Origin of the sequence: Lysobacter sp. CCNWLW3 (genome assembly GCF_036697405.1) — a bacterium.
Classification (GTDB): Bacteria; Pseudomonadota; Gammaproteobacteria; order Xanthomonadales; family Xanthomonadaceae; genus Lysobacter.
The window spans coordinates 1-54,265 of the sequence record NZ_JBAHWA010000001.1; the positions used below are offsets into that span (position 1 = coordinate 1).

The 54,265-nt window shown below is 70.5% G+C and carries 57 protein-coding genes (1 of these 57 cut by a window edge); 35 read left to right on the forward strand and 22 right to left on the reverse strand.

The features are described from left to right. Positions 1-250 precede the first annotated feature (250 nt). The 3 genes from V1318_RS00005 (at position 251) to V1318_RS00015 (ending at position 2,665) form a co-directional block, all read left to right on the forward strand. Entirely contained in the window at positions 251-991 is a 741-nt protein-coding gene (locus V1318_RS00005) for a sulfurtransferase (RefSeq protein WP_332936645.1), read from the forward strand. A gap of 187 nt (positions 992-1,178) precedes the next feature. Next, entirely contained in the window at positions 1,179-1,808 is a 630-nt protein-coding gene (locus tag V1318_RS00010) for a hypothetical protein (protein ID WP_332936647.1), read from the forward strand. Beyond that, positions 1,805-2,665: a GDSL-type esterase/lipase family protein gene (locus tag V1318_RS00015; protein WP_332936648.1), complete on the forward strand. Its 861-nt coding sequence runs from the start codon at positions 1,805-1,807 to the stop codon at positions 2,663-2,665. Before V1318_RS00010 ends, V1318_RS00015 begins: the two co-directional genes overlap by 4 nt. A gap of 157 nt (positions 2,666-2,822) precedes the next feature. On the opposite strand, the gene V1318_RS00020 is transcribed toward V1318_RS00015, so the two are convergent. Then, a complete protein-coding gene (locus tag V1318_RS00020) occupies positions 2,823-4,064 on the reverse strand; it encodes a TIGR03862 family flavoprotein (protein ID WP_332936650.1) in 1,242 nt (413 codons plus the stop codon). A 149-nt stretch (positions 4,065-4,213) separates the two neighbouring features. Here V1318_RS00020 and V1318_RS00025 point away from each other — a divergent pair, with 149 nt between their 5' ends. After that, on the forward strand, positions 4,214-5,836 hold the full coding sequence (locus V1318_RS00025; RefSeq protein ID WP_332936652.1) for a serine hydrolase: 1,623 nt from the start codon (positions 4,214-4,216) through the stop codon (positions 5,834-5,836). Between the two features lie 2 nt (positions 5,837-5,838). Here V1318_RS00025 and chrA read toward each other — a convergent pair whose 3' ends face one another. Continuing rightward, positions 5,839-7,053 carry a chromate efflux transporter gene (gene chrA / locus V1318_RS00030; RefSeq protein ID WP_332936654.1) on the reverse strand — a complete coding sequence of 405 codons (1,215 nt, stop codon included), beginning with the start codon at positions 7,051-7,053 and terminating at the stop codon, positions 5,839-5,841. Between the two features lie 137 nt (positions 7,054-7,190). Here chrA and V1318_RS00035 point away from each other — a divergent pair, with 137 nt between their 5' ends. The 5 genes from V1318_RS00035 (at position 7,191) to V1318_RS00055 (ending at position 10,884) form a co-directional block, all read left to right on the forward strand. Then, positions 7,191-7,343 carry a hypothetical protein gene (locus V1318_RS00035; RefSeq protein ID WP_332936655.1) on the forward strand — a complete coding sequence of 51 codons (153 nt, stop codon included), beginning with the start codon at positions 7,191-7,193 and terminating at the stop codon, positions 7,341-7,343. A 16-nt stretch (positions 7,344-7,359) separates the two neighbouring features. Beyond that, positions 7,360-8,625, forward strand: a complete 1,266-nt coding sequence (locus V1318_RS00040; protein WP_332936657.1) for a threonine synthase — start codon at positions 7,360-7,362, stop codon at positions 8,623-8,625. Between the two features lie 22 nt (positions 8,626-8,647). Further along, a complete protein-coding gene (locus tag V1318_RS00045) occupies positions 8,648-9,106 on the forward strand; it encodes a hypothetical protein (RefSeq protein ID WP_332936659.1) in 459 nt (152 codons plus the stop codon). 443 nt (positions 9,107-9,549) lie between these two features. After that, a complete protein-coding gene (locus V1318_RS00050; RefSeq protein WP_332936660.1) occupies positions 9,550-9,759 on the forward strand; it encodes a hypothetical protein in 210 nt (69 codons plus the stop codon). A 126-nt stretch (positions 9,760-9,885) separates the two neighbouring features. Then, positions 9,886-10,884: an LLM class flavin-dependent oxidoreductase gene (locus V1318_RS00055; protein WP_332936662.1), complete on the forward strand. Its 999-nt coding sequence runs from the start codon at positions 9,886-9,888 to the stop codon at positions 10,882-10,884. 15 nt (positions 10,885-10,899) lie between these two features. On the opposite strand, the gene V1318_RS00060 is transcribed toward V1318_RS00055, so the two are convergent. The 6 genes from V1318_RS00060 to V1318_RS00085 are packed head-to-tail and all read right to left on the reverse strand — an operon-like array spanning position 10,900 to position 14,090. After that, the gene (locus V1318_RS00060) at positions 10,900-11,376 is read right to left on the reverse strand and encodes an FKBP-type peptidyl-prolyl cis-trans isomerase (protein WP_332936663.1); all 477 of its coding nucleotides are present in this window, start codon (positions 11,374-11,376) and stop codon (positions 10,900-10,902) included. Positions 11,377-11,433: 57 nt separating this feature from the next. Further along, positions 11,434-12,225 carry an SDR family oxidoreductase gene (locus V1318_RS00065; protein ID WP_332936665.1) on the reverse strand — a complete coding sequence of 264 codons (792 nt, stop codon included), beginning with the start codon at positions 12,223-12,225 and terminating at the stop codon, positions 11,434-11,436. 58 nt (positions 12,226-12,283) lie between these two features. Then, the gene (locus V1318_RS00070) at positions 12,284-12,712 is read right to left on the reverse strand and encodes an SRPBCC domain-containing protein (RefSeq protein ID WP_332936667.1); all 429 of its coding nucleotides are present in this window, start codon (positions 12,710-12,712) and stop codon (positions 12,284-12,286) included. Positions 12,713-12,738: 26 nt separating this feature from the next. Continuing rightward, a complete protein-coding gene (locus tag V1318_RS00075; protein WP_332936669.1) occupies positions 12,739-13,257 on the reverse strand; it encodes an SRPBCC family protein in 519 nt (172 codons plus the stop codon). Between the two features lie 24 nt (positions 13,258-13,281). Further along, complete coding sequence (locus V1318_RS00080) at positions 13,282-13,728, reverse strand: SRPBCC domain-containing protein (protein WP_332936670.1); 447 nt, start codon at positions 13,726-13,728, stop codon at positions 13,282-13,284. Continuing rightward, positions 13,725-14,090 (reverse strand): metalloregulator ArsR/SmtB family transcription factor, encoded by a 366-nt coding sequence (locus tag V1318_RS00085; RefSeq protein WP_332936671.1) that lies wholly within the window; start codon positions 14,088-14,090, stop codon positions 13,725-13,727. The genes V1318_RS00080 and V1318_RS00085 overlap by 4 nt, the downstream gene beginning before the upstream one ends. A 154-nt stretch (positions 14,091-14,244) precedes the next feature. Between V1318_RS00085 and V1318_RS00090 the strand changes: the two genes are divergently transcribed. Continuing rightward, complete coding sequence (locus V1318_RS00090) at positions 14,245-14,799, forward strand: phage baseplate assembly protein V (RefSeq protein WP_332936672.1); 555 nt, start codon at positions 14,245-14,247, stop codon at positions 14,797-14,799. A 41-nt stretch (positions 14,800-14,840) separates the two neighbouring features. Next, the gene (locus V1318_RS00095; protein ID WP_332936674.1) at positions 14,841-15,161 is read left to right on the forward strand and encodes a hypothetical protein; all 321 of its coding nucleotides are present in this window, start codon (positions 14,841-14,843) and stop codon (positions 15,159-15,161) included. 11 nt (positions 15,162-15,172) lie between these two features. On the opposite strand, the gene V1318_RS00100 is transcribed toward V1318_RS00095, so the two are convergent. Then, positions 15,173-15,979 (reverse strand): helix-turn-helix transcriptional regulator, encoded by an 807-nt coding sequence (locus tag V1318_RS00100; RefSeq protein WP_332936676.1) that lies wholly within the window; start codon positions 15,977-15,979, stop codon positions 15,173-15,175. A 138-nt stretch (positions 15,980-16,117) separates the two neighbouring features. Between V1318_RS00100 and V1318_RS00105 the strand changes: the two genes are divergently transcribed. Further along, positions 16,118-16,522 (forward strand): hypothetical protein, encoded by a 405-nt coding sequence (locus V1318_RS00105; protein WP_332936677.1) that lies wholly within the window; start codon positions 16,118-16,120, stop codon positions 16,520-16,522. A 128-nt stretch (positions 16,523-16,650) separates the two neighbouring features. Here V1318_RS00105 and V1318_RS00110 read toward each other — a convergent pair whose 3' ends face one another. Both V1318_RS00110 and V1318_RS00115 read right to left on the reverse strand, forming a co-directional pair. Beyond that, on the reverse strand, positions 16,651-17,838 hold the full coding sequence (locus tag V1318_RS00110; protein WP_332936678.1) for an NAD(P)/FAD-dependent oxidoreductase: 1,188 nt from the start codon (positions 17,836-17,838) through the stop codon (positions 16,651-16,653). A gap of 4 nt (positions 17,839-17,842) precedes the next feature. Further along, positions 17,843-18,400, reverse strand: a complete 558-nt coding sequence (locus V1318_RS00115; protein ID WP_332936680.1) for a YaeQ family protein — start codon at positions 18,398-18,400, stop codon at positions 17,843-17,845. A gap of 90 nt (positions 18,401-18,490) precedes the next feature. Between V1318_RS00115 and V1318_RS00120 the strand changes: the two genes are divergently transcribed. Then, a complete protein-coding gene (locus tag V1318_RS00120) occupies positions 18,491-19,387 on the forward strand; it encodes a pseudouridine synthase (RefSeq protein ID WP_332936682.1) in 897 nt (298 codons plus the stop codon). Between the two features lie 187 nt (positions 19,388-19,574). Here the strand turns inward: V1318_RS00120 and V1318_RS00125 are convergent, their stop codons facing one another. The 6 genes from V1318_RS00125 to V1318_RS00150 all read right to left on the reverse strand — a co-directional run bounded on the left by V1318_RS00125 (position 19,575) and on the right by V1318_RS00150 (position 25,445). After that, positions 19,575-20,330 (reverse strand): gamma-glutamyl-gamma-aminobutyrate hydrolase family protein, encoded by a 756-nt coding sequence (locus V1318_RS00125; protein ID WP_332936684.1) that lies wholly within the window; start codon positions 20,328-20,330, stop codon positions 19,575-19,577. 108 nt (positions 20,331-20,438) lie between these two features. Continuing rightward, positions 20,439-20,816 (reverse strand): hypothetical protein, encoded by a 378-nt coding sequence (locus V1318_RS00130; RefSeq protein ID WP_332936686.1) that lies wholly within the window; start codon positions 20,814-20,816, stop codon positions 20,439-20,441. A gap of 102 nt (positions 20,817-20,918) precedes the next feature. Further along, positions 20,919-23,003: a DEAD/DEAH box helicase gene (locus V1318_RS00135; RefSeq protein WP_332936688.1), complete on the reverse strand. Its 2,085-nt coding sequence runs from the start codon at positions 23,001-23,003 to the stop codon at positions 20,919-20,921. Between the two features lie 281 nt (positions 23,004-23,284). Next, positions 23,285-24,643 (reverse strand): amidohydrolase family protein, encoded by a 1,359-nt coding sequence (locus V1318_RS00140; RefSeq protein ID WP_332936689.1) that lies wholly within the window; start codon positions 24,641-24,643, stop codon positions 23,285-23,287. A gap of 53 nt (positions 24,644-24,696) precedes the next feature. Next, the gene (locus V1318_RS00145; protein ID WP_332936690.1) at positions 24,697-25,164 is read right to left on the reverse strand and encodes a YaiI/YqxD family protein; all 468 of its coding nucleotides are present in this window, start codon (positions 25,162-25,164) and stop codon (positions 24,697-24,699) included. 119 nt (positions 25,165-25,283) lie between these two features. Continuing rightward, positions 25,284-25,445 (reverse strand): hypothetical protein, encoded by a 162-nt coding sequence (locus tag V1318_RS00150; RefSeq protein ID WP_332936692.1) that lies wholly within the window; start codon positions 25,443-25,445, stop codon positions 25,284-25,286. 116 nt (positions 25,446-25,561) lie between these two features. Between V1318_RS00150 and V1318_RS00155 the strand changes: the two genes are divergently transcribed. The 10 genes from V1318_RS00155 (at position 25,562) to V1318_RS00200 (ending at position 35,278) form a co-directional block, all read left to right on the forward strand. Then, positions 25,562-26,239, forward strand: coding sequence for a glutathione S-transferase (locus V1318_RS00155; RefSeq protein ID WP_332938271.1), 678 nt, complete (start codon positions 25,562-25,564; stop codon positions 26,237-26,239). Between the two features lies 1 nt (position 26,240). Next, positions 26,241-27,803 (forward strand): YdiU family protein, encoded by a 1,563-nt coding sequence (locus tag V1318_RS00160; RefSeq protein WP_332936693.1) that lies wholly within the window; start codon positions 26,241-26,243, stop codon positions 27,801-27,803. Positions 27,804-27,938: 135 nt separating this feature from the next. Further along, a complete protein-coding gene (locus V1318_RS00165) occupies positions 27,939-28,439 on the forward strand; it encodes a pyridoxamine 5'-phosphate oxidase family protein (RefSeq protein WP_332936694.1) in 501 nt (166 codons plus the stop codon). Between the two features lie 9 nt (positions 28,440-28,448). Next, positions 28,449-29,045: a glutathione S-transferase family protein gene (locus tag V1318_RS00170; RefSeq protein ID WP_332936696.1), complete on the forward strand. Its 597-nt coding sequence runs from the start codon at positions 28,449-28,451 to the stop codon at positions 29,043-29,045. Positions 29,046-29,360: 315 nt separating this feature from the next. Next, positions 29,361-31,259 (forward strand): ATP-binding cassette domain-containing protein, encoded by a 1,899-nt coding sequence (locus tag V1318_RS00175; protein WP_332936697.1) that lies wholly within the window; start codon positions 29,361-29,363, stop codon positions 31,257-31,259. Between the two features lie 298 nt (positions 31,260-31,557). Next, positions 31,558-32,148: an SRPBCC domain-containing protein gene (locus tag V1318_RS00180; protein ID WP_332936698.1), complete on the forward strand. Its 591-nt coding sequence runs from the start codon at positions 31,558-31,560 to the stop codon at positions 32,146-32,148. After that, positions 32,145-32,849, forward strand: a complete 705-nt coding sequence (locus V1318_RS00185) for a helix-turn-helix domain-containing protein (RefSeq protein WP_332936699.1) — start codon at positions 32,145-32,147, stop codon at positions 32,847-32,849. The genes V1318_RS00180 and V1318_RS00185 overlap by 4 nt, the downstream gene beginning before the upstream one ends. Positions 32,850-32,888: 39 nt before the next feature. Further along, complete coding sequence (locus tag V1318_RS00190) at positions 32,889-34,004, forward strand: hypothetical protein (RefSeq protein ID WP_332936700.1); 1,116 nt, start codon at positions 32,889-32,891, stop codon at positions 34,002-34,004. Between the two features lie 36 nt (positions 34,005-34,040). Further along, positions 34,041-34,628, forward strand: coding sequence for an RNA 2',3'-cyclic phosphodiesterase (thpR, locus tag V1318_RS00195; protein WP_332936701.1), 588 nt, complete (start codon positions 34,041-34,043; stop codon positions 34,626-34,628). Positions 34,629-34,666: 38 nt separating this feature from the next. Continuing rightward, the gene (locus V1318_RS00200; protein WP_332936702.1) at positions 34,667-35,278 is read left to right on the forward strand and encodes a YdeI/OmpD-associated family protein; all 612 of its coding nucleotides are present in this window, start codon (positions 34,667-34,669) and stop codon (positions 35,276-35,278) included. Between the two features lie 289 nt (positions 35,279-35,567). On the opposite strand, the gene V1318_RS00205 is transcribed toward V1318_RS00200, so the two are convergent. Both V1318_RS00205 and V1318_RS00210 read right to left on the reverse strand, forming a co-directional pair. Beyond that, complete coding sequence (locus V1318_RS00205; protein WP_332936703.1) at positions 35,568-38,606, reverse strand: glycoside hydrolase family 3 C-terminal domain-containing protein; 3,039 nt, start codon at positions 38,604-38,606, stop codon at positions 35,568-35,570. 5 nt (positions 38,607-38,611) lie between these two features. Further along, positions 38,612-40,408, reverse strand: a complete 1,797-nt coding sequence (locus V1318_RS00210; protein WP_332936705.1) for a M14 family metallopeptidase — start codon at positions 40,406-40,408, stop codon at positions 38,612-38,614. A gap of 152 nt (positions 40,409-40,560) precedes the next feature. On the opposite strand from V1318_RS00210, the gene V1318_RS00215 reads away from it, so the two are divergent. The 3 genes from V1318_RS00215 to V1318_RS00225 all read left to right on the forward strand — a co-directional run bounded on the left by V1318_RS00215 (position 40,561) and on the right by V1318_RS00225 (position 43,593). Continuing rightward, on the forward strand, positions 40,561-41,190 hold the full coding sequence (locus V1318_RS00215) for a glutathione S-transferase family protein (RefSeq protein ID WP_332936706.1): 630 nt from the start codon (positions 40,561-40,563) through the stop codon (positions 41,188-41,190). Positions 41,191-41,337: 147 nt separating this feature from the next. After that, entirely contained in the window at positions 41,338-42,966 is a 1,629-nt protein-coding gene (locus tag V1318_RS00220; RefSeq protein WP_332936707.1) for an oligopeptide:H+ symporter, read from the forward strand. A 24-nt stretch (positions 42,967-42,990) separates the two neighbouring features. Continuing rightward, a complete protein-coding gene (locus V1318_RS00225; RefSeq protein ID WP_332938273.1) occupies positions 42,991-43,593 on the forward strand; it encodes a rhomboid family intramembrane serine protease in 603 nt (200 codons plus the stop codon). A 22-nt stretch (positions 43,594-43,615) separates the two neighbouring features. Here V1318_RS00225 and V1318_RS00230 read toward each other — a convergent pair whose 3' ends face one another. Beyond that, positions 43,616-43,900: a hypothetical protein gene (locus V1318_RS00230; RefSeq protein ID WP_332936709.1), complete on the reverse strand. Its 285-nt coding sequence runs from the start codon at positions 43,898-43,900 to the stop codon at positions 43,616-43,618. Between the two features lie 150 nt (positions 43,901-44,050). On the opposite strand from V1318_RS00230, the gene V1318_RS00235 reads away from it, so the two are divergent. Further along, a complete protein-coding gene (locus V1318_RS00235) occupies positions 44,051-44,533 on the forward strand; it encodes a hypothetical protein (RefSeq protein ID WP_332936710.1) in 483 nt (160 codons plus the stop codon). Between the two features lie 329 nt (positions 44,534-44,862). Here V1318_RS00235 and V1318_RS00240 read toward each other — a convergent pair whose 3' ends face one another. After that, the gene (locus tag V1318_RS00240) at positions 44,863-45,066 is read right to left on the reverse strand and encodes a hypothetical protein (RefSeq protein ID WP_332936711.1); all 204 of its coding nucleotides are present in this window, start codon (positions 45,064-45,066) and stop codon (positions 44,863-44,865) included. 251 nt (positions 45,067-45,317) lie between these two features. Here V1318_RS00240 and V1318_RS00245 point away from each other — a divergent pair, with 251 nt between their 5' ends. The 5 genes from V1318_RS00245 to cfa all read left to right on the forward strand — a co-directional run bounded on the left by V1318_RS00245 (position 45,318) and on the right by cfa (position 49,660). Next, positions 45,318-46,340, forward strand: a complete 1,023-nt coding sequence (locus tag V1318_RS00245; protein WP_332936713.1) for a hypothetical protein — start codon at positions 45,318-45,320, stop codon at positions 46,338-46,340. Between the two features lie 58 nt (positions 46,341-46,398). Then, entirely contained in the window at positions 46,399-46,671 is a 273-nt protein-coding gene (locus V1318_RS00250; protein WP_332936714.1) for a GNAT family N-acetyltransferase, read from the forward strand. Positions 46,672-46,750: 79 nt separating this feature from the next. After that, positions 46,751-47,464, forward strand: coding sequence for a pseudouridine synthase (locus tag V1318_RS00255; protein ID WP_056174219.1), 714 nt, complete (start codon positions 46,751-46,753; stop codon positions 47,462-47,464). Positions 47,465-47,561: 97 nt separating this feature from the next. After that, complete coding sequence (locus V1318_RS00260) at positions 47,562-48,395, forward strand: DUF3298 domain-containing protein (RefSeq protein ID WP_332936717.1); 834 nt, start codon at positions 47,562-47,564, stop codon at positions 48,393-48,395. 104 nt (positions 48,396-48,499) lie between these two features. Beyond that, positions 48,500-49,660, forward strand: a complete 1,161-nt coding sequence (cfa, locus tag V1318_RS00265; protein ID WP_332936719.1) for a cyclopropane fatty acyl phospholipid synthase — start codon at positions 48,500-48,502, stop codon at positions 49,658-49,660. 69 nt (positions 49,661-49,729) lie between these two features. On the opposite strand, the gene V1318_RS00270 is transcribed toward cfa, so the two are convergent. Beyond that, positions 49,730-51,169 (reverse strand): amino acid permease, encoded by a 1,440-nt coding sequence (locus V1318_RS00270; protein WP_332936721.1) that lies wholly within the window; start codon positions 51,167-51,169, stop codon positions 49,730-49,732. A 156-nt stretch (positions 51,170-51,325) separates the two neighbouring features. Between V1318_RS00270 and V1318_RS00275 the strand changes: the two genes are divergently transcribed. The 3 genes from V1318_RS00275 to V1318_RS00285 form a co-directional block, all read left to right on the forward strand. Next, complete coding sequence (locus V1318_RS00275; protein ID WP_332936723.1) at positions 51,326-52,387, forward strand: hypothetical protein; 1,062 nt, start codon at positions 51,326-51,328, stop codon at positions 52,385-52,387. 80 nt (positions 52,388-52,467) lie between these two features. Next, positions 52,468-52,773 carry a hypothetical protein gene (locus V1318_RS00280; RefSeq protein WP_332936725.1) on the forward strand — a complete coding sequence of 102 codons (306 nt, stop codon included), beginning with the start codon at positions 52,468-52,470 and terminating at the stop codon, positions 52,771-52,773. Positions 52,774-52,994: 221 nt separating this feature from the next. Next, positions 52,995-54,265, forward strand: partial view of a glycerophosphodiester phosphodiesterase family protein gene (locus V1318_RS00285; protein ID WP_332936726.1) — the 5' portion only. It continues 31 nt past the right edge of the window; the window shows 1,271 of its 1,302 coding nt (coding positions 1-1,271); the start codon lies at positions 52,995-52,997; its stop codon lies beyond the right edge, outside the window.

Genomic DNA, 54,265 nt, shown 5'->3' on the forward strand with positions numbered 1-54,265 from the left:
CCGGGATTTTTCGAATGGACATCCTTGTCCATTCGAAAAACGGCGCGCGTCCTGCGCGCCGCCCTTCGGGTCTACGATTGATCGGTGAGTGCGGGGCTATGGATTCCAATGCCGGGGCAACAGCAACAGCAACAGCAACAGCACGGCAACGACGATCGCAGCCGCAACCGCAACCGCGGTGGAACGCGGGGATGGCGCCGGGGCGGGCGTCCGGCCGGCGCCCGATCGCCGGGACGGGTAAAATGGCCGGATGCTGCTCAATATCGCCGCCTATCACTTCGTCCGCATCGACGACCCCGATGCCCTGGCCGCGCGCTTGCGCGCGAGCGCCGAGGCGGCGGCGCTGCGGGGGACGGTGCTGGTGGCGGAGGAGGGGCTGAACCTGTTCCTGGCCGGCAGCCGGGATGCGATCGGCGCCTTCCTGGCCGAGCTGTGCGCCGATCCGCGCTTCGCCGATCTGGCGGTCAAGACCAGCCACAGCCGCGCCCAGCCGTTCGCGCGCCTCAAGGTCAAGCGCAAGCGCGAGATCGTCACCTTCCGCCGCGAGGACAGCGCGCCGCTGCAGCGCCGGGCACCGGCGGTCGCGCCGGAGCGGCTGGCGCAGTGGCTGGACCAGGGTCACGACGACGCCGGCCGGCCGGTGGTGCTGCTGGACACCCGCAACCGCGAGGAGGTCGGCTACGGCAGCTTCGTCGGCGCCCTGACCCTGCCGATCGACAACTTCGTCGACCTGCCCGAGGTCCTGGCGCCGCACCGGCAGGCCCTGGCCGGGGCCACCGTGGTCAGCTTCTGCACCGGCGGCATCCGCTGCGAGAAGGCCGCGCTGTGGCTGCGCGACGACGGCATGGACAACCTGCTCCAGCTCGAGGGCGGGATCCTGGGCTATTTCGAACGGGTCGGCGGCGCCCACTACCAGGGCCGCTGTTTCGTGTTCGACGAGCGCGTCGCCCTGGACCCGCAACTGCAGCCCTTGGTCGACGCCGCGGCCTGAAAAGTCGGGCCCGGCTGCGCCAATGGCGCGCCGAAACCGGTATTGTTTCGGGCAAGGACAGGGGATCGTTAGCCAAACCGTAAACCGGGCGAGCGATCCCATTCAGACAAATCAAGGGGTTACCTTGGGCGACGCGGCCGCTATGATCGACGGTCGTCTCTTCCAGCCCCCGTACGAAGGACCCCTGATGCGTCGAATCCTCCCGCTACGCGCCCCCCGTTTTGCCTGGCCCCTGGGCCTGGCGCTGAGCGCCCTGGTCCTGAGCGCCTGCCAACCGCAGGCTCCGGCCAGCGCCGCCGCCCCCGAAGCCACCACCGCCGCGCCGCCGCCGGCGATGCCCTCGCCGGACCCGAACGCGGCCCCGGTCGAGCGCGCCGCGCCGCCGCTGATCAAGCCCGTCGCCCTGGGCGAGTTCGAACCCGGCAACCCCGTCGCCAACGCCGCCACCGGCAAGCTCAAGATCGAAGACGCCACCCTGAAGGGGGCCAACGGCGCCAGTTTCGGCACCGAGCGCGTCGCCCTGGTGACCGGCGGCGACGAGTACAGCGCCGGCGCGACCTATGCCGCCTCGATGCAGATCGACCCCAGCCAGACGGTCGAGCTGCGCCACGTGGTCGAACAGACCCCGCCCACCGATCACCCCGCCAACGCCTTCTGCGGCGGCGCACCCACCGCTTACATCGCCCTGGCCAAGGTCGGCGAAGGCGAGCGCGAAGTGGTCAAGGTGCTCGCCCTGCAGGGTCAGGACCTGCCCGCGCCCGGTGCCAAGGGCGTGAGCGTTTGCGCCACCACCAGCTACCTGGTCGCCAGCCGATGACATCCACGCCGCGTACGATTCCGCAACGCCTGCAGGGCCTGGCCTGGTCCGGCCCGATCGCCCTGGTCCTGTGTTGCGCGAACGCCTACGCGGCGCCGCTGCTGCGCCAACCGCCGACATTGCGCGTGGCCGGCGACAGCGCGATGGCCACCCGCAGCCCCGAACAGCGCCCCGCCACCGGTTGGGGCGAGTCGCTGCCGATGCTGCTGCGCGGCGACGCGGTGCAGTACGAGAACCGCGCCGCCGACGGCCGCAGCAGCCGCCAGTATCTGCAGGAAGGCCTGTGGGCGCGGTTGATGACCGCGACCCGGTCCGGCGACGTGGTGTTCATCGCCTTCGGCCAGGACGATGCCTCCAAGCGGCCCGAACGCTACACCGCGCCGGAAGCGTTCCGCGCCAACCTCGAGCGTTTCGTCGACGAAGCGCGCATGCGCGGCGCCACGCCGGTGCTGCTGACCCAGGTCGCGCAGCCGGATTTCCGTTCCGGCGGCCTGCGCACCGACAACTCGCCCTATGCCGACGTGGTGCGCGCGATCGCCGTGCAGCGCCAGGTCCCGCTGATGGACATGCAGCGCGCCAGCGAAGGCTTGCTGCGCGAGGCCGGCTCCGAGGGCGCCAAGACCCTGTTCGTGTACGACAGCGAATACGAGCTGAGGTACCTCAACCACAACACCCGCTACCTGCTGCCGATCGACGACGAAGCCTCGCCCACGCCCTGTGGCGCGGCGAAGATCGCCCAGCGCGCGAGCGTGCTGATGCGCGCGGGCGGGCTGGAGGCCTGGCTGGAGGACGCGGCGGTCATCGATCAGCGCGTGACCCAGGTCTGCAACGCGCAGCGCGACGCCTTGAAGCGCTGAGGCGCGATCATCGGACGTCCAACCTACGGCCGCCTGCGCGGCCGTTTCGTTTTTCGGCTTACTCGGCCTCGGGGTAGGAGCGGCGTAAGCCGCGACCACGCAACTCCGATGGCGATGCGGTCGCGGCTTACGCCGCTCCTACTCCACAGCAGGGCGGCTAGGACCGCAAATACGCCACCGCGGCGCGGCCGGCGATCAGGCCGCTGGCGTAGCACGCGGTCAGCAGGTAGCCGCCGGTCGGGGCTTCCCAGTCCAGCATCTCGCCCGCGCAGTAGGTGCCGGGCAGGGCGCGCAGTTGCAGCCGCTCGTCCATCGCCTCCAGGCGCACGCCGCCGGCGCTGCTGATGGCTTCAGCGATCGGACGCGCGCTCAGCAGACGCAGGGGCAGGCGCTTGATGGCGGCCGCGACCCGGGCCGGGTCCTGCTTGGCTTGCGCGTCCAGCACCTCGTGCAGCAAAGAGGCCTTGACCCCCTCGAGTCCGGTCTGCCGGCGCAGGTGTTCGCTGAAACTGCGGCCCGCGCGCGGGCGCGCGAGTTCGGCCTGCAGGCGTTCGCGTTCGCGGCCGGGCGCCAGGTCCAGCGCCAACACGGCCGCGCCGTCGCGCGCGATCGTCTCGCGCAGTTCGGCCGAGAGCGCATAGATCAGGCTGCCCTCGATGCCATGCGCGGTCGCCACGCACTCGCCCTGCAGCGCGCGCTCGCGGCCGTCGCCGTCGCGCCAATGCGCGATCACCGGTTTCAGGGGCGCGCCGGCATGGCGTTGCGCGAAGTGTTCGCTCCAGGCGATGTCGAAGCCGCAGTTCGACGGCTGCAGCGGCGCCACGTCGACGCCGCGCTGCGCCAGCCACGGCGCCCAGGCGCCGTCCGAACCCAGCTCCGGCCAGCTGCCGCCGCCCAGGGCGAGCACGCAGGCGCGCGCGCGCAGGCGGCGTTCGCCCTCGGGCGTGGCGAAGCGCAGCGCGCCGTCTTCGCTCCAACCCAGCCAACGGTGGTGGACGTGGAAGCGCACGCCGTCCTCGCGCAGGCGCCGCACCCAGCCGCGCAGCAGCGGCGCGGCCTTGCGATCGACCGGAAACACCCGATCGGAGCTGCCGACATAGGTCTCGACGCCGTGCGCGCGCGCCCAGGCGCGCAGGTCCTGCGCGTCGAACGCGTCCAGCCAGCGCGCGATCTGCGGCGCGCGCTCGCGGTAGCGCGCGTCGAAGGCCGGCCGCGGCTCGGCATGGGTGAGGTTGAGCCCGCCCTTGCCGGCGATCAGGAACTTGCGCCCGACCGAGCCCTTGCCTTCGTAGAGATCGACCTCGATCCCGGCCGCGCGCGCGACCTCGGCCGCCATCAGGCCGGCGGGGCCGCCGCCGACGATGGCCAGGCCGGGCAGCAGGGTGGGGGCATCGCTCATCGGTTCGCGGACGGCGCCGTCGTGCACGGCGCGCCATTATGCGGCCGCATCCGCATTCCGGCGCCGGCACCCATGACTACCGTGCCGGGTAGCGCGCGCGGGCTTCGGGTATCGTCGGGCGTCACCCCTGATCGTCGGAGTTGCCAACGATGCGATCCCTGTCCCTGGCCACGCGCGGCGCCGGTCTGCTGCTGGGCGCGCTGCTCACTTGCCAGGCCCTGGCCGCGCCGCCGCAGCCCGCGCCCGAACTGCCGGCGCAATTGCAGGACTTCGATGCCTACGTCGAAGGCGTGCGCCAGCGCTTCGACGTGCCGGGCATCGCGGTGGCGATCGTCAAGGACGGCCGCATCGTGCTCGAACGCGGTTACGGCCTGCGCCGGCTCGACCGCCCGGAGAAGGTCGACGCGCGCACGCTGTTCGCGATCGCCTCCAACACCAAGGCCTTCACTTCGGCCTCGCTGTCGATCCTGGCCGACGAGGGCAAGCTCAGCCTCGACGACCGGGTGATCGACCATCTGCCGTGGTTCCGTATGGCCGATCCCTACGTGACCCGCGAGATGCGCGTGCGCGACCTGCTGGTCCACCGCAGCGGCCTGGGCCTGGGCGCGGGCGATCTGCTGTACTGGCCCGGCAGCGACTACAGCACCCTGGAGGTGGCCCAGCGCCTGCGCGAGGTCCCGCTCAGCGGCAGCTTCCGCGGCCAGTACGCCTACGACAACATCCTCTACGGCGTCGCCCAACTGGTGATCGAGCAGGCCAGCGGGCAGAGCTACGAACGCTTCCTGCGCACGCGCATCCTCGATCCGCTGGGCATGCGCGACACCCGCTACAACAGCGATGCGCTCAAGCCCGGCGACAACGTCGCCACCGGCTACGCCAAGGCCGATTTCAAGGACCTGCAGCCGGCTCCGCGCATGGCCTGGGCCAACGTCTCCGGCGCCGGCGGCATTTATTCCAGCGTGCACGACATGAGCCAGTGGCTGCGCACGCAATTGGCCGGCGGCGTCTACACCGATACCGCGGGCCAGGAGCAGCGCTTGTTCAGCGCCGCGCGCCAGAAGGCGATGTGGTCGATCGTCACGCCGATGCCGATCGGCGAGCCCTCGGTGCCCGAGCTGGCGCCGGTGCGTCCCAACTTCCTCGGCTACGGCGAAGGCTGGCAGCTGTCGGACTACCGCGGCCGCAAGCTCGTCTGGCACACCGGCGGCTGGCCGGGCATGGTCTCGCGCGTGACCCTGGTGCCCGAACACAAGCTGGGCATCGTGGTGCTGACCAGCGCCGAGCTGCCGGGCGCGTTCCAGGCCGTGACCATGCGCGCGCTGGACGCCTATCTGGACGCGCCGCGCACCGATTGGACCGCGGCCTACGGCGCGGCGCTGGACAAGTCGCTGGCCAAGTCCGACGACGAGTGGAAGCGGCACCAGGCCGCGCGCGCCGTCGGCACCCGGCCTTCGCTGGCGTTGGCCAAGTACGCCGCGACTTACCGCGACCCCTGGTACGGCGAGGTGATCGTCGAACAGCTGGACGGCAAACTGCGCATGCGTTTCGCGCGCAGCCCGGACCTGGTCGGCGAACTGCAGCACTGGCAGCACGACAGCTTCATCGTGCGCTGGGACCAGCGCTGGCTCAACGCCGACGCCTTCGTCGATTTCGCGCTGAGCGCCGACGGCGCGGTGCGCGAAGTGCGGATGGAAGCGATATCGCCCAACACCGATTTCAGCTTCGATTTCCACGACCTGCGCCTGACGCCGGTGCCGGCGAAGGGCGGCTGAGTTCAGCCGCCCAGCCAGGCGCTGGCGGCCGCGGCCAGCACGCACCAGGACACCGCCCACAGCGGCGGCCGGCGCAGCCAGGCGAGCAGGGCAAAGGCGACCGCGGCGATCGCGACGTCGCGCCACGAACCGATGCCCGAGGTCCAGACCGGGTCATACAGCGCCGCCGCCAACAGCCCGACCACGGCCGCGTTCACGCCGGCCAGCGCGCGCGCCGCGCGGGCCGAACCGGCGACGCGGCTCCATACCGGCAGGGTGGCGCTCAGCAGCAGGAAGCCCGGCAGGAAGATCGCCAACAACGCCACCGTGGCCGCGAGCGCGGCCGGCGCCCCGGTGGGCACCTGCGCGCCCAGCAAGGCCGCCAGCGAGAACATCGGCCCCGGCACCGCTTGCGCGGCGCCATAGCCGGCCAGGAAGGCCTCGGAGCCGATCCAGCCGGTGTCGACGGTGACGCGCTCCAGCAACGGCAACACCACGTGGCCGCCGCCGAACACCAGCGCGCCGGTGCGGTAGAAGCCCGCCGCCAAGGCCGACAGGGTGGGCGCGCCCGACGGCGCCAGCCAGGTGGCGGCCAGGCCCAGCGCGAAGACGGCGAAGGCCAGCGCGCCGCCGCGTGCGCCGTAGCGCAGCGGAAACGCGGGGGCCGGCGTGGGTATCAGGCGCCGGCACAACCAGGGGCCCAGCAGCGCTCCCAGCGCGATCGCGCCCAACTGCATCGACGTCGACCCCGACCACAGCACCAGCGCCGCCGTCAGCCCGGCCAGCAGCAGGCGCGGCAGATCCGGCGCCAATTGGCGCGCCATCGCCAACACGCCTTGCGCCACCACCGCGACCGCGACCAGTTTCAATCCGTGCACCAGCGTCGTCGCGACCAAGGGCTCCAGGTGCGGCGACAGCGCCGCGAACGCGAACAGCAGCAGCGCCGAGGGCAGGGTGAAGCCGACGAAGGCGGCCAGGGCGCCGCGCCAGCCGGCGCGCATCAGGCCGATCGCATAGCCCATCTGGCTGCTCGCGGGGCCCGGCAGGAACTGGCAGACCGCGAGCAGTTGCGCATAGCTGCGATCGTCCAGCCAGCGCCGGCGCTCGACGAACTCGCGGCGGAAGTAACCCAGGTGCGCGATCGGCCCGCCGAACGAGCTCAGGCCCAGGCGCAGGAACGCCGCGAACACTTCGCGTGCGGAGCCCGTGGCGGCGTTGGGCGAGGATGGCGGACTCATCGCGGAGGCGTCATGGCGGAAGATCGTGGGCCATTGTGCGGCATGGCCGATGGCACTGGGCCGTATGCCCGCGGCTGCTAAGCTCGACGGGCAAGGCGCGGCGCCGGTCGCCGCCGCCGGATCGGACGGAGAAACGCATGAGTTGGATGGCCGTAATCGTGGTGATCGTCGCGGGCTATCTCGCGTTCAAGGCGGTCAAGTTCGTGTTCAAGCTGTTGTTGTGGATCGTGGTGCTGGGCGGCCTGTACTGGCTGGCGGCGCCGGCGTTGGGCTGGCCCTTGCCGTTCTGAGCGGGAGCCGCGCGCCATGTCCTATGTCAGGTGCCTGCGCGGTCTGGCTTCGGGCGTCGAGTATTCCGCCGACGCGGCGATGAATCTCGATCCGGTCGACGGCCGTCCGGTGGAAATGCTGCTCGACCTGGAGCGCCTGGCCGCGCAGCGACCGCATGCGGCCTGGTACGACCCGCGCCGCCGCGACCTGTGGCGCTTCGGCGGACTGATGGCGCTGGACGCCTCAGATCCCGAGGACGCGCGCCACATCGTCGCGCTGGGCGAGGGCCATACGCCCTTGCTCGATTATGCGGCGCACCCGGTCGCGCGCGCGGCCGGGATCGCCCTGTGCTTGAAGGACGAGGGCCGCGCTCACGCCGGCTACGGCGCCAATCCCAGCCAGAGCTTCAAGGACCGCGGCATGGCCATGGTGGTCGCGCAGGCGCGCCGCCTGGGACTGGGCAAGCTGGCGGTGCCGACCCAGGGCAACGCCGGCGATTCCTTGCTGCGTTATGCGCTGGCCGGCGGTCTGAGCCTGGTCGTCGCGATGCCCGAGGACACGCCGATGCCGATCCTGGGCAACGTCGCCGCGGCCGCGCAACGCCATCGCGAGCGCGTGACCCTGGAACTGGCCGGCCCGACCATTCGCGAGGCCGGCGCGCTGCTCAAGGAGCGCTATCTGCCGCAAGGTTATTTCTCGGTCGCCACGTTCCAGGAGCCGGGCTGGCGCATCGAAGGCAAGAAATCCCTGGGCCTGGAACTGGCCGAGCCCGCGCCCGGATCGACGCGCTGGTCGCTGCCCGATGCGGTGATCTACCCAACCGGCGGCGGCACCGGCGTGCTGGGCATGTGGAAGGCCTGGGACGAGTTGCAGGCGCTGGGCCTGATCGATGCGCGTCGGCCGCGCATGTTGTGCGTGCAAAGCGCGGCCACTCAGCCGCTGGTGCGCGCCTTCGACGCCGGCGCCGCCGATACCCAGGCGGTTGAGGCCGGGCAGACCTTGGCCTTCGGACTCAACGTGCCCGGCGGCGTCGGCCATTTCCGCGTGCTGGAGATCCTGCGCGCCAGCGGCGGCGCCGCGGTCGCGGTGGAAGAGGGCGACATCGCCGCCGAGTTCGCGCGCTTGTGGCGCGAGCCGGTGGGCGGCGGCGCACCGGCCTGGATCGGCCCGGAAGGCGCGGCCTGCCTGGCGGCGTTGCCGCAGCTGATCGAACGCGGCCTGATCGCGCGCGGCGAGCGCGTGGTCGCGGTCAATACCGGCTCGGCGGAGAAGTACTTGCCGGACCTGCGTCATCTGATCTGAACCGATACCCCCAGGAGCGGACATGGATACCGACAACAGCCCATGGTGGCAGGACACCCAGGACATCGAGCGTTGCGTGCGCGCGGTCTACGCCAGCATCTCCGGCCCGGCCGGCGCGCCGCGCGACTGGGCGCGTTTCCGTTATCTGCAGCACCCCAGCGCGCGCAGCCTGCGCACCGTGGTCGAGGCCGACGGCAGCACCCGCGCGGTGGTGTTCGACGTCGACAGCTACATCGCCGACGTCGAGCCATTCTTCGCCGCCAACGATTTCCACGAAGTCGAGATCGACCGTCGCGTGCAGCGTTTCGGCCAGGTCGCGCACGTGTGGAGCCTGTACGAGGCGCGTCCGGCGGCGGACTCGCCGGTGTTGCTCAAGCGAGGCGCCAACAGCATCCAGCTCTGCCACGAGCATGGGCGGTGGTGGGTGTTCAGCACGGTCTGGGACAACGAGCGCGAGGGCTTGGTGTTCGATCTTTGGTAGGCGCAGGTGGGGTCGCCCCGCGCTTTTCTCCCTGTGCGCATGCGGGTCGCTTTCTCTAGCCCGGTCTCCCTGTAGGAGCGGCGCAAGCCGCGACCGCGAATTCCAGCCAGGTCGCCGGTTCCGAACGGGCTGGCTTTCTGTGGGGGCGGCGTGAGCCGCGATCGCGAACTCCGGCTGCTGCGCTAGCTAGGCGGTTGGGATGGATTTGCCGTTGCTCTTGCTCTGCATGGTTGGCACGAAGGTCAACGGCTTCCGCCCGCTGCGCGTGCGGGTTACTTTCTCTTGCTGGCCCAAGAGAAAGTAACCAAAGAGAAGGGCCTGTGGCCAAACCTCCCTTGCGGGTTCGGAGCGGGCGCCGGGATTTTTCGAATGGACATCCCTGTCCATTCGAAAAACGGCGCGCGTCCTGCGCGCCGCCCTTCGGGTCTACGATTCGTTGGCGAGTGCGGGGCTATGGATTCCAATGCCGCGGCAACGGCAACGGCAACGGCAACCGCAACCGCAACTGCAACTGCAACTGCAACTGCAACTGCAACTGCAACCGCAACCGCAACCGCAACCGCAACCGCAACCGCAACCGCAACCGCAACCGCAGCCGCAGCCGCAGCCGCAGCCGCAGCCGCAGCCGCAGCCGCAGCGAGGCGAGGCGGTAACAGCCACTGCCGTGTCGGCAGCCTCACTTTCGCAACACTGCGTGCGCTTCATGGGCTCGCAAAGCGGTGTCGTCGCCCCCAGGCTGGAGGGATGCCGCTGAGGGCATGCCATCGTCGCGAGCGTCCATGATTCCGTTTTCCGTCCTCGACCTGGCGCCGGTCACCGAAGGCAGCGATGCCGCTCAGGCGTTCGCGCACAGTCTGGAGCTGGCCCGGCATGCCGAGCGTCTGGGCTATCGGCGCTACTGGCTGGCCGAGCACCACAACATGCCCGGTATCGCCAGCGCGGCGACCGCGGTGTTGATCGGGCATATCGCCGGCGGTACCTCGAGCATCCGGGTCGGCGCCGGCGGCATCATGCTGCCCAACCACTCGCCGCTGCAGGTGGCCGAGCAGTTCGGCACCTTGGCGTCCCTGTATCCCGATCGCATCGACCTGGGCCTGGGGCGCGCGCCCGGTACCGACCAGGCGACCGCGCGCGCCTTGCGGCGCTACTTCGACGGCGCCGACAGCTTCCCGCAGGACGTGGCCGAACTGCTGCACTACTTCGAGCCGGCGCGGCCCGGGCAGGCGGTGCGTGCGGTGCCCGGCGCGGGCTTGCGCGTGCCGGTGTGGCTGCTGGGCTCCAGCCTGTTCGGTGCGCGCTTGGCCGCGCAGTTGGGCCTGCCGTACGCCTTCGCCTCGCACTTCGCGCCCGATGCCATGGACGAGGCGCTGGCGGTCTACCGGCGCGAATTCCGGCCCTCGGCGGCCTGGCCGGCGCCGCATGCGCTGCTGGCCTTGAACGTGGTCGCGGCGGCCAGCGACGCCGAGGCGCGGCGCCTGTTCACCACCCAGCAGCAGAGCTTCGTCAATCTGCGTCGCGGCCAGCCCGGCCTGATTCCGCCGCCGATCGACGACATCGATGCCTACTGGACGCCGGCCGAACGCTCCGGCGTGGAGCGCGCGCTGGCCTGCGCGGTGGTCGGCGATCCCGACACGGTGCGCGAGGGCATCGCCGCCTTCATCGAGCGCCATCGCCCCGACGAGCTGATGCTGACCGCCAACGTGTACGAGCACGCGGCGCGGTTGCGCTCGTTCGAGCTGGCCGCGCAGGCGCGGGCGCAACTGGCGGCCCGCGTCTAGCGCGGGAGCGGGGTCTCAGCGCGATCCGGGCACGTGCTCGCGCACGCCCAGCAGCTCGACTTCGAACACCATCGAGGCGTCCGGCGGGATCACGCCGCCGCCCGCGCCGTCGGCGCCGTAGCCGTATTCCGGCGGCAGCATCAGCACGCGCTTGCCGCCGACCTGCATGCCGGCGATGCCTTCGTCCCAGCCGCGCACGACGCGGCCGGCGCCGAGCAGGAACGAGAACGGACGGCCGCGGTCGACCGAACTGTCGAACTTGCGGCCGCGCTTGTCGGCGGCTTTTTCGTCGTAGAGCCAGCCGGTGTAGTGCACGCTCACGTCCTGGCCGCTGCGCGCGGCCGGGCCGGTGCCCGGGCGTTCGTCGATCCATTCGAAACGCTGCGCGCGCCCGCCGCTGGCGGGTTCGGCTTGGTGGCGGGCGCAGCCGGCGAGCAGCAAGGTGCCGGCCAGCAGGGCGCCGGAAACTAGGGTGGCGAGGCTTGGGCGCATCGGGTTCGTCCCTGAGAGCGTGATAGCGGCGCCCAGGATAACGGAGCCGGCGCGCGCTCAGTCGACCAGGGAGCCGCAGCTGAGGTTGGCGATCGCCCCGGTCATTGCGCCGGCGCGGTCGGAGGCGACGAAGGCGGCGTAGTCGGCGACCTGGGCCAGGCTGGGGAAGCGGCCGAGCAGGGTGCCGCCGCGCTCGCGCTCGGCGACCAGGGCTTCGACCGTGGTGCCGGCGCGGCTTGCATAGCCTTCGAACACCTCGCGCGCATACGAGACCGGCAGCGCTTCCGGAATCGCGTCCGGGCGCAGGCAGACCACGCGGATGCCGGCACCGCCGAGTTCGCCGGCCAGGATCCGCGAGAACGCCTCGATCGCCGCGCAGGTCACGCCGTAGCCGAGGAAGCCCACTCCGCTCATGCGCGAGCCCGGCGTGGACAGGGTCAGGATCGCGCCGCCGCGCCGCATATGGCGCGCCGCGGCCTGGGCGGTGATGAAGTTGCTGCGCGTATAGGCCGCGATCGGCTGCAGATAGTCCTGCAGCGAAAGCTCGGCGAAGGGCGTGCCCTGCACGTGCGGCACGCCGATCGCGTTGAGGGCGATGTCGATGCCGCCGGCCGAGTCGGCGACCGCGGCGGCGTGCGCCCGCACCGCGGCTTCGTCCAGCGCGTCCAGGGTCGCGATCTCGGCCCGGCCGCCGCCGGCGGCGATCTCGGCGGCGACGCGTTCGAGCTTGGCGCGGCTGCGCCCGCACAGATGCACCTGCGCGCCCTCGCGGGCGAAGGCGCGCGCGACCGCGCCGCCGATGGCCCCGCCTCCGCCGTGGATCAGCGCGACTTTGCGTTCGAGCAACATGCTGGGACTCCGTGGTTGGGATGGGGCGGCGAGAATCGGGACCTTCCGAGCTGCTCGATCAGAACCCGCGTCGCTGAAAGGGCAGGCCTACGCCGTCCTCGCAGTAGGACTTGAGGCTGTACAGGAACATCGCCCAGTTGTAGTTGCACCAGCGGTAGAACTCGGTGACTTCGCGCCAGCCCTCGTGGCGCAGCACCACCGCGGTCTGCCGCTCGCGCGCTTCCAGATCGAAGCTGATCCGGGTGCCGATCCATTGCGGGTCCGAATCCAGGCAGCGCCAGGCCAGGCGGCGGCGCGGCAGCCATTCGGTGATCTTGACCCGGACCGTATCGGCGTCGCCGAAATGGAACTCGTTGACCGCACCCAGCACCGTCCGCACGGTCAGGGTATCGGTCCAGACTTCGGCCAGGCCGCGTTCGCTGGTGAGCGCCTCGTAGACCTGGGCCGGCGAGGCGTTCACGTACTGGATGTGTTCGATGGCGGCCATGGCCGGCTCCGGTGGCGCGCGCGCTGTCACTGCGGAATCCGGCGCTCGTACTCGTCCTCGATGCGCATGTGCTTGGACCAGAAATGGCTGGGCTTGCGGCCTTCGAGCAGGTCCTGCAGCAGATCGAGATGGCTGTGCCAGCCGCCGGCGACGCTGACCATTTCGCCGCGGTTGGGCAGGCGGCGGTGGGTGACCACCAGCAGTACGCGGTCGTTTTGCGGCGTGAGTTCGAACACCACTTCCGAGTCGCCGTCCCAGGTGTAGCTGAGCCGGTGCGGCGGGTCGCAGTCGATCACCCGGCCTTCGCTGCGGTATTCCTCGAAGGCCGCGTACTTGGCCGGGGTCGGGTCGTCGTTGGTCAGTTCGGCATTGCGGAACACGTGTTCGACGCGGCCGCCGGGCCGCAGTTCGATGTCGCCGGCGGCCATCCACGCGCGCCGCTTTTCGGATTCGGTGAGATAGCTCCACAGCCGTTCGATCGGGCCGGGCATCAGGCGCTCGATGCGCAGGGTGTCGGGTGCGGTGACTACGCCGTAATCGCTCATGGTCGGGTCCTCTGGGTGGGGCGGTCAGTTCAGGGCGTGCGCGAGCTGGTCGGCGAGCGAGGCCAGGATGTGTCGCCATCCGGCTTCGGTGGCTTGCGCGTAGGGCGCGTGCTCGGCCGCCATTTCGTGGGTGAGGCTGAGCTCGCAGCCGCCGCCGACGGGCGCGATCTCCAGAGTGATGCGGTCGCCGGGCTGGGCCGGATCCAGCGACAGGGTGAACACCAACCGGTGCGGGCGCTGGATTTCCAGGTAGCGGCCGTAGTGCGCGGCGTCGCCGTCGGGGCGGGTTTCGACCACGAGGTAGCCGCCGCCGACGCGCGCGTCGATCTCGACGCGTTGCATGCGCCCTTGCTCGGTGGCGTAGAGGAAACGCGCGGCCATGCGTGGGTCCAGCCAGGCGTCGAACACGCGTTCGGGCGTGGCCTGGAAACGGCGCACCACGCGGACGACGGTGGGGGCGTCGACGTTCATCGCTTGCTCCTGGGCTTGCGCGCCGCGGCGGCGCGGTCCTCGGCCTGCAGCAGGGCGTCGAGGGTGTCGAGGCGTTCGTTCCAGAACCGCTCGTAGTGACGCATCCATTCCATGCCGCCGTGCATCGGCCGCGCGTCGAGGCGGCACAGATGGGTGCGGCCCTGGACTTCGCGCTGCACCAGGCCGGCGCGCTCGAGCACCTTGATGTGCTTGGAGGCCGCGGCCAGCGACATCCGGAACGGCGCGGCGAGGTCGCCGACGCTGCTGGGCTGGCGCGACAGGCTGCGCAGCATCGCGCGCCGGGTCGGATCGGCGAGGGCGTGGAAGACGGCGTCCAGGCGTTCGGGCTTATTTTCAACCATAAGGTTGAATATCCTCCGCTCGGCGGCGATTGTCAACCGTTCGGTAAAATAACTTTCGGGGTCGCCAGACAGGCTGCGCGAGCCGCCGTGGCCCCTAAACGCACGCGTCCACGTTGCTAGGCATGGGACGGGGGGAAAAGCTTCGGGAGTCCGCATGCCGCCCCAGACACGGCCGGAGAAATCCCATCCCGGCAATGCCGCGCATCCACGCCACTACGGCAAATACCGCGCCGTCGTGCTCGACAACGTCGACCCGCTGCGCCTGGGCCGGGTCCAGGTGCAGGTGCCCGACGTCCACGACGCCGGCGCCAACCGCTGGGCCATGCCCTGCGCGCCCTTGGCCGGGCATCAGTGCGGCGTGTTCCTGCTGCCGCAGGTCGGCGCCCCGGTGTGGGTGGAGTTCGAACAGGGCGACGCCGAGCTGCCGATCTGGGTCGGCGGTTACTGGGTCGACGCCGCCGAGCTGCCGCCGCTCGCGCACGCGGGCCTGGCGATCGCGCCCAGCCTGGTGTTGCAGACCCCCAGCCAGAACGCGATCGCGATCTCCGACCTGCCCGGGCCCGACGGCGGCATCCTGCTCAAGACCCGGTGCGGGGCGATGATCGCGATCAACGAGGCCGGCATCACCATCAGCAACGGCCGCGGCGCCAGCATCGTGCTGGCCGGGCCGATGGTGACGGTCAACGAAGGCGCGCTGACGGTGGTGTGAGCGATGCGCGCCGTGCCCGTCGTCGACAAGGGGAGCCGCGCATGCCCGGCGCGCTGATGCATCTGGGCGCGGCGGTGACCTGCGCGCACGGCGGGCCGGCCACGCCGACCGCGCCCTACACCCGCGTGACCTTGAACGGGCGCGCGGTGATCACGATCGCGGGGCCCTACAGCGTCGCCTACTGCAACCTGCCCAGCGCGGCGGCCGCGCTGCGCTGCGTGGCCGGGCAATGGCTGGCGGGCACCACCCGGGTGTTCGCCGGCGGGCGCGCGCTCGCCTTGGACAGCAGCCCCTCGCTGTGCGTGCCCAACGGCGCACCGCTGGTGGTGCTGGATTGCCAGACCCGGGTCAGCGCGATCTAGCGCGAGCGCCGCTAGCCGGCCTGGCTCTCCGCGGCCTGCAGCGCGCGCAGCGCGTTGGCGGTGGCGGCATCGGCGGGGAAGAAGGATTCGATCGCCAGTTCCGCCAGGGTCACGTCCATCGGCGTGCCGAACACGGTGGTGGTGCTGATGTAGGCGTGTTCGCCGCCGTCGCGGCTGCGCAAGCGCAGCGGCACCGCCACGCTGAGCTGGGACGGCAGGTCGACCTCGTCGGCGTCCTCGCAGGGGTAGGCGGCGAGTTCGTCGTGCAGCTCGTGCAGGACCGGGTCGCCGGTGGCGTCGGCCTGGTGGCGCAGGCGGTGCAGCAGGTGCGCGCGCCATTGCGCCAGGTTGACGATCAGCGGCGCCAGGCCGCGCGGGTGCAGGCTCAGGCGCAGCACGTTGATCGGCGGCTGCAGCAGATCGGCGGGGATGGCTTCGAGCATGCGCTCGACCGCGCGGTTGGCCGCGAGCAGCTGCCAGTGGCGGTCGATCGCCAGCGCCGGGTAGGGCTCGTGGCCGTGCAGCACCAGCTGGATCGCGGCCTGGGCCTCGTGCAGCGCGGGATCGTCCAGCGAACGCTGCGCGTACATCGGCGCCAGCCCGGCGGCGGTCATCAGCTGGTTGCGCTCGCGCAGCGGCACGTCGAGGCGGTCGGCCAGGCGCAGCAGCATCGCCCGGCTCGGCAGCGAGCGTCCGGTCTCGATGAAGCTGACGTGGCGGGTGGAAATGTCGGCCATGCCGGCCAGGTCGAGTTGGGTCAGGCGGCGGCGCTGGCGCCAGTCGCGCAGCAGTTCGCCTACGGGTCGGATGGTGTTCATGGACGAACCATAGCCCAGCGCGACTATCAGCGGGATTACCCCGCAGGTAATCGACCGGCGGCCGCGGCCGGGTTGAGATGGCGTCGAAACCAACGACCAGCCTCCGACCGACGCGCCGGAACCCACCAGGAGTACGCCATGAACGCCATCGCCCGACCCTCGACCTCCCAACTGCTGCGCCGCGCGATCCAGCTCGACGCGGTCGCCACCGCCGCCATGGCCGCGCTGCTGATCGCCGCCGCCGCGCCGCTGTCGCAATGGCTGCATCTGCCGCAGAACCTGCTGCTGGGCGCGGGCCTGGTGCTGGTGCCTTACGTGGCCTTCCTGGGCTGGCTGCTGAGCCGCGAACGCGTGTCCGCCGCGCAGGCCTGGGCGGTGATCGCGATCAACGCCTGCTGGACGATCGACAGCGCGATCCTGCTGGTCAGCGGCTGGGTATCGCCGAACGCGCTGGGCACGGCCTTCGTGATCGCGCAGGCGCTGGCGGTGGCGGCGTTCGCCGAGCTGCAGTATTTCGGCCTGCGCCGGCAGCAGCGGGCTTGAGCCCTGGCGCCGCATTAGGGTAGCAGCGGCGTGAGCCGCGACCGCGCCACCCGCTTGCGGCGATGGCGCGGTCATGGGGAGGGATGACGGTCGCGGCTTACGCCGCTCCTACCCCAAAGCCGCTACGCCTACACCGCCATGCCCGCGGCGTGGCCGGAGGCCCAGGCCCACTGGAAGTTGTAGCCGCCCAGCCAGCCGGTCACGTCGACCACTTCGCCGACGAAATGCAGTCCCGGCACGCGCCGCGATTCCATCGTGCTCGACGACAGTTCGTCGGTGTCGACGCCGCCCAGGGTGACTTCGGCGGTGCGATACCCCTCGGTGCCGCTGGCGACCAGGGCCCAGTCCTGCAGCGTCGCGGCGACCTGTTTCAACTCCGGCGGCGTGTATTGCTTCATGGGCTTGTTGCTCAGCCACAGTTCGCACAGGCGCTGGGCGAAGCGGCGCGGCATCGCGTCCGACAGCACGGTCTTGAGTTCGGCCGCGGGGCGTTCGAGCTGCTGCGCACGCAGCCAGTCGGCGGCGTCGCGGCCGGGCAGCAGGTCCAGGCGCAGATCGTCGCCGGGTTGCCAATAGGACGAGATCTGCAGGATCGCCGGGCCGCTGACGCCGCGGTGGGTGATCAGCATCTGGTTGCTGAAACTGCGGCCGTTGCAGCGCGCGGTAACCGGCAGGGCGACGCCGCTGAGGTCGGCCAGGCGTTCCTGGTGCTTGCCGCTGAGGGTCAGCGGCACCAAGCCGGCGCGCGTGGGCAATACCGTGTGGCCGAACTGGCGCGCGAGTTCGTAGCCCAAGCCGGTGGCGCCCATGCTCGGGATCGACAGCGCGCCGGTGGCGACCACCAATCGGGGCGCGGCGAATGCGCCGCGCGTGGTGTGCAGGCGGAACGGCGCCTCGCCGTCGCCGTGCAGCACGCGCTCGACGCTGCACGAGGTCTCGATGCGCACGCCCGCGTCCGCGCATTCGTCCAGCAGCATCTTCACGATCAGCTTGGACGAGACGTCGCAGAACAGCTGGCCGAGTTCCTTCTCGTGGTAGGCGATGCCGTGGCGTTCGACCCGCTCGACGAAGTCGGCCGGGGTGTAGCGCGCCAGCGCCGATTTGCAGTAGTGCGGATTGGCGGAAATGAAATTCGCTGGCGTGGTGCCGGTGTTGGTGAAATTGCAGCGGCCGCCGCCCGACATCAGGATCTTCTTGCCGACCCGGTTGGCGTGTTCGATCACCAGCACGCGCCTGCCGCGCTGGCCGGCGGTCAGGGCGCACATCAGGCCGGCCGCGCCGCCGCCGACGATCAGGACGTCGTAAAGCTCCGCCATGCCTTCAGGCGGCCTGCGCGCCCACGCCCAGGCGCACGGCCGGGATCAGGGCGAGCGCGGCGCGGTCGTTGCTGAGTGCGACTTCGCCGTCCTGGATCTGGCAGTCCAGGCGGAAGCTGCGTTCGACCATCGCCGCCATCGCCTCGACCGAGTCGGTATCGATGTCGAGCACGGTGAGGTTCTTCAGGCGCCGCAGGATCGCGACGTTCTTGTCCCACCAGATGTCGGCGGCGCGGCCGCCGTAGTTGACCACCACGACCTGGCGCGCGCGCCCGCAGGCCTTGCGCACGCGCGACTCGTCGGGCTGGCCGACGTCGATCCACAGTTCGATGTCGCCGGTGTAGTCGCGCAGCACCAGATCGGGCTCGTCCTCGCTGCTCAGGCCGGGGCCGAATTCCAGCCGCTCCTGCGCGTACAGGGCGAAGGCGAGCATGCGCACCATCAGCCGTTGCTGGGTTTCGGAGGGGTGCTGGGCCAGGGTCAGGGCGTGGGCGGCGTAGTAATGCCGGTCCATGTCGCTGATTTGCAGTTCGATCTTGACGATGGTGGCGTTGGGCGCCATGGACGGGCCTGCACGGTTAAAAACAGCGCGCATTCTAGGCCCTGCGGGCCGGCGGCGCCTGAGCGGGGCCGCTTGGGCGAGAATGCGCGCATGTCGCCATCCCCCTTCGAGCCCGCGGCCGGCGCCGACGGCGTCGCCGCCAGCCGCCTGCAGCTGCCGCCCGGGCCCTGGACGAACCTGCTGGACGGCCTGTGCGCGCGCTTCCCGGCCATCGGCCGCGCGCAGTGGCGCGAACGCTTCGCGCGCGGGCGCGTGCTCGATGCGCAGGGCCGGCCGCTGGGCGAGGACGCGCCGTATCGGGTCGGCGCCGAGATCCGCTATTTCCGCGAGGTCGCCGTCGAAGCGGAGATTCCGTTCCAGGAGCGCGTGCTGTACGCCGACGCGCGGCTGCTGGTGGTCGACAAGCCGCATTTCCTGCCGGTGGTGCCCTCCGGCGGCTATGTGAGCCAGACCCTGCTGGCGCGGCTGGTGCGGCGCTATGGCAACCCCGACCTGGTGCCCTTGCACCGGCTCGACCGCGCCACCGCGGGGCTGGTGCTGTTCTCGGCCGATCCGCGCACGCGCTCGGCCTATCAGGCCTTGTTCCGCGAACGCCGCATCGTCAAACGCTACGAAGCCCTGGCCGCGCCCTTGCCGCAGTGGACCTTCCCCTTGGAGCGGGCCAGCCGGCTGGAGCCGGGCGAGCCCTTTTTCCTGATGCGCGAGACCGAAGGCGCGCCGAACAGCCTGAGTCGGATCGAGGTCCTGGAGCGCGGCGATGCGTACTGGCGGTATGGCCTGGAGCCGGTGAGCGGACGCAAGCATCAGTTGCGCGTGCATATGGCCGCGCTGGGCGCGCCGATTCTCAACGACCCCTTCTATCCGCTGGCTGGCGAGCGCGTGGCCGACGACCACGCGCGCCCCTTGAAGCTGCTGGCGCGCTCGCTGGCTTTCGTCGATCCGCTGGACGGCCGCGAGCGCCGCTTCGAGAGCGGCTGGTCGTTGTAGGCGAGGTGGCATCCCGGCCTCTCGCGGCAGGAGCGGCGCCGCGGCCGCCATTCACCGTCTACTGGGCCAGCGTCGTCGTCGAAGCGGCGCGGTCGCGGCTTGCGCCGCTCCCACAGGAGGCGAGGCGGTGGCGCCCTAGCGAGTAGCGGTGCAGCTTCCGATCGCAGTGCTTGCGCGGGGAGGGGCGTCACACCCACTCGCGCGAGGGCAGGGTGTAGCGCCGCTGCGGCCGGCCGACCAGGTCCAGGAAGTTGTTGAACACCGCGCCCGCGCGCTGCTGCATGCCGGCGATGTGCTCGACGGTGTGGGCGCGGATCGCGGCTTCGCTGGTGTCGTGACCGAGTTCGGCCAGTTCCTGGCGGTAGACCGGATTGGCCAGCCAGCGCTCGATCAGCGGCACGTCCATTTCCAGATGGAACTGGAAGCCGTAGGCGTTATCGCCCCAGCGAAAGGCCTGCTGCTCGCAGCTGTCGGTGCGCGCCAGGTGGCTCGCGCCCTGCGGAACTTCGAAGCTGTAGCGATGCCACTGGAACACCGGTGCGCTTTCGGCCAGCGGCGCCAGCACCGGATCGTCGCGGCCGGAGTCGGTCGCGTGCAGCGGGTACCAACCGATTTCGGGCCGGTGGTGGCGCCGCACCGGCGCGCCCAGCACGTGGGCGAGCAACTGCGCGCCCAGGCAGATGCCCAGCACCGGCTTGCCCTGTTCCAGCATGCGTTCGATCGCCAGCAGCTCGGTGCGCAGGTGCGGGCGCCGGGCCTGGTCCTCGACGTTCATCGGCCCGCCCAGCACGACCAGGCCGCGATAGCGGTCGACGTTGGGCTGGGCCTCGGGATCGCGCTCGAAGTTGGCGAAACGGATGCGATGCCCGCGACGGCGGATCAACGGATCCAGCGTGCCCAGCGGCTCGGCGGCGACGTGTTGGAAGACCAGGATGCGGGGCATGGGGCGGCGAGGCGGCGGCTTACCTCGGGACTATGCCAAAGCCGGGCCGTGGCGTGGGGTAGCCGCTTATGACGTGTGGTTCTTAGACGCAACGGTGGCCACCCGCCGTCAGCGGCCAGCCAGCCATCGGCGTCTGGCGGCCCATTCCGCGCGGGTCTCGTGTTTGCGCTGCCGGGCCTTGGCCAAGGTCACCGATTCTGTACGCCACCACACGCCCGATTCTGTATGGCCGAACGCTTCCACCGGGTAAGGGCAACCGCAATCGTGCGACTGGATCGAGAAGCGCGTCGGCAACAGCCAATGCGGCTGCGGCCAGGGCAGGGGGCGCAGCTCCGGATCGACGCGTTGGTCGACGGGCGCGGCGGTGAATTGGCGCCAGACCAGCCGTGCGCACGGGCCTTCATGCCCCTGCCATTCCAGCAGGGGCTCTCCGCAAACCGGGCAATTCAGCCGGTCGGCAGGCGCATACCAATCGAACCAGCCCATGATGCCGGTGCAGCCCGAATCAGGCCCGTTCGCCCGCCCGGGCCGCTCGCAACGACGAGCGCCGCGGCGTCATGACGCTCATCCGTAGACCGGCGCCGCCGCTCAACGCGGATCGCGCGGCTTGAACGGCTTGCGCGGACCCGCACCGTGCGGTTTGCCGCCGGCCGGACGCGGACCGCCCGGGCCACGCGGAGCGCCGGGGCCGCCCGGGCCGCGATGCGCGCCGGGGCCGCCGGGACGCCGGCCGCGGCCGCCTTCGGTGTCGCCCGGCTCGGCGCGCTGGATGCGCAGCGGCTGGCCGGCCACGCGCACCTTCTTCAGGTGTTCCATCAGCTCGCGCGGCATGCCTTCGGGCAGGTCGACCAGGGTGTAGTCGTCGCGGATGTCGATGCGGCCGATGTAACGGCTTTCCAGGTCGGCCTCGTTGGCGATCGCGCCGACGATGTTGCCCGGCTGCACGCCGTGGCTGTGGCCGACCTCGATGCGGAAGGTTTCCATGCCGACTTCGGCGCCGGCCTGCGGCGGACGCGGGGCGCGGTCGCGCTCCATGCGCGGCGCCGGCGCCTCGTCGTCGAAGAAGGACTCGGCGGCGTTGACCGGGTGCGGCGGGGTGTACTGGCGCGCCTCGTGGCGCGGTGCCGGCGGCGCGTCCTCGCGCGGGGCGTAGCCGCTCTCTCGCGGCGGGCGCGGCGCGTCCGCGCGCGGATGCTCGCGGCGGTGGGCGCCGGCGTTGGAGGCGTTGTCGCGCTCGACGAACTTGCGCGTGGCCGCGCCGCGGTGCTCGCGCGGGCCGTCGCGCTCTTCGCGCTGGAAGCGCTGCGCGGCCGGCGGCGGGGTCAGCAGCAGCGGGTTGTCGCCCTGCACCAGCTTGGCCAGGGCCGCGGCGATCTCGACCGCGGGCACGTTCTTCTCGCGCTCGTAGCGTTCGACCATGTCGCGGAACAGGCTCAGGTCGCTGCTTTCCAGGGCGTCGCTGATGCGGCCGAGGAAGCGCGACACGCGCTGTTCGTTGACGGTCTCGACGCTGGGCAGCTCCATCGGCTCGATCGGCTGGCGGGTGGCGCGTTCGATCGCGCGCAGCATGCCGCGCTCGCGCGGGGTCACGAACAGGATCGCCTCGCCCTTGCGGCCGGCGCGGCCGGTGCGGCCGATGCGGTGGACGTAGCTTTCGGTGTCGTAGGGGATGTCGTAGTTCAGCACGTGGCTGATGCGCTCCACGTCCAGGCCGCGCGCGGCCACGTCGGTGGCGACCAGGACGTCGATCTTGCCGTCCTTGAGGTTCTGGATGGTCTTCTCGCGCTGCGCCTGCTGCACGTCGCCGTTGATCGCGGCGGCCGAAATGCCCCGGGCGGACAGCTTCTCGGCCAGTTCCTCGGTGCCCAGCTTGGTGCGCGAGAACACGATCATGGCGTCGAAGGTTTCGGCTTCGAGGATGCGGGTCAGGGCGTCGAGCTTGTGCACGCCGCTGACCGACCAGTAGCGCTGGCGGATGTTGGCCGCGGTGGTGGTCTTGGCCTTGATCGCGATCTCGACCGGCTGCTTGAGGTAGGTCTGGGCGATGCGCTTGATCGGCGCCGGCATGGTCGCCGAGAACAGCGCGACCTGGCGCGTTTCCGGGGTCTTCTTGAGGACGTTCTCGACGTCGTCGATGAAGCCCATGCGCAGCATTTCGTCGGCCTCGTCCAGCACCAGGCAACGCAGCTCGGACAGGTCCAGGGTGCCGCGCTCGAGGTGGTCGATGACCCGCCCCGGGGTGCCGACCACGACGTGCACGCCGCGCTTGAGCGCCTGCAGCTGCGGGTAGTAGCTCTGGCCGCCGTAGATCGGCAGGACGTGGAAGCCGGGCAGGTGCACGGCGTACTTCTGGAAGGCTTCGGCGACCTGGATCGCCAGCTCGCGGGTCGGCGCCAGCACCAGCGCTTGCGGCTTGAACTGCTTGGGATCGATCTGGGCCAGGATCGGCAGCGCGAACGCGGCGGTCTTGCCGGTGCCGGTCTGGGCCTGGCCGAGCACGTCGCGGCCTTCCAGCAGCGGCGGAATGGTGGCGGCCTGGATCGGCGAGGGCGATTCGTAGCCGACGTCGGCGAGCGCGCGCAGCAGCGGCTCGGACAGGGCCAGGTCGGTGAATTTCAGCGACGGGGCGTCGGGGGCGGAAGCGGGTTCGGAACTGGGCGTCTCGGCGCTCATGGGGCGGCTCGGCAGCGCCGGCGAAGGCCGGTCGGAAGACCGCCTAGTGTACCGGAGCGCGGTGGAGCACCGGCTCGGGCGCACAAAACCGCCGGGAAACCTGTGGTTTTCCCGCGCTGGCGGCGGTCTGCGCGCTGAATCTGCGTTCAGTTCTGCCCTTTGGTAAAGGCGGGCTTGGGGGGATTTGCGCGAATCTACGATCGGCGGCGTCGGCACGAAGGCAAAAGCGAATCTCCCCCGACCCCTCTTTTCCGAAGAGGGGAGCCCGCAGGCTGGGACACTCAGCGCGCCCGCGCGTCCTTCTCGATGCGTCCGTCCTTCATCACCAGTTCGACCCGCTTGAGCACGCTCACGTCCTGCAGCGGATCGCCGGCGACCGCGATCAGGTCGGCGCGCTTGCCCGGCTCCAGGCTGCCGACCTGGTCGCTCAGGCCGAGCAGGTCGGCGGCGTTGACGGTGGCGGCCTGGATCGCCTGCGGCGCGGTCATGCCGTGGGCGACCATCAGCTCGAACTCGTCGGCGTTGCGGCCGTGCAGGCTGACCCCGGCGTCGGTGCCGAAGGCGATCTTGACGCCGGCCGGCACGGCCGCCTCCAGCGCCTTGCCGGTGATGCCGATGCGCCATTCGATCTTGGCCCGGACCTCGCCGGTGTAGGCCTGCGGGTTCTTGGCCAGGCGCTCCTTGTAGCCGTTCACCGTCGACAGGGTCGGCACGTAGTAGGCGCCGGTCTTGCGGAACAGGGCGATGTCCTCGCGGTCCAGCAGGGTGCCGTGCTCGATCGAGTCGGCGCCGGCGCGCAGCGCCACCGCGATGCCGTCGGCGCCGTGCGCGTGCACCGCGACCTTCTTGCGGTACAGGTGCGCGGTCTCGACGATGGCGCGCGCCTCGTCGTCGAACATCTGCTGGCCCAGGCCGGCGCCGATGCGGCTGTTGACCCCGCCGGTGGTGGCGATCTTGATCACGTCGACGCCGCGCGCGACCTGACGCCGCACCGCGCGCCGGCAGTCGTCGGCGCCGTCGCAGGTGTTGCCGTGCACGTCCAGCGCGGCGTGCAGGTCCTCGCGGAAGCCCAGGGTCGGGTCCATGTGGCCGGCGGTGGTGGAGATCGCCGAGCCGGCGTCGAGGATGCGCGGGCCCGGCAGCTTGCCCGCCGCGACCGCGTCGCGCAGGGCCAGGGTCACGCCGTCGCTGTCGCCGAGGTTGCGCACCGTGGTGAAGCCGGCGTGCAGGGTCTTGCGCGCGTTCACCGCGGCTTCGTAAGCGTGGTCGGCGACGCTGCCGGCGACGCTGTCGAGCTGGCCTTCGACGCCGGCCTTGTCCGAGACCAGGTGCACGTGGCAGTCGATCAGGCCCGGCAGCACGTAGCGGTCGCGCAGGTCGAGCACGGTGGCGTCGGCGGGCACGCCGGCGAACGCGGCCGCGTCCTGGTAGCCGTCGCGCACGGCTTCGACGCGACCGGCGCGCAGCAGCAGGGTGCTGGCGCCGCGCGGCGCCTGGCCGGGTCGGTCGAGCAGGTGGCCGGCGTGGACCAGGGTCCAGCCGGCGTCCTGCGCGGACGCCGCTAAGGGCAGGCAGGCCAGCAGCGCGGGCAGGCACCAGGCGGGCAGGGCGGACAGGGGGCGGCGCGGCTTCGGAGTCATCGGCGGGTTTCGTCTGCTGGCGTAGGCCCGAGCATAACCGCGCGCGGCGCGCCTCAACTGCGACTTTGGGCGAGCCAGCGGTCGAGCTGGTTGGCGAAGGCCTGGCGGTCGCGCGCGTGGAACACCGGCGGGCCGCCGGTCTGGACGCCGGCGCCGCGCAGTTCGTCCATGAAGTTGCGCATCGACAGGCGCTGGGCGATGTTGTCGGCGGTGTAGAGATCGCCGCGCGGATTGAGCGCGACCGCGCGCTTTTCCAGCACCAGCGCGGCCAAGGGGATGTCCTGGGTGACCACCAGGTCGCCGGCGGCCACGCGTTGCACGATCTCGTTGTCGGCCACGTCCAGGCCGGACGGGACTTGGATCGCGCGCACGTAGCGCGAGCCGGGCGTGCGCAGCCATTGGTTGGCGACCAGGGTGACCTGGATGCGCGCGCGTTCGGCGGCGCGGAACAGGATCTCGCGGATAACGCCGGGACAGGCGTCGGCGTCGACCCAGATCTGCGCAGCGGAGGTATCGGTCATTCTGGCTGGTTGGCGGACGCGGCCGTGGCGGCTGGGCCGGGGGGCGGCGGCGCGGACATCGGGGTCCGCGCGCCTGCGCGTGCTGCGGCCGGGCGGTGGCCCGGATCCCGCGGGGCGGCTCAGCCGTTGCCGCGTTCGCCGTCTCGCGACGGGCCGCCGTTGGAATCGGACGGCGTGCCGGAGTCCTTGGCCGCGGCCTTCTTGGCCGCCTTTTCGTCCTGCTTCTTCTTCTTGGCGATCTCGCGCTGGCGCTTCTCGAACGAGTAATTGGGCTTGGCCATGGATGGCGATCTCGATGGGGAATGCCGCCCAGTCTAGGCCATGCGCGCCCCCGCAGCCGAATCGCCGGCGCGCCGCGACCGCTACCATGGGCCCGGACCCCACCGCCCAGGCCCCCATGATCCGCGTCCACCACCTCAACAATTCGCGCTCGCAGCGCGTGCTCTGGCTGCTGGAAGAGCTGGAGCTGCCCTACGAGGTCGTGCGCTACCAGCGCGACGCCCAGACCATGCTGGCGCCGCCGGAACTGCGCCAGGTCCACCCCTTGGGCAAATCGCCGGTGCTGGAGGACGGCGGGCGGATCCTGGCCGAGTCGGCCGCGATCTTGGAATACTTGGCCGAGCGCTACGACGGCGAACACCGCTACTCGCCGCCGCCGGCGCCGCCGGACGCGCCCGAGCGCCTGCGCTGCCGCTACTGGCTGCACTACGCCGAGGGCTCGGCGATGCCGCCGCTGCTGCTGAGCCTGGTATTCGCCCGCCTGAAGCGCGCGCCGATGCCGTTCTTCGCCAAGCCGGTCGCGCGCGGCATCGCCGACAAGGCCATGGCCAGCTTCGTCGGTCCGCAGCTGAAGCTGCATCTGGACTACATCGAGGCCGAACTGGGCCGGCATGCCTGGTTCGCCGGCGAGCGCTTCGGCATCGCCGACATCCAGATGAGCTTTCCGGTCGAGGCCGCGATCGCGCGCGCCGGCGGCGACCGCCCGAACATGCGCGCCTTCCTCGAACGCATCCACGCCCGGCCCGCCTACCGACGCGCGCTGGAGCGCGGCGGTCCCTTCGACCTGCTGAGCTGACATGCTGGCTTTCGATTTCGACAACGCCTTCGTGCGCGACCTGCCCGCCGATCCGGAGCAGGGCCCGGGCGTGCGCCAGGTGCACGGGGCGCTGTACTCGCGGGTGCAGCCGACCCCGGTGGCGGCGCCGCGCCTGCTCGCGTACTCGGCCGAAATGGCCGCGCGCCTGGGCCTGGACGAGGCGACGCTGCGTTCGCCGGAATTCGCCCAGGTGTTCGGCGGCAACGCCTTGCTGCCCGGCATGCAGCCGTTCGCGTCCAACTACGGCGGCCACCAGTTCGGGCATTGGGCCGGTCAGCTCGGCGACGGCCGCGCGATCAGCCTGGGCGAGGTCGTCAATGCCGCGGGCGAGCGCTGGGAACTGCAACTCAAGGGCGCCGGCCCGACCCCGTACTCGCGCAGCGCCGACGGCCGCGCGGTGCTGCGCTCCTCGGTGCGCGAATTCCTGTGCAGCGAGGCCATGCATCACCTGGGCGTGCCGACCACGCGCGCGCTCAGCCTGGTCGGCACCGGCGAGGAGGTGGTGCGCGACATGTTCTACGACGGCCATCCCAAGGCCGAACCCGGCGCGGTGGTGTGCCGGGTCGCGCCGTCCTTCCTGCGTTTCGGGCATTTCGAATTGCCGGCCTCGCGCGGCGACACCGAGCTGCTGCGGCGATTGGCCGACTTCTGCATCCGCCGCGACTTCCCATGGCTGTCCGGCGACGGCGAGGCCCTGTACGCGGCCTGGTTCGCCGAAGTCTGCGAGCGCACCGCGTTCACCATGGCGCATTGGATGCGGGTCGGCTTCGTGCACGGGGTGATGAACACCGACAATTTGTCCATCCTCGGCCTGACCATCGACTACGGCCCGTACGGCTGGGTCGACGACTACGACCCGGACTGGACCCCCAACACCACCGACGCCGGCGGCCGTCGCTACCGCTTCGGGACCCAGCCACAGGTTGCGTACTGGAACCTGTCGCGCCTGGCCGGCGCGCTGTCGCCGCTGTTCGCCGACGTGGCGCTGCTGCAGGACGGGCTGCGCCGCTACGTCGAGGCCTGGAACGCGGCCGAGCGCGACACGGTCGCGCGCAAGCTCGGCCTGCGCGAAGGCGGCGAGCGGGAGCTGGCGTTGATGGACGCGCTGCGCGAGCTGCTGCGCGCGGCGGAAATCGACATGAGCCTGTGGTTCCGCGCCCTGTCGGATTGGGACGAGAGCGACGAGTCGGGCCTGCAACCGTTCGCCGCGGCTTTCTACGACCCGGCCAAGCGCGCCGAGAACGAGCCCGCGCTGCTGGCCTGGCTGGCGCGCTACCGCGCCCGCCTGGCCGAGGACGCGCTGCCCGCGCCGGAGCGCCACGCGCGCATGCGCGCGAGCAACCCGCGCTACGTGCTGCGCAATTATCTGGCCCAGCAGGCGATCGACCGCGCCGAGCAGGGCGATGCGGGCGGCGTCAGCGAGCTGCTGGACGTGCTGCGCCGCCCCTACGACGACCAGCCCGGTCGCGAGGCCTACGCGCAGCGCCGCCCCGACTGGGCGCGCGACCGCGCCGGCTGTTCGATGCTGTCCTGCAGTTCCTGAGGATCGACCCGTAGCGGCGCCGCCGCGCAGCGCGCGCGTTCAAGCTCGTGAGCGCGGCGTTATTCACCCGGTCTTAGCCGCCGCCGCGGTCAGATGCGGCTAGCGCGATGCGCCGCATCGCCGCAGGAGGCCGCCATGAACGAGCGCAAGGCCGCGGTGCGCAAGCTCGCCGCGCTGATCGAGGATGTCGAGATCGCGATGTTCACCACCCACGCCGCCGACGGCCGATTGGTGAGCCGGCCGCTGGGCACCCAGCAGGTCGAATTCGACGGCGACCTGTGGTTCGCGACGGCCGCCGACAGCGCCAAGGCGGGCGAGATCGCCGACGATCCGCGCGTCAACGTCGCCTACGCCTCGCGCGGCAAGAACGTTTACGTGTCGGTCTCCGGCACCGCCAGCCTGGTCGTCGACCGCGCCAAGATCGACGAGATCTGGTCGCCGGCGATGCAGTTGTTCTTCCCCGCCGGCAAGGACGATCCGCAGCTGCGCCTGATCCGGGTCGCGGTCGACACCGCCGAATACTGGGAGGGCCCGGGCACCCTGGCCGGCGATGCGCTGAACTTCCTGATCAGCGCGGTCAGCAGCGAGCCTGCCGACCTGTCCGAGCACGAAACCCTGCACCTGGGCCATCGCTGAGGCGCGGCCATGTTGCGTCTGTACTTCATCCCCGGGCGTTCCTGGCTGCCGCGCTGGCTGCTGGAGGAACTCGATCAGCCCTACGAACTGGTGCGCCTGGACCGCGAACGGGGCGAGCATAAACAGCCCGCGTATCTGAAGATCAATCCGCTGGGCAAGGCGCCGTCGCTGGAGATCAACGGCCAGGTCATGAACGAGGGCGCGGCGATCTGCCTGTACCTGGCCGACCGCTATTCGACCGGCCGCCTGGCACTGGCCGGCGACGAGCCCGAGCGGCCGCGTTACCTGGCGCTGATGGTGCACGCGAGCGCGGCGCTGGATCCGTCGATCTCGGATTGGATCTTCAAGCGCAAGACCGTGCCGGCCGAGGTCGGCTGGGGCACGGTCGCGCAGGAACTGGCGTTTCTGGAAGGCCAGCTCGGGCACGGCCCGCTCCTGTTCGGCGAACGTTTCAGCGCGGCCGATGTGATGATCGGAGGCACCCTGATCTGGGGCCGGCTGGCCGGGCTGGCGCTGCCGGAGAGCCTGCAGGCCTACACCGGCCGGCTGCTGCAGCGGCCCAAGCTGGTGGCCTTGTTCGATGAAGTGGGCGGCGTGCCGGTGTAGCCCGGTGGGCCCGGTACGCGGCCCGCGCGAGCGCGCGGGCGCGGGTGGCGACGGATCGGATCGACCCGATCAGGTCGGCGCGAAGCCCTTGGTGGCCTTCTTTTCGTTCTTTTCGGCGCGCTTTTCCTTGATCGTCTTGGTCGGTTTCTTCTTGGTTTCCTTCTTGCGGTCCAAGCCCTTGCTCATGGCAGGCTCCTCGATTCGGTGGCGGTGGCCGCGGCCCGATGCCGGCGGCTAGGCCCAAGTATGCGCCGCGCCGGCGTCCGGCGCGCGCCCGCACGGCGCCCAGGGGCGTGCCCCGGCTACAATGGTCGGATGCCTTTGATCACCGTTCAGAACGTCGACTACAGCGTCGGCGGCCCGCTCCTGCTCGAAAACGTCGAACTGTCCATCGAACCGGGCGAACGCATCGCCCTGATCGGTCGCAACGGCGCGGGCAAGTCCACGCTCATGAAACTGCTGGCCGGCGAGATCCAGCCCGACGACGGCCGCATCCTGGTCGACGGCGGCCGCCGCGACGGCCATACCCGCGTCGCCCGGCTGGAACAGGAAGTCCCGCCCGGGGCCGACGGCAGCGTCTTCGACGTGGTCGCCGACGGCCTGGGCGAACTCGGCCACTGGCTGGCCGAATACCACCATCTGACCCACGCCGACACCTACGATGCCGACGCGGTCGCCGCGGTGCAGACCAAGATCGAGGCCGCGCAGGGCTGGGGCCTGGACCAGCGCGTCAGCGAGACCCTGGCCCGGCTCGATCTCGACGGCGACGTCGAATTCTCCGGCCTGTCCGGCGGCATGAAGCGGCGCGTGCTGCTGGCGCGCGCGCTGGTGTCGGCGCCTGACCTGCTGCTGCTGGACGAACCGACCAACCACCTCGATATCGAGGCCATCGATTGGCTGGAGCAGTTCCTCAAGTCCTGGCAGGGCGCGCTGGTGTTCGTGACCCACGACCGCCGCTTCCTGCGCGCGCTGGCCACCCGGATCGTCGAGATCGACCGTGGCCAGGTCACCAGCTGGCCCGGCGATTGGGACAACTACGTGCGCCGCCGCGAGGAGCGCCTGAACGCCGAAGCGCAGGAGAACGCGCGCTTCGACAAGATGCTGGCGCAGGAGGAAATCTGGATCCGCCAGGGCATCAAGGCCCGTCGCACCCGCGACGAAGGCCGTGTGCGCCGGCTCAAGGCGATGCGGGTGGAGCGCCAGGCCCGTCGCGACACCGTCGGCAACGTGCGCATGGACTTCGCCCAGAACGAGGCCTCCGGCCGCAAGGTCGTGGAGACCAAATCGGTGTCGTTCGACTTCGGCGGCAAGCCGCTGCTGCGCGACGTCTCCACCACCATCTTCCGCGGCGACCGGATCGGCCTGATCGGGCCCAACGGCAGCGGCAAGACCACTCTGCTCAAGATCCTGCTGGGCGAGCTGCAGCCCAAGTCCGGCGAAGTGCGCGAGGGCAGCAAGCTGCAGATCGCCTACTTCGACCAGTACCGCGCGACCCTGCGCGAGGATTGGAATGCGATCGAGAACGTCGCCGAGGGCCGCGAGTTCGTCGAGGTCGGCGGCAAGAGCAAGCACGTGATCGGCTACCTGCAGGATTTCCTGTTCACGCCCGAACGCGCGCGCGCGCCGATCACGCGCCTGTCCGGCGGCGAGCGCAACCGCCTGCTGCTGGCCAAGCTGTTCGCGCAGCCGTCCAACCTGCTGGTGATGGACGAACCGACCAACGACCTCGACGTCGAGACCCTGGAGCTGCTGGAAGAGCTGCTGGGCGATTACCCCGGCACCTTGCTGCTGGTCAGCCACGACCGCGACTTTCTCGACAACGTGGTCACCTCGACCCTGGTGATGGAAGGCGAGGGCCGGGTCGGCGAGTACGTCGGCGGCTACACCGACTGGCTGCGCCAGCGGCCGCTGGCGTCGGTCGGCGCGGGCAAGCCCGCCGCCGGCGCCGGCAAGGCCGAGCCGGCCAAGGCCGAAGCCGCCGCGCCGACGGTGGCCAAGCGCAAGCTCGGCTACAAGGAAGCGCGCGAGCTGGAGCAGCTGCCGCTGCGGATCGAGCAACTGGAAACGCGCCTGGGCGAATTGACCGCGCAGATGAACGAGCCGGCGTTCTACCAGCGCGACAGCGCCGCGATCAATGCGCACAACGCGACCCTGGCGCAGGCCCAGGCCGAGTTGGACGCCACGTACGCGCGCTGGAGCGAACTGGACGCCTGAACCGGCGGCGCTGGTTCGGCGCCGCGGGAATCTCCAGGCCGTCGCCCGCGCGCGCGGCCCGGTGGCCGGCCTGCACCGCTGGACTCGCGCAATCGCGCGCACAAGCCGCCCTGCGCTCCGGCTGGCAAGCGGCGACGTCAGGGCGGCGCAGCGCCCGAGTCGGTTCGTGGGAGCGACGGCGCGCGCAGACCCCGAGGGCCGCGTTCGCCCCAACCCAACTTCCGTCCATTGCGCCGACGCGTGCCCGCGGTCCCTAATTCCCGCAACGACGCCGGAAGGCCGGCCGGGGAGCAGGGCGATGCGCAGGATCGGATCCATCGGCAGCGGCGTCCTCGCCGCCCTCGCTCTGGCGCTCGCCGCCGGCACCGCCACGGCCGCGGTCAAGGACGTGGCCACGGACGGTTTCAGCATCGAGAACGAACAGGTCGTGCCGGTCGATCAGGCCACGGCCTGGAAGACGCTGGTCGACGACGTCGATCGCTGGTGGCCGAAGGACCACACTTGGTGGGGCGCGCAGTCGCGGCTGTCGATCGAGCCGCGCGCCGGCGGCTGCTTCTGCGAGCTGGGCCTGGACGGCCAGCGGCAGGCGCTGCACATGACCGTGGCCTTCGTCGATCCCGGCAAGACCCTGCGCCTGCTCGGCGGATTGGGCCCGCTGCAGGGCATCGGGCTCAACGGCGCGATGGAATTCCGTCTGGCGCCCGCCGACGGCGGCGGCACCCGCATCACCCTGGCCTATCGCGCGGGCGGCTACACGCCGGACGACCTGAGCAAGTTCGTGCCGGTGATCGACAAGGTCCAGGGTCTGCAGCTGCTGGGCCTGGCCGAGTATCTGCGCAAGCCCGCTGCGCGCGCCGCCGAGGCCGACCCCGCGGAGCCGCGCAAGTGAATCCGCGCGGCGCGGCCTACCGCACCCGTCACGATCGCGGCGCGATCCTGGCCACGCATCGCCATAGCGCGCCCTACGCCGCCCTGGTCCTGGACGGCGACTACACCGAGTCCAGCCTCGACGGCCCGCTGCCGTGCCGGCCCGGGACCCTGGTGCTGCATCCGGCCTACCATGCCCATGGCGATCGTTTCGGCGGGTTCGGCGCGAGCGCGATCAACATCGAACTGGAAGGCGCCCTCGATTTCGCCGCCAGTGCCTGGCAGGTGCACGATCTGCGCGAGGCGGCCGAGGTGTTCGAACGTTGCCCGCAGCGGCTGGCCGAGCTGCTGGCCTGCGCGCGGCCGCAGGCCGCGGTCGAACTGCCCGACTGGCAGGGCGAGCTGCTGCGCACGATGGCCGAATCCGAACACGACATCGCCGTGCTGGCGCGCGGACTCGGCGTCTCGGCCGAACATGCCAGCCGCGCCCTCAGCCGCAGCTACGGCATGTCGCCGCGCGCCCTGCGCCGCGAAACGCGCTGGCGCCGCGCCCTGCAATTGCTGGGCGGCGGACTGCCGCTGGCCGAGGTGGCCGCGGCCGCGGGGTTCGCCGACCAGAGCCATCTGCATCGCGTCGTCGTGGCCCATGCCGGCTGCACGCCCGCGCGCTTGCGCCGCCAGATCAAGTACGTACAAGACCGGCGCGCGCACGCCGCGGCCTAATGGCTCCAACGCGCCCCCCGCGCCCCTGGAGCTTCCGCGATGAAAACCTCCCTATTGCCCGCCGCTGCCGCCTTGCCCGTGCTGCTGGCCTGGGTGCTGAGCGGCGCCGCCGCGGCGCCGGCGCCGATGCCGGACACCAGCGGCCCGCTCGCCGCCAAGGCGGTCAGCGAAGCGCTGGGCGCCTCGCTGCGCGCCGACGTGCCGACCGCCTTGACCGCCTTGAAGGCGGCGCCGGTCGAACAGTTCAACCTTAAGGACGCGAGCTTCCGCAGCTGCATGCTCGACCGCCACGAACGCAGCTCGCCGCCGCCGCCAGCGGCGGGCGAGGTCAGCGACCCGCTGGCCCGGCGCGTGCTCGACATCTATCGGCGCTACTGGTGGCAGGCGGTCCGCGATCCGGCCCAGCGGCCGGCGCACGACGCCAGGCTCAAGGCCGAACTGGCCGCCACGATCGGCGAGCCGCCGCCGGCCGACGGCGACGAGGCTTTCGACGCGCTCAGCGAACGCATCAACGTGAAGCTGCGCGCGAGCGGCCTGCATCCGCTGCAGGGCCGCACGCCGCCGCTGTACGACCTGATGCTGTGGGGCGAGCAGGAGGAGCAGGACCACGTCGTCGCGCTGCCCGGCGGCGAACGGCAGCCGGTCAAGGTGTTCGTGATGGACGCCTGGGTCAGCCGCGGCTGGAGCCACTACACCGCCTGCAGCTACACCGGCGCGGCCGGTTGGGCCAAGCCCGAGGGCCTGTACGCGGTGCGCTCGGCCTACGGCGATCTGAAGGGCGAGGATTTCCAGGTCAGCTTCCTCGGCCACGAATCCCAGCACTACGCCGATATGAAGCGCTGGCCGGACATGCCGCCCTGGGGGCTGGAATACCGCGCCAAGCTGGTCGAACTGGCCAAGGCCGACGTCACCCGGATCAAGCTGATCGACCGCTTCTACCGCAGCCAGGACGACGAGCCCGATCACCCGCACCCGTATGCGAACAAGCGCGTGATCGTCGACGTGCTGGCCAGGCTCGGCCTGCCGGCCGGCAGCGATCTGCGCCAGGCCGATCCCGAGGCGCTGCGCCGCGCCGCCCGCGAGGTGCTGGCCGAGGACACGCGCAAGCGCGAGGCGGAAACGCCCAAGAGCGCCGAGTCCGCGCCCAAGGCCTGAGTCGGCCCGCAACGCCGTGGACGCTAAACTGCCGACATGCAACAGAACTCCTTGTTCGGCGAAGCGCCCGCGGCACCTTCCGATATCCATCGCTTGTTCTTCGCGCTGCTGCCCGATGCGGCCACGCGCGAGCGCATCGCCGCTCTGGCCTCGGCCCTGCGCCAGCAGCGCGAGGCGGGCGGCCGCCTGATCGGCGCGCATCGCTATCACCTGACCCTGCAGTTTCTCGGCGATGCCGACCGCTTCCACAGCGAGCGCGCGCAATCGGCGCAGCAGGCCGCGGCCGAGGTCGCCGCCCGGGCCTTCGATCTGCGCCTGGACCGCGCCGGCAGTTTCCGCAACCGCTCGATTCCGTGGTGGCTGGGCTGCGAGCGCACGCCGGACGGATTGCAGGCGCTGTGGGAGCGGCTCGGCGTCGCCCTGGCCAAGCGCGGAGTGCGGGTGGAAGGCGGGCACAGCCTGACTCCGCACGTGACCGTCGTGCGCGACGCGGCCGCTCATCTGCATCCGCCGATCGCGGTCGAACCGATCCAGTGGCGGGTCGCGGATTTCGCCCTGATCCACAGCCAGCTCGGCAGCCGCAACGCCTACACCGTGCTGGGGCAGTGGCCTTTGGCGGAGTGAGCGGAACACAATGGGCCGTCCTCGCCACGGAGGCCGCCATGGGCCAGCCCGATCCGCGTATCGACGCCTACATCGCCCGCGCCGAGCCCTTCGCCCGGCCCATCCTCGAACTCGTGCGCAGCGTGGTCCGCAAGGCCTGCCCCGAGGTCGAGGAGACCCTGAAATGGGGCATGCCCAGCTTCGTCTACCACGGCCAGATCCTGTGCGGCATGGCCGCGTTCAAACAGCATGCGACGTTCGGCTTCTGGCAGGGCGCGAACATCGTCGGGCCCGATGGCCGCAAGGGCGAGGAGGCGATGGGCCAGTTCGGACGCCTGAGCCGGGTCGCCGATCTGCCGGGCAAGCGCGAGCTCGGCGGCTACGTGAAGCAGGCGATGGCCCTGATCGACGCCGGGGTGAAGCGGCCCAGCACCAAGGGCGCGCAGCCCAAGCCGCCGCCGGAGGTGCCCGAGGATCTCGCCGCCGCGCTGAAGAAGAACGCCCAGGCGCGCAAGACCTTCGAGGCCTTCCCGCCCAGCCAGCGGCGCGAATACGTGGAATGGATCGTCGTGGCCAAGCGCGAAGCGACCCGGCTCAAGCGGGTGGAGCAGAGCGTGGAATGGCTGGCCGAGGGCAAGCCGCGCAATTGGAAATACATGGCCTCGGGGTAGGAAGGGCCTAAGCCGCGACCGCCATGCCGGGCTGCCGCGGCGATGCCGTTAGCGAGGTGGCGCGGTCGCGGCTCACGCCGCTCCTACAGGTAGCGCATGGCATCGGCGACGTGGCCGCGGCCCGCGCCGCTCACGCAAAAGCGGAGCGCGCCGCTTCCTGTGGGAGCGACGTGAGTCGCGATGCGTGGTGGCCGGTCGCGGCGAAGCTTCGGCATCGCAGGGCTTCGGTTGCGGCCGCCGCCGCTCCTGCCCCAAGGCCCGGGCCTGTCGCGGCGGCGGTGCGAACCGCTCAGCGCGCCGTTTGCGCCGGCACCTCATGCGCGGCCGGAAAGCGCTGCTCGGCCAACTCGATCTCGACCCGCTCGGCGACCTGGCCCGCGTCCGCCGCCAGCACCACGCCATAGCGGCCGCCGTGGATGCGCCAGTCGCCGCCTTCGGCGTCGTAGAAGGCGAGCAGGCGCGGGTCGACCTCGACCGCGACGCGGCGGCGTTCGCCCGGCTGCAGCAGGACTTTGCGCCAGCCCAGCAGACGCAACGGCGTGGCCAGCTGCGACGGCGGTTGCAGATAGACCTGGGCGACCTCGGCGCCGGCGCGGCTGCCGGTATTGACCACCTCGAAGTAGACCCGCAAACGCCGGCCCTCAGCGCGCACGTCCAGCTTTTCCAAGCCGAAGCGGGTGTAGGACAGGCCGTGCCCGAACGCGAACAGCGGGCTCAGCCCGCGTGCGGCGTACCACTTGTAGCCGACGTTGGCGCCTTCGATGTCGTAGTCGATCCGCTGCGGCGGCGGGGTCCGGTTGCCCATGCCCAGGCCGTCGATGTGCGGACGCGGCAGCTGCGACTCGTCGCGCGGCCAGCTCATCGGCAGGTGCCCGGAAGGATTGACGTCGCCGTACAGCAACCCCGCCAGGCCTTCGCCGCCGCGGCCGCCGGGGTACCAGGCCTGCAGCACCGCGGCGGTCGCGTCCAGCCAGGGCATGCGCACCGGGCCGTTGCTTTCCAGCACCACCACCGTGCGCGGGTTGGCGCGCGCGACCGCGGCGATCAGCGCGTCCTGGGCCTCGCCCAGGCCCAGATCGGCCTGGTCGACGGACTCGGTCGACCACTGGGTCGCGAACACGATCGCGACCTCGGCCTCCGCCGCCAGGCGCGCGGCGGCCGCCGGGTCGCGGCCGTCGTCGTAGCGCACTTGCGCCGCGCCCGCGCGCGCCTGCAGGGCGCGCAGCGGCGAGGAGGGGTGGAACATCACCGGTCCCGGCCATGCGGTCGGCGCCAGCCCCGGCACCGCGTTGCCGCCGCGCGCCAGCACCACCGAGGAACCGCCGCCGGCGAGCACACCGACATCGGCGTGGCCGCCGATCACCGCGATCGAGCGGACGCTGGCGGCCAAGGGCAGCGCGCCGTCGCGATTGCGCAGCAGCACCGCGCCCTGCTCGATGGCGCGCTGGGCGACCGCCGCGCCGGCGGCTTCGTCGATCGCGGCCGGCTGCGCGGCGACGCGTTGCGGCGGCCGGTCGAACAGGCCGCCGGCGAACATCGCACGCAGGATGCGCCGGACCATGTCGTCCAGGCGCGCGGCCGGCACCTCGCCGCGCGCGATCGCCTGGCGCAGTGGCGCGTCGAAATACAGGGCCTTGTCGAACACTTCGCCCGCCGACTGCTGGTCCAAACCGGCCAGCGCGGCCTTGGCGGCGCTGTGCACGCCGCCCCAGTCCGACATCACGAAACCCGGATAGCCCCAGTCGCGCTTGAGCACACCCTCGAGCAGCGGTTGGTTCTCGCAGGCGTAGTCGCCGTTGACGCGGTTGTAGGCGCACATCACCGCGCCCGGATCGCCCAGCTCCAGCGCCAGTTCGAACGCGAGCAGGTCGGACTCGCGCATCGCCGCCGCGCCCAGGCGCGCGTCGTGGCTGTTGCGCCCGGTCTCGAGATCGTTGAGGGCGAAATGCTTGAGCGTGGACAGCACCTTGCCGCGCTGGATGCCGCGCACGCTGCGGCCGACCAGGGTGCCGGCCAGCAGCGGGTCCTCGCCCGCGTACTCGAAGTTGCGGCCGTTGCGCGGGTCGCGCAGCAGGTTGACGCTGCCGGCCAGCAGCACGTTGAAACCGCTGCGCCAGGCTTCCTCGCCCATGACCGCGCCGACCGCTTCGGCGGCGTCGGGGTCCCAGGTCGCGGCGCTGGCCAGGCCCGAGGGCATGGCGGTGGCGGCATCGCCGGGGCGGATGCCGCCGGGGTTGGTCACGCCCAGGTCGGCGTCGGCGAGCTGCAGCGCCGGTATGCCCAGGCGCTCGATCGCGGCGACGTAGCCGGCCGAGCCCAGGGCGCCTTCGGGGCGCGGGCCGCCGTCGCGGCCCAGGCCGAAGCGGCTGCGGATCAGGGCGAATTTCTCGTCGCGGCTCATGCGCGCCAGCAGCGCGGAGGCGCGCGCGTCCGGGCCGAGCGCGCGATCGCGCCAGGGGCGCGCCTCGGCGCGGCGCGGGAGCAGGCGCAAGCGCGCGTGCATGCCGTAATGGTCCGACGCCCAGACCCCGTCCGCGTCCGCGCGCCGGAACAGGATCTCGGCCTGGCTCGCGGCGAACGCGGCCGGTTCGTAATAGACGTGATCGATGCGCAGCGGCGCGTACTGGTTGAGATTGAGCGTGCTGTGCTCGCGCGCATCGTCGGCGATGCCGGGATGCAGCACGCCGTAGGCGTTGTGGAAGCGACGGCCGAACCGGGCGAACTCGGGCGCGTGCTCGGGCGCGTTGAAATCGCCGGCGACGATGCTGGGCGCGCCGTCGGAGGTGGCGTCGACATAGGCCAGCAGGTCGTCGATCTGGCGCTTGCGGATCGCGCCGCCCTCCGGCTTGTAATGCAGGTGGGTCGCATAGACGTTGACCACGCGCCCGTCCAGGACGATGCGGGCGTGGGCGACGTTGCGGTAGTCGTCGGCGGGTTGCAGCGGCCTCCATTCCAGCGCCAGCACCGGTCGCCGGGTCAGGATGGCGTTGCCGTAGCGACGCGGCGCGTCGGCGGCGTCGACGGAGACGAAGTAGGCGCGATAGCCCAGGGCATCGGCCAGGCTCTGGGCCTGGTTGGGCAGGTTCTCGTGCTGCAGCACTTCCTGCAGCGCGATCACGTCGGGCCGCAGGCGGCGCAGTTCGGCGACGATCTGGCGCTGGCGCGCCGGCCAGTCGCTCTTGTCGTGCCAGAGGTTGAGGCTGACGACCGAGAGCTGCGGCTCGGGGGCGCACGCGTGCGCGGGCGCCGCCGCCAGCGCCGCCAGCACGGCGACGCCGGCCAGGCAGCGCGAGGCCAGACGACGCAGCGCGGGCAGCGCCGACCGCACCGGACTCAGCGCGGCACCGTCGCGATGCGCAGCACCGGATACAGCCGGTAGCTGTCGTCCCAGGACGAGTGGCGACGGTAGAAGAACTCCAGGCGCGCCTGCGGGTCCTTGGCGAACGCGGGATCGGACTTGAGCTTCTGCTCGAACGTGGCCTTGAGCTTGGGATCGGCGGCGAGCATCTCGCGCGCGACCTCCTCGGCGACGTAGTCCTCCATGTACTCCTTGCGCTCGAAGGCGTTGTTGAACTCGCCCCAGGCCGCCAGCGCGTCCGGCGCCTGCGGTTCCAGCAGGGCCATGAGCAGGCGCGCCTTGGGCTGGGCGATCGGCACGAACAGCGCGCCGGCGCCGACGTTGCGCACCTCCGGCTTCCACTCGCCGCTGGCGCTCAGGCGCTGGTGGCCCTCGACCGACTGCGCGCCGAACTCGGCCTTGTCGGCGCGGAAGGTTTCGACCCGCGCCTTGGGCAGGGCGCCGTCGAGGCGACGGTAGTCGATGCCGTGCAGGTCCAGCTTGGCCGCGACCCAGGCCGCCTGCGCGGCCGGCACCAGGTAGCCGCCGCGCGGCGCCTTGACGGTGAGGCTGGGCTGGACGTCGTCCTTCATCGGGATGTTCCAGACCTGCGGCGTGTTCTCGTCGTAGCGCGTCATCAGCGCGCCGGAGATGTCCGAGGGCGTGCGCGTATAGGCGTAGCCGCGGAAGGCGACCGTGCGGGTCTTGGGCCCGGCCTTGTAGTCCAGGGCCACCGGCTGGCCGGACAGCTTGGCGGCGCGCTGGTCGGCTGCGGCGGTTTCGCGCTGCCAGGCCGCGCCTTGCGCGCCGACCAGTTCCATCAGCGCGACCACGGTGTTGCGGGTGATCCGCACGCGAGTGGGGTAGTCCTTCCAGGAATGGGTTTCGACCAGCAGGCCCAGGCGGTTGCGCAGCTGGAAATAGCCGTGCGAGAAGCGCGGCGGCGCGACCACGTCCTCGAAACCGGAACTAGGATCGTCGTTGCGAACGAACGCGGGGTAATAAGGCAGCGGCAGCGACCCCTGCGCGGCCAGGCGCTGGATCACGCCGTCGCGCAGCGCGGTGCCGGCCTTGCGCAGCGCGGCGTCGCCGGACTTCACCGGCTCGACCTGGATCGAGATGTCGTGCTCGAACTTGGCGCCGTCGGTCACGTGCAGGTCGGCGTAAACCAGAGGATCCCATTCGCCGACCAGCTTCAGCATCGACTGCATCTCGGGGCTGTCGGCCTTGAGGTAGTCGCGGTTGAGGTTGTAGTTCTGCGCGGTGGTGCGCCAGCCCATCTCTTCCGGGCCGCGCTGGTTGGGGCGGTTCCAGCGTGCGAAGCGCTCGTGGCCGTCGACGTTGAACACCGGCACGAACAGCAGCACCTGCCTGGCCAGCGCGCCGGGCGCGGCGGCGCCGTCCAGGGCCTCGCGCAGGGCCAGGAAGCCGGCGTCCTTGCCGTCGATCTCGCCGGAGTGGATGCCGCCCTGGACCAGCATCACCGGCAGGTTCTTGGCCTTGGCCGCCTGCGGGGTGAAGGCGCCGGCCGCGGACACGATCAGCAGCTTCATCGGCCGGCCTTCGGGCGAGGTGCCGAAGTCGCTGCAGCGCACCGCGTCCGGGTAGCGCTGCGCATAGGCTTCGCACAGCGAGATCACCTCGTCGTAGCGGCCGGTCTTGGTGTAGCCGCTGCGTTCGGCGACGGTGCTCAGCGAGGTGTCGGCGGCGGCGACGGGCAGGGCGCTGGCGAGCAGCGCGGCGAGCAAGAGGGTGCGGGTCATGCGGGGTCTCTCTCCCAGGTCTGCACGCATGGTAGCGGAGCCTTCGCGTCGCAGCTGTGCATGGCTCGCACACTGCTGACAACCGGCGTCAGCACATCGATGCGCAAGCCATGCGCGCCACGCGGCTGCGTATGGATGCGGACCTGACTTAGACTGCTCCGCCTTCATCAGGGATCGTCCGCATGTACGCGCTCTACTATTCCCCCGGTGCCGCCAGCCTGGTCGTGCATTGGCTGCTGATCGAACTCGACCAGCCGCACGAACTGCGCCTGACCGACATCGACAGCGGCGCCCACAAACGCCCCGATTACCTGGCCCTGAATCCGTCCGGCCGCATTCCGACCCTGGTCGTGGACGGCCAGCCTTTGCACGAGACCTGCGGCCTGTTGTTGCTGCTCGGCGACCGCCATCCCGAATCCGGCTTCGCGCCGGCGCCGGACGATCCGCGCCGCGGCGCTTATTACCAGTGGATGCTGTACCTGGCCAACGCGGTGCAGTCGCCGCTGCGCTTGTGGTGGTATCCGGGCGATGTCGGCGGCGCCGATCCCGAGGCCGTGCGCGCCGGCGTGCGCGAGCGCGTCGAGGCGGCCTGGCAGCAGATCGACGACCATCTGGCCGCGCACGGCCCCTATCTGCTGGGCGAGGCGCCCGGCATCGCCGATTTCTACCTGACCATGCTGATGCGCTGGACACGCAACATGCCGCGCCCCGGCCACGACTGGCCGCGGCTGGGCGAGCTGGCCCGGCGCATGAAGGCGCGGCCTTCGTTCCGCACCCTGTACGAGCGCGAAGGCCTGAGCGAATGGGCCTGAGCGGCGCCCGGCTGTGCCGGATCGGGCCGGAGCGGGCCCGATCCCCGGCCGGCCCGCGCGGCCGGCTCAGCGGCCGGTCTGGCCCGGACGGTGCGGCCGCGGCGATCGGTTAGGCTTAGCGGACCGCAACCGCAGGATCGCCCGTAGATGAGCCAAGCCGCCACCGCCAGCGCCGATTCGCAGGGGCGGATGCCCCGCCAGATCGCCTACATCATCGGCAACGAGGCGGCCGAGCGCTTCAGTTTCTACGGCATGCGCAACATCCTGACCTCGTTCCTGGTCGGGACCTTGCTGCTGGCGTCCACCTCCGACCTGGCCGAGCGCGAGCACCTGGCCAAGGAGGTGTTCCACAGCTTCATGATCGGCACCTACTTCTTCCCGCTGCTGGGCGGCTGGCTGGCCGACCGCTACTTCGGCAAATACAACACGGTCATCTGGTTCTCGCTGATCTACTGCGCCGGTCACGCCTGCCTTGCGATGTTCGAACACAGCCAGACCGGCTTCTACACCGGCCTGTTCCTGATCGCCTTCGGCGCCGGCGGGATAAAACCGCTGGTGGTGTCCTTCGTCGGCGACCAGTTCGACCAGAGCAACAAGGCCAAGGCGCGACTGGTGTTCGACGCGTTCTATTGGACGATCAACTTCGGCTCGCTGTTCGCCTCGCTGCTGATGCCGATCTTCCTGCGCGAGTACGGCGCCAGCGTGGCCTTCGGCATTCCCGGCGCGCTGATGTTCCTGGCCACGCTGATCTTCTGGCTGGGCCGCAAGCGCTACGTGCGCGTGCCGCCGACCCGCGACAATCCGGATCCCGACTCGTTCTTCAACGTCGCCCGCACCGCCCTGACCACGCCGGCCGCGGGGCAGGGCAACCCCGGCCTGATCGTGGCCTGCCTGGGCGTGGCCCTGGCCCTGGCCGCGGCCTCGCTGAGCGTGGTGCCGGCGATGGGCTTCGTCAAAAGCGTCTGCCTGGCCCTGGGCCTGCTGATCGGTTTCGGCGGCTACGGCATTTCCCTGCAGCTCGACCGCGCGCGCGGCAAGCATTCGGCGGTGGCGGTGGACGGCGTGCGCGCGGTGCTGCGCATCGTGATCGTGTTCGCCCTGGTCACCCCGTTCTGGTCGCTGTTCGACCAGAAGGCCTCGACCTGGGTGCTGCAGGGCCAGAAGATGGTGGTGCCCACCGACCTGTGGTGGTGGCCGACCTGGCTGATCTCCGGCGAGGGCGGCGCGCGCGCCGCGGCTTCGCAGATGCAGGCGATCAATCCGCTGCTGGTGATGCTGCTGATTCCGTTCAACAACCTGCTGCTGTACCCGGCGCTGCGCCGGATCGGCCTGAACCCGACGCCGCTGCGGCGCATGGGCTTCGGCATCGCCATGTCCGGCCTGGCCTGGGTCGTCGCGGCGGTGATCCAGCTGTACCTGGACGCCGGCCACCCGATGTCGCTGTCCTGGCAGATCCTGCCCTACATCCTGCTGACCCTGGGCGAGGTGCTGGTCTCGGCGACGGCGCTGGAGTTCGCCTACAGCCAGGCGCCGCAGTCGATGAAGGGCGTGATCATGGCCCTGTGGTACCTCACCAGCACCTTCGGCAACCTATGGGTGATGTTGACCAACGCGGCGGTGCGCAACCCCGCGGTGACCGCTCACATCGCCGGCACCGGGCTCAGCGAAAATGCCTTCCTGATGTTCTTCTTCGCCGGCTTCGCCTTCGTCGCCGCGGCCGCGTTCGGGCTGTACGCGCGGCGCTATCCGATGCAGGACCATTACCGAGCCGCCTGACGCAAGCGCGAGATTCCCCCGATGCTGATGACCACCATCCTGATCGCCGTGACCATGCTGGTGTCGTGGCAGGCGTTCGACAAACCCAAGCTGATGCAGCGCCTGATCCTGTGGCCGCCGGCGGTGGAGCGCCAGCGCCAGTACGAGCGCCTGCTGACCCACGGCTTCGTCCACGCCGATTGGCCGCACCTGCTGTTCAACATGCTGACCCTGTACATCTTCGGGCGCCAGATCGAGCAGGTACTGAGTTCGATGATGGGGCCCTTGGGCTTCCTGTTCTTCTACGTGAGCGCGATCGTCGTCGCGATCCTGCCGACCTATCTGCGCCATCGCCGCGACGCCAACTACAGCAGCCTGGGCGCCTCCGGCGGCGTGTCGGCGGTGCTGTTCGCCTTCATCCTGCTGGCGCCCTGGACCCTGATCTACGTGCCGATTCCGATGCCTGCGATCGTGTACGCGGTGGGCTACGTCGGCTATTCGTTCTGGATGGACCGGCGCGGCGGCGACAACATCAACCACAGCGCCCACCTGTCGGGCGCGATCTACGGCGTGTTGTTCATGCTGCTGGTGGACTCGCGCGTGGGCCCGTACTTCCTGCAGCAGCTGGGCAATCCCCAGTTCCGTTGATAGCGCCCGGGCGTGGTGGCCGTCAGTAGCCGCTGGGGGTCAGGAACGGGCGGTGGCAGGTGTCGCCATCCTGGCTAACCACCAGTGGCGGATGATCGCCGACCGATTGGTAGTCGTCGTCGGCACTGCCGTCCACGTCGAAGAAGCTGTAGTAGCGGATGGCAGGCTCGCGCCGTTCTGCTGGACGTACTGCATGCCCTTCGAGGTCGACGGGGTTGGCCAGGTTCTGGGTCCTTGAATACACCGCCTGGTAGCGAAACTCCTCTCCCTGGGGCGGTTCGGGCAGGCACCATTGGCTGCCCAGCATGATCCGCTTTCCGCTGCTTTTGTGACGGCGAACGTTCATCGCGTACAGATGGGAGCATCACGGACATGAGCAGCGACGACTGGAAGCGTGGCTCAAGAAGGCCATGAAATCCGCACCAGAAGACCGAACGGGACAGGAGCAGGAACGATCATGACGCTGAATGAACTACTGCCTTTCTTGGGTGCTTCAGAGCTGGATGCGGAGCTCGCGCGCCTGCTGAAAACCGCTGGCTCGGACATCGGCTTGATCTCGAAGAAGAAGCTTCGAGCGCAGGGCATGGAGGGCATCGAACTCCATGACAGAGGCCTGGCGCTGACATTCAACGAGCGCGAGGACTACATCGAGACCTACGGCACGCCCAAGGATGCGGGCGAGGCGATCCTGGTGGCCGCGTTTGCCTATGGCGCGGGCAGCAAGACTTTCAGGCCCTACGCGGGGCCGATTCCCCTCAGCAAGGGCCCGATCGCCCATCGAGAAGATGCGCTTCGCGCGTTCGGCGCCCCGCAGCAGACCGAGGAAGAGGGCGGTGTCGTGGATTGGGACCAGTGGATCAAGGACGGACTGCAAGTGCGCACAACCTACCGGGACGATGGTTCGGTGAAGAACATCTCGTTCTCGGTTCCCTTCAAGTGAAGCCTTGCGTGCCCCGGTTTGAGCGATGCACGTCTTTGTGCATGCCCATCTTCACCTCGCCGCGTCGAGGGAGGTATGAGGCTGTCCGAAGGGAATGTCGGAATCCGAGGCCGGAACGCGTGCGCTCGGACGGTATCGGCACAACGCGTGCCGTCCGGTGTCTTCGAGTGCGGGTTCGCGGGCGGCGCGCTCCGTCGCTGCGCGCAGCGCCCGGTGTGGGCGCGATCTACGGTGTGCTGTTCATGCTGCCGATGGAGCAGACCGGTTCGGTATTCTGCAGCAGCTAACGGCCCCGATTCCGTCGATCGCGCCCTTTCCCCCGAGACGGGTCAGGCGGCCCAGCGGCTTTCGATGCGCGGCAGGGCTTCCAGTTCCGGAATGCTTTCGCCGTAGGCTTCGGCCAGGCGGCCGTAGATGGCGGCGTCGAGCTGGCTCAGTTCCTGGGCGTCGCCTTCGCCGGCGCGGACCAGCTCGTACAGGCGGGTGACCAAGGCATCGTCGCTGACGGTGTTCATGGGCAGGTTCATGGACATGGCCCTTCTCCTCTCGCTTTCCCCTCTGGTAACGGAAAGAACGCAGAAACCGTGCCAGCGTTTGTGGCGGCAATCACCCCGAAAATGTGACGCGCGGTGTCAACGCTGGCCGTTCAGGGCTGGGCCGGGCTGACGCGATAGGGCGCCCGGGCCGGGCGTCGCTCACCCGGCTTGAATGCCCGCCGTGCTACCACCGGTGCAGCGGTGGCACCGCGCCGCCGCCCCCTCGGAGACCCCACAGGAGGCAAGGCATGGCGACCAAGAAAGCCGCCAAGACCGTCAAGAAGGCCCCGCCGCGCAAGGCCGCGGCCAAGAAGACGGTACGCAAGACCGCCGCGCGCAAGGCGCCGGCCCGCAAGACCGCGAAGCCGGCGGCGCGCAAGCCGGCAGCCAAGAAGGCGGTCAAGAAAACCGCGAAGAAGGCGGTGAAGAAGACGGCGAAGAAGACCGCGGCGAAGCCGGCCGCAGCCGTCAAGAAGGCGGCCAAGAAGGCGGCCAAGAAGCTGGTCAAGCGCAGCACGGGCAAGGTCGCGGCCAAGAAGACGGCCGCCAGGTCGGCGCCGGCCAAGCAGGCGCCCAAAAAGCCCGCGCCCAAGAAAGTCGTCGCCAAACCCGCATCCATACCCGCCTCCGCGAAAGCGTCCGTGGCGAAGCCGGCCCCGCTCAAGAAGCCGGTTCCGAAGCCCGCAGCCGCCAAGCCGGTGGCCGTGAAGCAGCCCGTCGCCGCAGCGCTCACGCCTCAGCCCAAGCCCGGTACGCCGGCAGCCAAGCCCCAGACCCGGCGCGCCGCAGCCGCAGCCAAGCCCGCCGCGGCGCCCCGCGCCGACAGCCCGGCCGCCGCGCCTGCGGCAACCTCGGCCGTCGCCGTTCCGGCCTTGGCCGCGCGCGCGCCGCGTGCCCGCGCACCGGTCGAGAAGCCGATGACGGCGTCCGCGCCGGTGGCCGAAACCGCGTCGCGGGCGGATACGGCCGCGGCCGGCTCGCCGGCCGGCGAGACCGCGGCGGAGGCCGAGCGCAGCCGGCCGATCACCCCCGAGCAGGCCCTGGCCAACACCCGCCAGTTGCTGGAGGCCAAACAGGAGCACGACCGCCAGCCGCCGCCGTGGCAGCAGTTGGATCCGCAGCACGGGCAGGCGCCGAAGCAGGGCCAGGAGTCGCCGGGGGCCGCGGCCAAGGCCGAGGAGCTGCACGCCGCCGAGAGCCGGATGCAGGCGATCCAGGGCAGCATCGGCACCCAGGATCGACGCAACCAGGGCAAGCGCGATAATCGTTGACCCCGCACCGCACCGGGGTCCGCCGCGCGCGGGCCCCGGGCCCCGACCAGGAACCGCCATGCCCGATATCCATCACGACGCCCGCAACGGCCGCTTCTCGACCACGGTCGACGGCGAGCTCGCCTACCTGGATTCGCGCCTGGACGGCGACCATCTGGTGATCACCCACACCTGGGTGCCGGACGCGATCGGCGGCCGCGGCATCGCCGGACATCTGGTCCGGGCGGCGTTCGAACACGCCCGCGCCGCCGGCCTCAAGGTCCGCCCGGCCTGCTCCTACGCGGCGGCCTGGATCGAACGCCATCCTGAATTTTCCGACCTGCTGGGCTGAAGCCGACGCTGCAGCGCGGCCCAAGGTGTGACAGCATGCGCGCCCGTCCCAAACCCGCGCGCCCCGCGTCCGATTCCGCATGCGCCTGAACAAACACATCAGCGACACCGGCCACTGCTCGCGCCGCGAGGCCGACCGCCTCATCGCCGAGGGCCGGGTGGCCGTGAACGGCGTGCGCGCCCGGATCGGCGCCGAGGTCGGCGAGGACGACGAGGTCCTGGTCGACGGCCAGAAGCTGCGCACCCGCGTGGCCATCAAGGGCCAGCGCCAGCACGTCTACATCGCCCTCAACAAGCCGACCGGGGTGACCTGCACCACCGAGTCCACGGTCAAGGGCAACATCGTCGACTTCGTCGGCCACGAGCGCCGGATCTTCCCGATCGGGCGCCTGGACAAGGAGTCCGAGGGCCTGATCCTGCTGACCAGCAACGGCGACATCGTCAACGAGATCCTGCGCGCCGAGAACAAGCTGGAGAAGGAATACCTGGTCGCGGTGAACCACGAGGTCACCCCCGAATTCCTGCGCGGCATGAGCCGCGGGGTGCCGATCCACGGCCAGACCACGCTGCCGTGCAAGACCGGCAAGCTCAACCGCTTCGGCTTCCGGATCGTGCTGGTGCAGGGCCTGAACCGACAGATCCGGCTGATGGCCGAGCACTTCGGTTTCCGGGTCAAGCAGCTGATGCGGGTGCGCATCGGCAACGTCAAATTGGCATACCTCAAGCCCGGCCAGTGGCGCAATCTGACCGACGCCGAACTGCAGGGCCTGCTGCCGCACCGCAGCCAGTGGTGATCGGCCGGCGCGCGTAGCGCGAATTCGGCGTGCGTGTGCATGCGGACATCACGGTTTCGACGATAATGTCCGCGGGAACACCAAAGGATTGCCCTCCATGAAGTCCGTTTACGCCCGGCGCGCCATCGCCGTCACCGTGCTTTGCCTGGCCATGGCCGCATGCAAGCGCGACGCCGCTGCCCCGGCCACCACCGCTACGCCGGGCACGACGCCCGCGGCCGGCACGCCGGCGGCCGTGCCCGTGATCGAGCTCAAGGACGTGGCCGAGACCACGCCCGACTACGTCATCGGCATCAGCTATCAGACCCCGGCGGCGAAGTACCCGGGCCTGGCGGCCGAGCTCAAGCGCTATGCCGACGCCGCCCGCGCCGACCTGATCGAGGCCGCGCAGGCGCGCAAGAAGGGCGAGGGCAGCGCGCCCTACGACCTGTCGCTGAACTTCACCGAGGTGCTGGATTCGCCGACCCTGGTCGCGGTCGCCGCCGAGGGCAGCAGCTACACCGGCGGCGCCCACGGCTCGCCGCTGATCGCGCGCTTCGTCTGGCTGCCGCAGCAGAACCAGCTGCTCAAGGCCACCGACCTGGTCCCGGACAAGAAGGGCTGGGACGCGATCTCGCGCTACGTGCGCGAGCAGCTGCATTCGGCGCTGTCGCAGCGCGTCGACGCCGACGACCTGGCCCCGGCCGAGCGCGCCGAGGTGGTGGAGAGCGCCGGTCGCATGATCGACGACGGCACCGACGCCGACCCGGCCAACTTCGCCCTGTTCGAGCCGGTGGTCGCGGTCGACGGCAAGCTGACCGCGCTGCGCTTCGTGTTTGCGCCCTACGAAGTCGGCCCGTATTCCGACGGCACCCAGACGGTGGAAGTGCCGGCCAGTGTATTGCTGCCGTTCGTGGCTCCGGCGTATAAGACCTTGTTCGCCGGAAGCTAGTTCTAGGAACTAGGAACTAGGAACTGGCGAATGGCGATGGAAGTAAGGACGCGCGGCTTTTAGTCGTTCCTGTTTACTCTTCACTCCTTGCTGGACCCAAGGCCATGCCCGCCACCCTGCGCAATCGGGTAGTCGCACTCCTGGCGCTGGCCGACGTCCATGTCGGCGGCGAGCGCCCCTGGGACATCCAGGTCGAAGACGAGCATTTCTATTCGCGGGTGATCGCGCAGGGTTCGCTCGGCCTGGGCGAGTCCTACATGGACGGCTGGTGGCGCTGCGAATCGCTGGACGGAATGCTGTTCCGGCTGTTGCGCGCGCACGTGGACGAACGCGTGCACGGTTGGAGCGCGCTGTTCGACGGCCTGCGCGCGCACCTGATCAACCTGCAAAGCCGCAAGCGCGCCTTCGCGGTGGGCGAGCGCCACTACGACCTGGGCAACGATCTCTACCGCGCCATGCTCGGGCGGCGGATGGTCTACAGCTGCGGCTACTGGCGCGACCGCGAGGGCGCACCGCTGCAGGACCTGGACGCGGCCCAGGAAGCCAAGCTCGATCTGGTCTGCCGCAAGCTAGGGCTGCGGCCGGGCATGCGCGTGCTGGACATCGGCTGCGGCTGGGGCGAGGGCCTGAAGTTCGCCGCCGAGCGCTACGGCGTAAGCGGGGTGGGCGTGACCATCTCGCGCGAACAGGCCGACTACGCGCGCGAGCTGTGCGCCGGGCTGCCGGTGGAGATCCTGCTGCAGGACTATCGCGACCTGGGCGGCGACGCGCTGGGCGGCGGGCGCGCCGACGGCCGTTTCGACCGGGTGTTCTCGCTGGGCATGTTCGAGCACGTCGGCGTGCGCAACTACGCGGTCTATTTCGACGCCGCGCGCCGCGCTCTCAAATCCGACGGCCTGTTCCTGCTGCACACCATCGGCGGCAACCAGTCGGTCACCCACACCGACCCTTGGATCGGCAAGTACATTTTCCCGAATTCGATGCTGCCCTCGGCGCGCCAGATCGCCGAAGCGGTGGAGCAGCGCTTCGTGATCGAGGACTGGCATAACTTCAGCGCCGACTACGACCTGACCCTGCAGGCCTGGCGCGGCAACGTCGAGCGCGCCTGGCCGCAACTGGACGCGCGCTACGACGAACGCTTCCGGCGCATGTGGCGCTTCTACCTGGCCGGCGCCATGGCCAGCTTCCGCAGCCGCCACGCCCAGCTCTGGCAGCTGGTGCTGTCGCCGGAAGGGGTGCCGGGCGGGTATGTCGCGCCTCGCTGAAGGCGAGGAGTGAGCGTAGAGGAGTGAGAAGTGAGCGTAGTGCTTTGCTCACTTCTCACTTCTGCCTTCTCACTTCTGTTCCAAGGCCAGCTTGCTGTGGCGTATGCCGTAGCCGAAGTACACCAGCAGGCCCAGCGACAGCCAGATCAGGAAGATCAGCCAGGTGATCGCCTGCAGCTCCGACAGCAGCCAGATCGAGAAGCCGATGCCGACGATCGGGATCAGCGGGACCAGCGGGGTGCGGAAGGCGCGGTGCAGGCCCGGCTTGCGCACGCGCAGCAGCCACACCGAGGCGCAGATCACGATGAAGGCCGAGAGCACGCCGATGTTGACCAGCTTGGCGACCTCGCCGATCGGCAGCAGGCCGGCGACCAGGGCGGTGAACACGCCCAATGCGATGGTCGGGCGGTGCGGGGTGCCGTAGCGCGGATGGATCTTGGCGAACCAGCCCGGCAGCAGGCCGTCGCGCGACAGCGAGAACCAGATCCGCGCCGCGCCCAGCATGAAAGCGAACAGCACGCTGGCGATGCCGACCACGGCCGAGAACGCGATGGTCTTGGCGATGAAGGGTAGGCCCAACGCGGCGAAGGCGTCCGACACCGGCGCGTCCCCGCCCAGGGTCGAATAGTGGGCGATGCCGGTCAGCACCAGCGACACCGCCAGGTACAGCGCCATCGACACGCCCAGCGACAGCAGCACCGCGCGCGGCAGGTCGCGCTGCGGGTTCTTGGATTCCTCGGCCGCGGTGGTCAGGGTGTCGTAGCCGAACACCGCGAAGAACACCACGGCGGCGGCGGTGCCGACGCCGGCGAAGCCGAAGTGGCCGACGCCGTCGGCGCCGATCACGCGCTCGGGGATGAAGGGGGTCCAGTTGGCGGTGTCGATGTAGAACACGCCCACGCCGATCACCAGCAGCACCGCCAGCACCTTGATGGCGACGATCAGGGTGTTGAAGCGCGCGCCCCATTCGGTGCGGAACACCAGCAGCGCCGAGACGGCCAGGGTCACGCCGGCGGCGATCACGTTGAACACCCGGCCTTCGCCGGTGCCCATCGCGCCCTGCGCCCATACCGGCAAATGGATGCCGACGCCTTCCAGCAGGACCTGCACGTAGCCCGACCAGCCTATCGCGACCACCGCCACGATCAGGGCGTACTCCAGCAACAGGTCCCAGCCGATCAGCCAGGCCGCGAGTTCGCCCAAGGTGGCGTAGGAATAGGTGTAAGCGCTGCCGGTGACCGGGATCATGCCGGCGAACTCGGCGTAGCACAGCGCCGCGGCGGCGCTGGCGATGCCGGCGATCAGGAACGACAGCGCGACCGCGGGGCCGGCGTTTTCGGCCGCCTGCTGGCCGGCCAGCACGAACACGCCGACGCCGATGATGCCGCCGATGCCGATCGCGGTGAGCTGCCATAGCCCGAGCACGCGTCGGAAGTCCGAGCGTTTGCCGATCTCGGCCTGAAGTTGTTCCACCGACTTGTGCCGCAAGATACGCGCCAACAGGCTCATCCGCTGTCCTCCCCAGTGATCGCCGCATCATAGCCGTTGTCGCTCCGGACGGTGGCGCATGGGCGGTTCGATACGGCCAGTGCACGCGCGTCACAGCCGGGTTCGCGGTTCGTTTTTCCTGTCACCGGGCCAACAGGCCACGATAGGAGAGATGGAATGAGCATCCGATGGAATCGCACCTTTTCCGACCTGATCCGGCGCAGTCGCCCGGCGTACTGGGGCAACTGGGCGCTCAACGCCCAGATCCGGCCCGGCGCGGTGGGCATCGTCGATGCCGAATCGGGCGATTTCCGTCTGGTCCGCGAGCAGTTGCCCGCCGTCGAGCTGCAGCACACCGCGACTTCCAGCTCCTGGCAGCTGATGTCCGAGCGCGTCTCGCGCACCGAGGCCAGCGTCGACGTGAGCGCCGAGGCCACCGATCCGGACTCGGGCATCAAGGGCGAGGCCGGGCTGGAGGTGAGCTGGTCGATGGCCAACAGCAATTCGATCGCCTCGGAGTTTTCGCTGCGTCAGGAGTCCTACCTGCGCGATCTCACCCTGCTCGAACGCAGCGTCGATTGGCTGGCCGAGCAGGCCGCCGCCGTCGGCTTCGGCGGCAACGGCCAGATCGCCCAGGGCTTCGGCGTGGTCACCAATGTGATCTTCGCCAACAGCGGCCTCAATGTCGGCTCGCAATCCAGCGATGCTTCTTTCTCGATCGCCGGCCGCGCCAGCGCGGTTCAGGAGATGTTGGGCGGCGCCAGCGGCAGGGGCTCGTTCAGTTCGATCCGCAAGGCCCGCGACGTCGACCGTCATCTGTGGCCGGACCAGGCCAACACCCGCCCGGTCGAGCCGGTGCCGATCGCGTACGCGTTCGCGTCCTTCGACGGCCGCCTGCTGATGCCGAACTGGATCGGCAAGCTCGGCGGCTTCCAGATCTTCTTCAACAACCGTCCGGGCAGCACCTACGTCACCCGCATCCTGCTGACCTACAACACGCCCCGGGGCCCGCGCCGCGAGCAATTCGAGATCAGCGGCGGCCTGTCTCGCACGGTCGGCGACATCCCGCTCGACGCCACCGACATCAACCTCGACGTGACCTTCGTGGGCATGATCAATTCCGACCGCTACCGCCGCCATTGGGCGCGTCCGCTGGGGCAGTGGCTGAGCGGCCAGCGCCACATCGAGATGTCGGGCCTGTGGCCCGGCGCCACCCATTTCTCGGTGCTCGAAGAGTGACCGCCGCCGCGGCCGTCACGACGGCCGCGGCCTTCTCCGCCAGATTCGCGCAAGGGCGCCGCGCGCCCGGAGCCACCCACATGCCTTACACCTACGTCAACGAAATCAGCGCCAAGAAGATCTCCAAGCTCTCCGATCCGGTCACCGCCGAGGCCCGGCTGCAGGCCATCGACACCCTGTGCACCGAGACCGAGCCGACCGAGGGCGATCAGGTCAACCAGTGGCTGCTGGTGCTGAAGCGCAACGGCATCGTCGCGCAGAAGTGGAAGAGCAGCCTCAACGGCATCGAGATCTACCCCGGCGGCAAGCGCAGCGAAGACCGCCTGGCGATCACGGTGGCCGACGGCACGGTGACCGCGGTCAACGCCTGGATCAGCGAACACTGAGCCAGGCACGGCCCGGCGCGACGCCGGGCCGCAGGGGCAGGGCCGGCCGCGTGCGCAGGTGTTGTCGCCGCCCGCGCGCGCGGGCGGCGCGGAATGCGCAGGCGGTCGCAGTCCGGCGATCGCGCGCGCGCACGGTCAAGTGCGCGCAATGTTCGGCCGCGAGCATGGCGGTGCCGGCACGCAGGGGAGCCGGCCTTCCCCCAAGCCCGAGGTTGTCCGCCATGACCCCGCATTGCACTAAGCTGGCCCGACTGTTCGGCGCCGTGTTGCTGGCCGCCGTCAGCGCCGCCGCCTGCGCCGAGATGCCCGCCGTGACCGACCGCTCGCCCGACCGCCACGCGCCCGATACCCGCGGCCTGATCGTGATCGGCCACCGCGGCGCCAGCGGCTACCGACCCGAGCACACGCTGGAGTCCTATCGCCTGGCGATCCGCATGGGCGCCGACTTCATCGAACCCGACCTGGTCGCGACCCGCGACGGCGTGCTGGTCGCGCGCCACGAGAACGAGATCTCCGGCACCACCGATGTCGCCGCGCATCCGGAGTTCGCCGCGCGCCGCACCACCAAGACCATCGACGGCGTCGCCGTGACCGGCTGGTTCACCGAGGACTTCACCCTCGCCGAACTCAAGACCCTGCGCGCCAAGGAGCGCATCCCGGCGATTCGTCCGGCCAATACGCGCTTCGACGGCATGTACCAGATCCCGACCTTCGCCGAGGTCGTGCGCCTGGCCCAGCGCGAGAGCCGCGGCGGCCGCCGCATCGGCATCTACCCGGAAACCAAGCACCCGACCTATTTCGCCCACGAAGGCCGCCGCCTCGACGGCACGCCGATCGCCACCTCGCTGGGCGCCAAGCTGGTCGAAACCCTAGTCGCCGAAGGTTTCACCGATCCGCGCCGGGTCTATATCCAGAGCTTCGAGGTCGAGAACCTGATCGAGCTCAAGACCCGGATCATGCCGCGCGCCGGCGTCGACCTGCCGCTGGTGCAGCTGTACGAGGACTTCCAGAGCCGCCGCCCCTACGACCTGGCCTTCCATGTCGCGCGCGGCGACGACCTGGGCGCGATCTACGGCGATCTCGATCGGCAGGTCGAAGGCGGGCTGGGCGCGGGCACGCGTTACGGCGACTTCGCCACCGAAGCGGCGCTGCGCTGGATGAAGGCGCACTACGCCAGCGGCGTCGGCCCGTCCAAGAGCAGCCTGCTGCCGCGCCTGGCGCTGGATCCGAAACTGGACGCCAACGGCGACGGCAAGGCCGAACTGGGCACGCGCAACACCGGCGTGGTCCATCCGATGCTGGCCTGGGCGCTGAAGGCCGGCCTGGTCGTGCATCCCTACACGGTGCGCGCCGAGGAAGCGTTCCTGAGCCTGGGCCCGAACGGCATCGCCCAGACCGCGCTGGCCGAAGCGGTGCAGCTCTACGGCCTGGGCGTGCAGGGCTTTTTCATCGACCAGCCCGACATCGGCGTCGCCGCCCGCGACATCTTCCT

Excerpts from the sequence above, each read along its gene's own strand:
- V1318_RS00005 (WP_332936645.1), top strand. The coding sequence starts at position 251 with ATGCTGCTCAATATCGCCGCCTATCACTTCGTCCGCATCGACGACCCC.
- V1318_RS00010 (WP_332936647.1), top strand. The coding sequence starts at position 1,179 with ATGCGTCGAATCCTCCCGCTACGCGCCCCCCGTTTTGCCTGGCCCCTG.
- V1318_RS00015 (WP_332936648.1), top strand. The coding sequence starts at position 1,805 with ATGACATCCACGCCGCGTACGATTCCGCAACGCCTGCAGGGCCTGGCC.
- V1318_RS00020 (WP_332936650.1), bottom strand. The coding sequence starts at position 4,064 with ATGAGCGATGCCCCCACCCTGCTGCCCGGCCTGGCCATCGTCGGCGGC.
- V1318_RS00025 (WP_332936652.1), top strand. The coding sequence starts at position 4,214 with ATGCGATCCCTGTCCCTGGCCACGCGCGGCGCCGGTCTGCTGCTGGGC.
- chrA (WP_332936654.1), bottom strand. The coding sequence starts at position 7,053 with ATGAGTCCGCCATCCTCGCCCAACGCCGCCACGGGCTCCGCACGCGAA.
- V1318_RS00035 (WP_332936655.1), top strand. The coding sequence starts at position 7,191 with ATGAGTTGGATGGCCGTAATCGTGGTGATCGTCGCGGGCTATCTCGCG.
- V1318_RS00040 (WP_332936657.1), top strand. The coding sequence starts at position 7,360 with ATGTCCTATGTCAGGTGCCTGCGCGGTCTGGCTTCGGGCGTCGAGTAT.
- V1318_RS00045 (WP_332936659.1), top strand. The coding sequence starts at position 8,648 with ATGGATACCGACAACAGCCCATGGTGGCAGGACACCCAGGACATCGAG.
- V1318_RS00055 (WP_332936662.1), top strand. The coding sequence starts at position 9,886 with ATGATTCCGTTTTCCGTCCTCGACCTGGCGCCGGTCACCGAAGGCAGC.
- V1318_RS00060 (WP_332936663.1), bottom strand. The coding sequence starts at position 11,376 with ATGCGCCCAAGCCTCGCCACCCTAGTTTCCGGCGCCCTGCTGGCCGGC.
- V1318_RS00065 (WP_332936665.1), bottom strand. The coding sequence starts at position 12,225 with ATGTTGCTCGAACGCAAAGTCGCGCTGATCCACGGCGGAGGCGGGGCC.
- V1318_RS00070 (WP_332936667.1), bottom strand. The coding sequence starts at position 12,712 with ATGGCCGCCATCGAACACATCCAGTACGTGAACGCCTCGCCGGCCCAG.
- V1318_RS00075 (WP_332936669.1), bottom strand. The coding sequence starts at position 13,257 with ATGAGCGATTACGGCGTAGTCACCGCACCCGACACCCTGCGCATCGAG.
- V1318_RS00080 (WP_332936670.1), bottom strand. The coding sequence starts at position 13,728 with ATGAACGTCGACGCCCCCACCGTCGTCCGCGTGGTGCGCCGTTTCCAG.
- V1318_RS00085 (WP_332936671.1), bottom strand. The coding sequence starts at position 14,090 with ATGGTTGAAAATAAGCCCGAACGCCTGGACGCCGTCTTCCACGCCCTC.
- V1318_RS00090 (WP_332936672.1), top strand. The coding sequence starts at position 14,245 with ATGCCGCCCCAGACACGGCCGGAGAAATCCCATCCCGGCAATGCCGCG.
- V1318_RS00095 (WP_332936674.1), top strand. The coding sequence starts at position 14,841 with ATGCCCGGCGCGCTGATGCATCTGGGCGCGGCGGTGACCTGCGCGCAC.
- V1318_RS00100 (WP_332936676.1), bottom strand. The coding sequence starts at position 15,979 with ATGAACACCATCCGACCCGTAGGCGAACTGCTGCGCGACTGGCGCCAG.
- V1318_RS00105 (WP_332936677.1), top strand. The coding sequence starts at position 16,118 with ATGAACGCCATCGCCCGACCCTCGACCTCCCAACTGCTGCGCCGCGCG.
- V1318_RS00110 (WP_332936678.1), bottom strand. The coding sequence starts at position 17,838 with ATGGCGGAGCTTTACGACGTCCTGATCGTCGGCGGCGGCGCGGCCGGC.
- V1318_RS00115 (WP_332936680.1), bottom strand. The coding sequence starts at position 18,400 with ATGGCGCCCAACGCCACCATCGTCAAGATCGAACTGCAAATCAGCGAC.
- V1318_RS00120 (WP_332936682.1), top strand. The coding sequence starts at position 18,491 with ATGTCGCCATCCCCCTTCGAGCCCGCGGCCGGCGCCGACGGCGTCGCC.
- V1318_RS00125 (WP_332936684.1), bottom strand. The coding sequence starts at position 20,330 with ATGCCCCGCATCCTGGTCTTCCAACACGTCGCCGCCGAGCCGCTGGGC.
- V1318_RS00130 (WP_332936686.1), bottom strand. The coding sequence starts at position 20,816 with ATGGGCTGGTTCGATTGGTATGCGCCTGCCGACCGGCTGAATTGCCCG.
- V1318_RS00135 (WP_332936688.1), bottom strand. The coding sequence starts at position 23,003 with ATGAGCGCCGAGACGCCCAGTTCCGAACCCGCTTCCGCCCCCGACGCC.
- V1318_RS00140 (WP_332936689.1), bottom strand. The coding sequence starts at position 24,643 with ATGACTCCGAAGCCGCGCCGCCCCCTGTCCGCCCTGCCCGCCTGGTGC.
- V1318_RS00145 (WP_332936690.1), bottom strand. The coding sequence starts at position 25,164 with ATGACCGATACCTCCGCTGCGCAGATCTGGGTCGACGCCGACGCCTGT.
- V1318_RS00150 (WP_332936692.1), bottom strand. The coding sequence starts at position 25,445 with ATGGCCAAGCCCAATTACTCGTTCGAGAAGCGCCAGCGCGAGATCGCC.
- V1318_RS00155 (WP_332938271.1), top strand. The coding sequence starts at position 25,562 with ATGATCCGCGTCCACCACCTCAACAATTCGCGCTCGCAGCGCGTGCTC.
- V1318_RS00160 (WP_332936693.1), top strand. The coding sequence starts at position 26,241 with ATGCTGGCTTTCGATTTCGACAACGCCTTCGTGCGCGACCTGCCCGCC.
- V1318_RS00165 (WP_332936694.1), top strand. The coding sequence starts at position 27,939 with ATGAACGAGCGCAAGGCCGCGGTGCGCAAGCTCGCCGCGCTGATCGAG.
- V1318_RS00170 (WP_332936696.1), top strand. The coding sequence starts at position 28,449 with ATGTTGCGTCTGTACTTCATCCCCGGGCGTTCCTGGCTGCCGCGCTGG.
- V1318_RS00175 (WP_332936697.1), top strand. The coding sequence starts at position 29,361 with ATGCCTTTGATCACCGTTCAGAACGTCGACTACAGCGTCGGCGGCCCG.
- V1318_RS00180 (WP_332936698.1), top strand. The coding sequence starts at position 31,558 with ATGCGCAGGATCGGATCCATCGGCAGCGGCGTCCTCGCCGCCCTCGCT.
- V1318_RS00190 (WP_332936700.1), top strand. The coding sequence starts at position 32,889 with ATGAAAACCTCCCTATTGCCCGCCGCTGCCGCCTTGCCCGTGCTGCTG.
- thpR (WP_332936701.1), top strand. The coding sequence starts at position 34,041 with ATGCAACAGAACTCCTTGTTCGGCGAAGCGCCCGCGGCACCTTCCGAT.
- V1318_RS00200 (WP_332936702.1), top strand. The coding sequence starts at position 34,667 with ATGGGCCAGCCCGATCCGCGTATCGACGCCTACATCGCCCGCGCCGAG.
- V1318_RS00210 (WP_332936705.1), bottom strand. The coding sequence starts at position 40,408 with ATGCGTGCAGACCTGGGAGAGAGACCCCGCATGACCCGCACCCTCTTG.
- V1318_RS00215 (WP_332936706.1), top strand. The coding sequence starts at position 40,561 with ATGTACGCGCTCTACTATTCCCCCGGTGCCGCCAGCCTGGTCGTGCAT.
- V1318_RS00220 (WP_332936707.1), top strand. The coding sequence starts at position 41,338 with ATGAGCCAAGCCGCCACCGCCAGCGCCGATTCGCAGGGGCGGATGCCC.
- V1318_RS00230 (WP_332936709.1), bottom strand. The coding sequence starts at position 43,900 with ATGCTGGGCAGCCAATGGTGCCTGCCCGAACCGCCCCAGGGAGAGGAG.
- V1318_RS00235 (WP_332936710.1), top strand. The coding sequence starts at position 44,051 with ATGACGCTGAATGAACTACTGCCTTTCTTGGGTGCTTCAGAGCTGGAT.
- V1318_RS00240 (WP_332936711.1), bottom strand. The coding sequence starts at position 45,066 with ATGTCCATGAACCTGCCCATGAACACCGTCAGCGACGATGCCTTGGTC.
- V1318_RS00245 (WP_332936713.1), top strand. The coding sequence starts at position 45,318 with ATGGCGACCAAGAAAGCCGCCAAGACCGTCAAGAAGGCCCCGCCGCGC.
- V1318_RS00250 (WP_332936714.1), top strand. The coding sequence starts at position 46,399 with ATGCCCGATATCCATCACGACGCCCGCAACGGCCGCTTCTCGACCACG.
- V1318_RS00255 (WP_056174219.1), top strand. The coding sequence starts at position 46,751 with ATGCGCCTGAACAAACACATCAGCGACACCGGCCACTGCTCGCGCCGC.
- V1318_RS00260 (WP_332936717.1), top strand. The coding sequence starts at position 47,562 with ATGAAGTCCGTTTACGCCCGGCGCGCCATCGCCGTCACCGTGCTTTGC.
- cfa (WP_332936719.1), top strand. The coding sequence starts at position 48,500 with ATGCCCGCCACCCTGCGCAATCGGGTAGTCGCACTCCTGGCGCTGGCC.
- V1318_RS00270 (WP_332936721.1), bottom strand. The coding sequence starts at position 51,169 with ATGAGCCTGTTGGCGCGTATCTTGCGGCACAAGTCGGTGGAACAACTT.
- V1318_RS00275 (WP_332936723.1), top strand. The coding sequence starts at position 51,326 with ATGAGCATCCGATGGAATCGCACCTTTTCCGACCTGATCCGGCGCAGT.
- V1318_RS00280 (WP_332936725.1), top strand. The coding sequence starts at position 52,468 with ATGCCTTACACCTACGTCAACGAAATCAGCGCCAAGAAGATCTCCAAG.